Source organism: Streptomyces sp. L500 (assembly GCF_054551825.1).
The window spans coordinates 1-40,863 of record NZ_JBTOLC010000049.1; the positions used below are offsets into that span (position 1 = coordinate 1).

Annotated in this window: 30 protein-coding genes and 1 pseudogene; 19 read left to right on the top strand and 12 right to left on the bottom strand. The window is 71.1% G+C overall.

The genetic code is table 11. The features are described 5' to 3' along the window. Positions 1–734: 734 nt before the first annotated feature. The gene (locus ACX9I7_RS28305; RefSeq protein ID WP_387576657.1) at positions 735–947 is read right to left on the bottom strand and encodes a hypothetical protein; all 213 of its coding nucleotides are present in this window, start codon (positions 945–947) and stop codon (positions 735–737) included. A gap of 1,051 nt (positions 948–1,998) precedes the next feature. Between ACX9I7_RS28305 and ACX9I7_RS28310 the strand changes: the two genes are divergently transcribed. The 9 genes from ACX9I7_RS28310 (at position 1,999) to ACX9I7_RS28350 (ending at position 19,958) form a co-directional block, all read left to right on the top strand. Continuing rightward, a complete protein-coding gene (locus ACX9I7_RS28310) occupies positions 1,999–4,599 on the top strand; it encodes a DUF6603 domain-containing protein (RefSeq protein ID WP_459388920.1) in 2,601 nt (866 codons plus the stop codon). 7 nt (positions 4,600–4,606) lie between these two features. Beyond that, on the top strand, positions 4,607–6,796 hold the full coding sequence (locus ACX9I7_RS28315; RefSeq protein WP_459388921.1) for a hypothetical protein: 2,190 nt from the start codon (positions 4,607–4,609) through the stop codon (positions 6,794–6,796). Further along, positions 6,793–10,236 carry a hypothetical protein gene (locus ACX9I7_RS28320; RefSeq protein WP_459388922.1) on the top strand — a complete coding sequence of 1,148 codons (3,444 nt, stop codon included), beginning with the start codon at positions 6,793–6,795 and terminating at the stop codon, positions 10,234–10,236. Before ACX9I7_RS28315 ends, ACX9I7_RS28320 begins: the two co-directional genes overlap by 4 nt. 46 nt (positions 10,237–10,282) lie before the next feature. Next, positions 10,283–11,251 (top strand): hypothetical protein, encoded by a 969-nt coding sequence (locus ACX9I7_RS28325; RefSeq protein WP_459388923.1) that lies wholly within the window; start codon positions 10,283–10,285, stop codon positions 11,249–11,251. Beyond that, entirely contained in the window at positions 11,248–12,369 is a 1,122-nt protein-coding gene (locus tag ACX9I7_RS28330) for a hypothetical protein (protein WP_459388924.1), read from the top strand. The genes ACX9I7_RS28325 and ACX9I7_RS28330 overlap by 4 nt, the downstream gene beginning before the upstream one ends. A 32-nt stretch (positions 12,370–12,401) precedes the next feature. Then, positions 12,402–14,144: a hypothetical protein gene (locus tag ACX9I7_RS28335; protein ID WP_459388925.1), complete on the top strand. Its 1,743-nt coding sequence runs from the start codon at positions 12,402–12,404 to the stop codon at positions 14,142–14,144. Positions 14,145–14,292: 148 nt separating this feature from the next. Further along, positions 14,293–17,178, top strand: coding sequence for a M91 family zinc metallopeptidase (locus ACX9I7_RS28340; RefSeq protein ID WP_459388926.1), 2,886 nt, complete (start codon positions 14,293–14,295; stop codon positions 17,176–17,178). Between the two features lie 302 nt (positions 17,179–17,480). Continuing rightward, the gene (locus ACX9I7_RS28345; protein WP_459388927.1) at positions 17,481–18,035 is read left to right on the top strand and encodes an RICIN domain-containing protein; all 555 of its coding nucleotides are present in this window, start codon (positions 17,481–17,483) and stop codon (positions 18,033–18,035) included. Positions 18,036–18,776: 741 nt separating this feature from the next. After that, the gene (locus ACX9I7_RS28350) at positions 18,777–19,958 is read left to right on the top strand and encodes a cytochrome P450 family protein (RefSeq protein WP_459388928.1); all 1,182 of its coding nucleotides are present in this window, start codon (positions 18,777–18,779) and stop codon (positions 19,956–19,958) included. Between the two features lie 167 nt (positions 19,959–20,125). Here the strand turns inward: ACX9I7_RS28350 and ACX9I7_RS28355 are convergent, their stop codons facing one another. From ACX9I7_RS28355 to ACX9I7_RS28365, 3 genes are all read right to left on the bottom strand, one after another. Further along, a complete protein-coding gene (locus ACX9I7_RS28355; protein ID WP_387576683.1) occupies positions 20,126–20,506 on the bottom strand; it encodes a DUF6083 domain-containing protein in 381 nt (126 codons plus the stop codon). Between the two features lie 215 nt (positions 20,507–20,721). Next, a complete protein-coding gene (locus ACX9I7_RS28360) occupies positions 20,722–21,528 on the bottom strand; it encodes an SGNH/GDSL hydrolase family protein (protein ID WP_459388929.1) in 807 nt (268 codons plus the stop codon). A gap of 52 nt (positions 21,529–21,580) precedes the next feature. Continuing rightward, positions 21,581–22,174: a PadR family transcriptional regulator gene (locus ACX9I7_RS28365; RefSeq protein ID WP_387576686.1), complete on the bottom strand. Its 594-nt coding sequence runs from the start codon at positions 22,172–22,174 to the stop codon at positions 21,581–21,583. A 147-nt stretch (positions 22,175–22,321) separates the two neighbouring features. Here ACX9I7_RS28365 and ACX9I7_RS28370 point away from each other — a divergent pair, with 147 nt between their 5' ends. Genes ACX9I7_RS28370 through ACX9I7_RS28380 form a run of 3 tightly spaced genes read left to right on the top strand, consistent with a single transcriptional unit; the run spans position 22,322 to position 24,216 of the window. Continuing rightward, the gene (locus ACX9I7_RS28370) at positions 22,322–22,750 is read left to right on the top strand and encodes a nuclear transport factor 2 family protein (protein ID WP_459388930.1); all 429 of its coding nucleotides are present in this window, start codon (positions 22,322–22,324) and stop codon (positions 22,748–22,750) included. Beyond that, positions 22,747–23,136 (top strand): FAD-dependent oxidoreductase, encoded by a 390-nt coding sequence (locus tag ACX9I7_RS28375; RefSeq protein ID WP_459388931.1) that lies wholly within the window; start codon positions 22,747–22,749, stop codon positions 23,134–23,136. Before ACX9I7_RS28370 ends, ACX9I7_RS28375 begins: the two co-directional genes overlap by 4 nt. A 39-nt stretch (positions 23,137–23,175) precedes the next feature. Then, positions 23,176–24,216, top strand: coding sequence for a vWA domain-containing protein (locus ACX9I7_RS28380; RefSeq protein WP_387576692.1), 1,041 nt, complete (start codon positions 23,176–23,178; stop codon positions 24,214–24,216). A 301-nt stretch (positions 24,217–24,517) separates the two neighbouring features. Here ACX9I7_RS28380 and ACX9I7_RS28385 read toward each other — a convergent pair whose 3' ends face one another. The 3 genes from ACX9I7_RS28385 to ACX9I7_RS28395 form a co-directional block, all read right to left on the bottom strand. Then, positions 24,518–27,310 carry a DUF6185 family protein gene (locus tag ACX9I7_RS28385; protein ID WP_459388932.1) on the bottom strand — a complete coding sequence of 931 codons (2,793 nt, stop codon included), beginning with the start codon at positions 27,308–27,310 and terminating at the stop codon, positions 24,518–24,520. 78 nt (positions 27,311–27,388) lie between these two features. Beyond that, a complete protein-coding gene (locus ACX9I7_RS28390; RefSeq protein WP_358241289.1) occupies positions 27,389–28,138 on the bottom strand; it encodes a transposase family protein in 750 nt (249 codons plus the stop codon). A 92-nt stretch (positions 28,139–28,230) separates the two neighbouring features. Then, on the bottom strand, positions 28,231–28,632 hold the full coding sequence (locus ACX9I7_RS28395) for a hypothetical protein (RefSeq protein ID WP_459388933.1): 402 nt from the start codon (positions 28,630–28,632) through the stop codon (positions 28,231–28,233). A gap of 419 nt (positions 28,633–29,051) precedes the next feature. On the opposite strand from ACX9I7_RS28395, the gene ACX9I7_RS28400 reads away from it, so the two are divergent. Further along, positions 29,052–29,891 carry a class I SAM-dependent methyltransferase gene (locus ACX9I7_RS28400; protein WP_459388934.1) on the top strand — a complete coding sequence of 280 codons (840 nt, stop codon included), beginning with the start codon at positions 29,052–29,054 and terminating at the stop codon, positions 29,889–29,891. Between the two features lie 80 nt (positions 29,892–29,971). On the opposite strand, the gene ACX9I7_RS28405 is transcribed toward ACX9I7_RS28400, so the two are convergent. After that, on the bottom strand, positions 29,972–30,547 hold the full coding sequence (locus ACX9I7_RS28405; RefSeq protein ID WP_387576706.1) for a 2'-5' RNA ligase family protein: 576 nt from the start codon (positions 30,545–30,547) through the stop codon (positions 29,972–29,974). 250 nt (positions 30,548–30,797) lie between these two features. On the opposite strand from ACX9I7_RS28405, the gene ACX9I7_RS28410 reads away from it, so the two are divergent. Further along, positions 30,798–31,655, top strand: a complete 858-nt coding sequence (locus tag ACX9I7_RS28410) for a carboxylate-amine ligase (RefSeq protein ID WP_459388935.1) — start codon at positions 30,798–30,800, stop codon at positions 31,653–31,655. Positions 31,656–31,711: 56 nt separating this feature from the next. Beyond that, positions 31,712–32,572, top strand: coding sequence for a leishmanolysin-related zinc metalloendopeptidase (locus ACX9I7_RS28415; RefSeq protein WP_387576712.1), 861 nt, complete (start codon positions 31,712–31,714; stop codon positions 32,570–32,572). A gap of 526 nt (positions 32,573–33,098) precedes the next feature. On the opposite strand, the gene infA is transcribed toward ACX9I7_RS28415, so the two are convergent. Both infA and ACX9I7_RS28425 read right to left on the bottom strand, forming a co-directional pair. Continuing rightward, positions 33,099–33,323, bottom strand: coding sequence for a translation initiation factor IF-1 (gene infA / locus ACX9I7_RS28420; protein ID WP_358633456.1), 225 nt, complete (start codon positions 33,321–33,323; stop codon positions 33,099–33,101). 65 nt (positions 33,324–33,388) lie between these two features. Next, complete coding sequence (locus ACX9I7_RS28425; RefSeq protein WP_459388936.1) at positions 33,389–34,201, bottom strand: GNAT family N-acetyltransferase; 813 nt, start codon at positions 34,199–34,201, stop codon at positions 33,389–33,391. 273 nt (positions 34,202–34,474) lie between these two features. On the opposite strand from ACX9I7_RS28425, the gene ACX9I7_RS28430 reads away from it, so the two are divergent. Further along, positions 34,475–35,821: a xylan 1,4-beta-xylosidase gene (locus ACX9I7_RS28430; protein WP_459388937.1), complete on the top strand. Its 1,347-nt coding sequence runs from the start codon at positions 34,475–34,477 to the stop codon at positions 35,819–35,821. A 157-nt stretch (positions 35,822–35,978) separates the two neighbouring features. Continuing rightward, positions 35,979–37,010, top strand: a complete 1,032-nt coding sequence (locus ACX9I7_RS28435) for an alpha/beta hydrolase (RefSeq protein WP_459388941.1) — start codon at positions 35,979–35,981, stop codon at positions 37,008–37,010. Between the two features lie 22 nt (positions 37,011–37,032). Here ACX9I7_RS28435 and ACX9I7_RS28440 read toward each other — a convergent pair whose 3' ends face one another. Both ACX9I7_RS28440 and ACX9I7_RS28445 read right to left on the bottom strand, forming a co-directional pair. Next, positions 37,033–37,485 carry an iron chaperone gene (locus ACX9I7_RS28440; protein ID WP_459388938.1) on the bottom strand — a complete coding sequence of 151 codons (453 nt, stop codon included), beginning with the start codon at positions 37,483–37,485 and terminating at the stop codon, positions 37,033–37,035. A 156-nt stretch (positions 37,486–37,641) separates the two neighbouring features. After that, positions 37,642–39,243, bottom strand: coding sequence for an MFS transporter (locus ACX9I7_RS28445; RefSeq protein WP_459388939.1), 1,602 nt, complete (start codon positions 39,241–39,243; stop codon positions 37,642–37,644). Between the two features lie 144 nt (positions 39,244–39,387). Between ACX9I7_RS28445 and ACX9I7_RS28450 the strand changes: the two genes are divergently transcribed. Both ACX9I7_RS28450 and ACX9I7_RS28455 read left to right on the top strand, forming a co-directional pair. Continuing rightward, positions 39,388–40,410 (top strand): Lrp/AsnC family transcriptional regulator, encoded by a 1,023-nt coding sequence (locus tag ACX9I7_RS28450; RefSeq protein WP_459388940.1) that lies wholly within the window; start codon positions 39,388–39,390, stop codon positions 40,408–40,410. A gap of 163 nt (positions 40,411–40,573) precedes the next feature. Then, positions 40,574–40,863, top strand: a pseudogene (locus ACX9I7_RS28455) (hypothetical protein); the annotation flags it as partial.

Genomic DNA, 40,863 nt, shown 5'->3' on the forward strand with positions numbered 1-40,863 from the left:
CGGTCGGCTCCAAGCGAAGACGGCAGGGAAATCCGCAGAGCGGGTGTGCGAGTGCGTATCGCAGCTCGCAGTGGACCTTCACGCAGCACCGGTGACACCGTGGCGATCGACGGCCTCGGACTGCCAGCGTGCTGGACGGCGACGCCGCTGCCGCAGCATCCGATTCGTAGACCGGCTCGGACTCCTGCTCGAGGAAGTCAACCGCGCCGGCCCGGACGAAGCGCACTCCCGGAACGCGACCATAGCGATCCGCAGCACGCTAGTGGTGCGTGGGGAAACTCTCAAGGGCATCGATCAGCGCGTCTCGTGTGCGGGCGAGCCCCCTGGGCGCGAGCAGACCGCGAGCACCCTTGCTCTAGTCAGCATCGACCCGTCCTCGGCCACAGGCATCTTCTGTCGCGCCGACTTCGACTCACCCGAGCTCCCGCCCCTGGCGAAGCGGGCTTTCGCCCTGGTCGCGGCGCGCCTGGTCTACACCTTCATCAAGGACAAGCCGGCCTTCCTCAGCCGCGGGCGCAGTCCAGGCCGGTCGCCCTTGAAATCACGGTCGGCGAGGTGGTGGACGAGGGCGCCGTCGCCACTGCCGGTGTCGAGGCGAGCCGCCCGCCTCCCGGCCCCATGTGACGGTCCAGAACGGTGGTCTCGGCGTCGATGAGCTGACGGTACCGGCGCCCGGCGGCCCAGGGGTCTTCCCAGTGGGCAGTCGGATTCTCGATCACCAAGCCGGTTCTCGTTCAACCTGCGGCGGCCTGGGGGCGGGTGGGGCGACGGGGGACGTGGTGCAGGGTGCGGCTGGAGAGGGCGAGGAGCACCAGGAACGGCGGGACCAGGGCGAGGATGCCGAGGGCGAAGGTGTTCCACAGGCCGAGCCAGGTGCCGGAAGCCCCGGCGAGGAGGGCGGCGAGGGGGCGGGTGCCGTAGGTGATCCACTGGCCGGTGGCGAGCATGCGCCCCTGCATGCCGGGCTCGCACACAATCGGTCGGCTGCTGCGCTGGGTGGAGCCCTGCACGATGGAGCACGCCAGCTGAACGAACAGCCCTGCACCGACGGCGGCCTACCCGGCGAAGCCGTCCGGACTCCGCTGCCCATCTCGGGTACATGATCTCGGCTTCGACGCCGGTCACGTAGCGGTTCGTGTCGCATGGGACTCGTCGGAGAGCGTGGCATCGGTGATGGTGAGTGTGCCGTCCAGGTGCGCGGCGAAGAGGGCGTCCGCCGCGGGGATCGCGAGGGAACTGCCCGGAAGGACGAAGGTTTTTCGTTCTGGAGCCGATTCTTGAGTTCATCGGTGGGCATGGCCATCGCGGGCACCTTCATGCCGTGACGCGATGCTGTCAACTTGTGGTGTATCGGGGCTGGTTGAGGGAGGCGCGTGAGCGCACCCGCCGCCCGCGCTCTTGGGTCCGCGCGGGTGAGGAGCGCGGGCAAAGAGGCCGACGGGCGGGTCGGGCGGGAGGCGCCGGTGGCACGCGTCAGGGTTCCACCGAATCCCTTGTTGCCGTGGCGAGATCACCTGCGATCGGTGGGTTCACCCTCGCCGGAGGGGACGTATTGACGATAGCTCATAAATCCCGTCGGGAAAATTTCGGTGACACCGCGATGATGGCCGTACGAGTCGCCGAACCGATCCCGGAGCGAGACCCATGAGCGAATGTGAAGCAGACCACACACCATCAGTTGGCTTACGGATCAAGCGTTCGCATAGATTTAAGGTGTTGGGTCATCACCCGCTTTGCGCACAGCAGGTCGCGAATAATTCGGTCAACCATTGAACAAGATAATTCGGGTGAACTCTCAACTATGTTTGTTGATACGCGGAGTCGATGAGGCAGATCGAACCCACCAAGGCCGAACTCGCCGAGGCGATCGGCCTCGTGGCGCACGGCTCCGGCTTCGGCTCCGGCCCCGAGACGGCAAACCTGCCGGGTTCCCGGGCGTGAAGCAATCTCCCTTTCGACTCCCCTCCGCTTTCCCGTTCCCGGCCCGGAAGGTGCCTCTTGTTCGCCCTGCTCGTCGATGCGCGACTCGCCGCCAAACTCAGCGATCTCCCCCTGGTCGGCGACCGCATCTCCCCTGACCACGACCTCGGCATCACCGGCGTCAAAGCCGTCATCGCCTCCGACGCCCTCACCGTCGATCAGGTGAAAGCACTCAACGAACAGATTTCCCGCCTGGACGGCACCCATCCGACGTTTCCCGAGGAAACCCGAGGGCGCGCTCTGTTGGCCCTGGACTACGAGTGGGGAGGTGAAAAGCGCTCCCCTTTGATGTTCCGCCTCGCCGACGCGAAGCCCGCCAAGGATCATGCGAGTGAAGCCCCCGCGCCCAATCTCCTCAACTCCACGCCGGTCGCGGGAACGTGGGCGGCGTCAGCGGCGGCTCCCCCGGCCGCAACCGACGACCCGGTGGTTCCGGCCGCCGCGTGGGTCGCCCTGGACCGTTCCTTCGGTCCGCTGTACTTGCGGCGCCTGGGTGCCAGTTACCAGGACGAGAAGATCTGGGTTCTCTGCGACGCCACGGTGCACGCCGGCCCCTTGGAGCTCGGCGCGGACGGGCTGGGGCTGGGCATTCCCCTGAACGGCAAGGATTTCACGCCCTCCGGCCGGCTCGACGGGCTGAGCCTGTCCTTCCGCAAGCCGCCACTGGAGATATCCGGCGCGTTCGCGAACAAGCCGGTCGCCGCCGACTCACCCTACGACCGGCTGATCGAGGGCAGCGCCCTGATCAAGACTCCGAGCGCCGGCTTCGGGGCGATCGGCGCCTACGGACACCTCAAGAGCGGAGCCCAGTCGCTCTTCCTGTACGCGGAGTTGGGCGCCGCTTTCGGAGGCCCGCCCGCTTTCAGGGTCACCGCGGTGAAGGCGGGTTTCGGTTACAACAGCAGCCTCCGCGTGCCCGCCATCGACCAGGTCTCCGGGTTCCCCCTGCTGCGCGGGCTCGCCGGGGCGGGTGAGGGCACGCCGCCCGAGCCCCTGGACGTGCTCAAGGAGCTGACCGAGGGCACCGACGGCGCTGCCGCCTGGGTCACCCCGCGCGAGGGCAGCACCTGGCTGGCCCTCGGCCTGAACGCGGACGTCTTCGAGATCGTCCACTGCAAGGCCCTGGCATTCGCCGAGTTCGGCCCGGACGACCTGGTGGTGGGGCTGCTCGGCTCGGCCAAGGCCCAGTTCCCCGACCCGGAGAAGAAGCTGGGCGAGCCGTACGCCGGCATCGAGCTGGACGTCTCCGCGGTCTACCGGCGCTCCGCCGACATGCTCGCCGTCGACGCCCGGCTCGCCCCGGACAGCTTCCTGCTCGACCGGTCCGTGCACCTGACCGGAGGGGCGGCGCTGCGCCTGTGGTTCGGCGGCAGCGAGCAGCCCGGCGACTTCGTCTTCACCATCGGCGGCTACCACCCGCGCTACGCCCCGCCCGCCCACTACCCGCGGGCGGACCCGGTCGGCGTCGACTGGACCTCCGGCTCCGAGCTGACGGTGAAGGGCACCAGCTACTTCGCGCTGACCCCTTCCGCCGTCATGGCCGGCGGCCGCCTGGACCTGCGGTACGACAGCTCGTGGGCCAAGGCGCGGATCGACGTCGGCTTCGACGCCCTGGTCGAGTGGGCGCCGTTCCACTACGAGGTGGACGTGTGGGCGGAGATCACCGCCCAGGTGTGGCTGCTGTTCGGCTGGAGCGGCGAGGCGTCGCTGGGCGCCCGGCTGTCGGTGTGGGGCCCGCCGTTCGGCGGCACCGCACACGTCAAGGTGCTCGGCATCTCCATCCCGATCGACTTCGGCGAGCCCAAGGCCGGGCCCCCGCCCATCGGCTGGGAACAGTTCCGCACGCTGCTGCCGCAGCACCCGCTGACGCTCACGCCCGTCGAGGGACTCCACCCCGACCACGCCACCACGGCGCGGCAGGCCGAACCGGCCGGCGGCGGCTCCGGCGCGTGGACCGCCACCGCCGACGGCTTCGCCTTCACCGTCGGCAGCGCGTTCCCCGCCTCCGCGCTGAAGGTCAACGGCGTGGACGAGACGGGGGCCAGCCCCGCCGAGACCGGGGACAGCCCCGCCAAGGTGCACATCCGTCCGATGGCCAAGACCGACCTCGACGTCACGCTCTCGGTCACGGTCGAGGAGGAGACCGAGGACGGCCACTGGCGACAACTGCCCGCCGACCAGTGGCGGGACTGGATCGTCACCACGCAGCGCGCGCCGCGGCCGACCGCGCTGTGGGGCGCGGGAAAGGCCGACGACGCGCTCGGCGCGGACCCCTTCGTCCACGGCCTCGTCAGCGGAGCACGCATCGCCGTACCCGCCCCGCGTCTGCCCGAGGCTGCCGCGTCCAGCCGGAGCGGCCGCCTCGACCACACCCCGCCGGCCGAGGGGACCCTGCCGCTCGACCCGGGCGCGGCCCCCGCCGGGGTCCGCGGGGAGCGGGAAGAGACCGACGGCACCGGCGCGCTGCGGGTCGACACGCCCGAGCAGACCGCGCTGCGAAAGGGCGCGCTCGCCGCCCTGGCCGCCGCCGGCTACCGGCTCGACGCCGCCCCGGAGCTCGACCGCTACGCCCGCGAAGCGGCCTTCTCCTCCCCGCCCCTGCGACTCGTCCACTCGTGAGGACCTCATGACCACGCACCCGACCGAGCAGTCCGCGCCGGCGGACGACACCCCCGTCGCCTTCTACGACCACCTGCTGCCCGGCATCGAGGCCGGCCGTTACCGGATCACCGTCGACCAGCGGCTTCCCGCCGAGCAGTTGCCGGGTGCCCGGCTCGACCCGGTGGAACAGATCGTCGACGTACGGGCCGCGCAGTTCCGTCTCGACCCCTCGTGGGTGCACGCCGTGTATCCGGCCGCGCACAGCCAGGGCCCCTTCCACGGTCTGCTCCCGCACATCACGCTCAACCCGACGGCCCTGCCGTGGGAGCGCGAGCCCTTCACCGGCGGCGTCCAGAACCCCGCCCGGGCCCCCTGGCCGGCGCTGCTGCTGTTCGGCGAGGGCGAGCTGCCCGGCGACCCCAACGCCCTGGGCACCACCACCTCCCTGACCGTACGCGCGCTCCTCGACGGCGACGCCGCGGTGTCCGGTCCCGCCCTGGACCGGGACGCCGTCGACGCGGCCCTGCTCGACACCTCCTGTCAGGTCGTCGACGTACCGGGGGAACTGCTGGCTCAGTTGCTCCCGCAGCCGTCCGACCTCGCCTTCCTCGCCCACGTCCGCACGGGCGGCGAGGACGCCACGCCCGTCGAAGGCCGGGTCAGCCGGCCGGGCCGGGACGCGCACGCGGTCATCACCACCGCTCGTTTCCCCGGGGCGGGCCGGAGCCGGTACGTGGCCCACCTGGTCTCGCTGGAGGGCCACGCGCCGCCCGGGCCGCAGGCCGACGGCAAACCCGTGCGCCTGGTGTCCCTGCACAGCTGGACGTTCACCTCCTGCCCCGAATCCGGCGACGGCTTCGGCCGGCTGGCCGGACGCTTCGTGCCGGGGAACGGCGAGCACAGCGCCGCCCCGCTGCGCCCTGCCCCTGCCGCGAACAGCGGGCTGCCGGAGGAACTGGGCACCCTGCTGGAGCAGGGCATGGTCCCGATGACCCACATCACCGAGTCCGGCGAGCGCGCCCTCGCGTGGTACAGCGGCCCGTTCCTGCCCCGCGTAGCGCCCGGGCTTCCCCGGCCGACGGACGGCCACTTCCCCGACGCCGACGGTCTGCTGCTCCACGAGCCGCGCACCGGTACCTTCGCCACCGGCTACGCCTGCGCCTGGAACGTGGGCCGCGCCCTGGCCCTGGCCGACCCCGGCTTCGCCACGACCCTGGTCCGCCTGCGCCACCAGGGCCGACTGCGCCGGGCGACCGACCGGCAGTACGCGACGTACCGCCGGCAGCTCTTCCTCAGCGCGCCGTCCGCGGGGCCGGTCCCCCGCGCGGCCGCCCCGACGCCGCGCGAGCAGTTCGAGGAGCTGCTGCGCGGCGACGCCCTCGACGCGCTGGGCCCGGCCCTCGGTATCCCCGAGGACGACGAGCCCCGCCCCCGGACCGTACGCGCCGCTCCCACCGCGCACCGCCTCGACGCACCGAAGCGCTCCTCCGCCCCGCGGTCGGCGTCGCCGGACGCGCGGGAGGCGGCGGCATGGCTGGCCAAGCTGCGCACGCTGAGCGGAGTACCGTTCGACTGCCTCGTACCGGACCAGCGGATGCTCCCGCCCGAGAGCCTGCGCCTGTTCCACGTCGACCGCGGCTGGCTCGACGCCCTGCTCGACGGCGCGCGCAGCCTGGACCGGCACCCCGGCGCCGATGCCACGACCGATGCCGAACTGGACGACCTGCTCGACGGCCAGGGCCCCGTGCCCGCCGCCGGTCTGCTGCTGCGTTCGGCGCTCGTCCCGGGCTGGCCGACGCTGCGCGTCGAGGCCCGCGCCGCGTCCGGGACCACGCCGGTCGAGGTGGTCCGCCGCGAGGCCCTGGGCGCCGACGTCCTGCTGATGCTCTTCGACCGCGTGCCCGACCGCCTGACGATCAGCGAACCGCGCCAGGGGCTGCACTTCGGTGTCGACCACGAGGGGAACGTGGCCCTGCGCAGCCTGGCACCCGGCGAGGTCGGCCGGCCGCTGGGACGGTCAGTGCCCGTGGGCGCCGACCCGGCCCTGACCGTCACCACGCCCGCCGGGGCGCGGGTACTGGACGTCGGCAGGCTCGCGGCCCGTCTCGCCGAGGACGTCAAGCCCGGATCACCGCTCTCCCCCGCCGAGTTCGCCGTGCAACTGGTGCGCGCCCCCGAGCAGCTGACCCTCACCTTCGAAGGAACCACCCGATGAACACCGACCTCCTGGTCCCCGTCAGGCTCCGGGCCCTGGTCGTCAACGACCAGGTGCGCGCAAGGGACTCCTTCCTCCGCTGGCTGCCCAACTACCACCTGCTGGGCGTCCACCGCTCGCCGGAGCCGTCGCCCTACGCGAGCACGGACACGGCGTTCTCCCAGGAGGCGGGCAACGACGGCGTTCACCTGCACTGGGAGCTTCCGGCGGCGCTGCGCCGGGCGACCACGCCGGGTGGCGAGGTCACGCTGCCGCCCGCGCCGAACCGCTGGCTGGTCGTCCGGCACGCCTACACGGCCGCGGGTGAGTACACCGCCGCCGCGTGGGTCGTCGAGAGCGACTTCCTGGACAAGCGCACGGGCACCGTTCCCTATCTGCGCCCCGGCCGGGGCCATGTCACCCCGACCCGGATCGGGCGCCACACCGAGGCCGCGCGGTGGACGGAATCCGCGGCGGACCGGCCCACCTTCCTGACCGCTACCGGCCCGGGGACCCTGGCCTTCGCCGCGTTCCAGCCGCACTGCCAGGACGTCTTCTCCTTCCACGACCCCCTGGCGCGGCTGCCCCGGCAGTTCGGCCGTCTGGGCTACCAGGTCATCGGCTGGCACGCGGCGGGCTCGGACGACCCGCTCGCCGACCCGCGGGTGCGCGAGGCCCTCGAAGGCTCCCTGGGCTGGCAGGTCGACGGCACCCCGCCCCCGGGCACCCGTACCGTCTACACCGGCCGCGTCCACAGTGTGTCGCCCCAGTACGACCCCTCCGGCGAGCAGCGGCCCGACCCGACGGTGGCCGTCGCCGACAGCGCCCGCTCCGCGCTGACCGCCCTGACCGCCAACAAGGCGGCCACCGACCCGACCCTCGCCCTCGCGCCCGCGCTCCTCGACCAGCTCCAGAGCAACACCCTCGCCAGGGCGGACGAGCCGGACAACGCCCACCACCTCGCCGACATCCTGCTCGGCGCCGGCTTCGGCGAGGGCACGGCCTCGTACGCCTGGCACGCGGTACCGCCCAGCACCGCGGAGAAGCCCGCCTCCCTCGAGGACGAGCGCCGGGCCCGGTCCGTCGAGGCCGCCCTGAACGCCGCGCAGCACGCCTACGACCGGGCGGAGCGCGAGCTGGCCGGGCTGCGCCGGAGGCTGTACGGCATGTGGCGCCTCCAGGGCCTGCCCGTACTGCCGCGCGGCTACCACCACCAGCGGCTGACGCAGGAGCTCGACCCGGCGCGCGAGGGCAGCCTCGCGGCGCGCGTACGCACCGGCCGGCAGGAGGCCGACCGCCTCCGGGCCGCCCTCCCCGGCGGGGACACACCCGCACTACTGGCGGAATCGGTTCGCCAGTATGCCCAGGCACACGGCCTGCCCACCGGCTGGGACCTCAAGCGTGTGGCCCCGGCCCCCTTCCACCGCGCCCTGGACCCCGCCGTCGTCCTGCAGGGCGCCGGCTCCATGCCCGTCTCGGACGACACGACGCTGCACTGCCGGTTCGGCGACCAGACCGTGACGGCCGTACAACTGCCCGACGGCTCCGTCGAGTTCACCGCCGACCGGGCCGATCTCGCGTGCAACACGCTCGACCTCGGCACCGGCGAGCACACGGCCATGCCGGACTCCACCCGCGCCCTGCTGCGCGAGGCGTTCCTGCTCGACCCGAACAGCCGGGCGGGCGCGGGCGCGGTGGCGACTCCGCGCTCCGGCACCGCCCCGGCCTTCGGGAACGAGCCCTGGGAGCAGCCGTGGCACCCTCTCCATCTGCTCTGGGAGATCGAGTACCACCCCCTCCCCCACGACCAGTGGGAGTTCGACGGCAACCGCTACTCCTGCCCGCGGCCCCGCCCCGAGGCCGCGCGCACCTACACCGGCCGGACGTTGCTCAGCGACCATCTGCCGCGAAGCCTGGCCGACCAGCTCCGGCAGTACGCACCCGATGACCCCGGACTCGCCCCGCACTGCGACGCGTTGGCGGAGCGGGTGGTCCGTGGGGACGTGCTGTCCAGCTCGCTGGCGGGGCTGCGCGACATGCTCATCGGCCAGGACCCCGGCCAGGGCGTCCCGCCTCTGGGCGCGCCGCCGGAGCTGGCGGAGCTGATCGGTGACGCCTACCGCACCAGCCCCGACCCGGGCCCCCTGCCCGTGCCCTTCGAGGGCTGGCCGGACTCCGGCTTCCAGCAGCTGCGCGCGGGCCAGTTCCGCTTCCTCAGGCTGACCCTGGTGGACTCCTTCGGGCGCGCCCTGGATGTCATCACCCCGGCGGGCACCGGCGGGGCGAGCGGTCTGCGGCACCCGGTGGTGGCCGACGCGCTGCGCCCGCAGCACGTCCCCGCGGCCCTGGGGACGACCCCGGAGCACGTCATCCAGCTGCCGCCGCGCCTGCCGCAGTCCGCGCGACTCGGGCTGGACCTCATGGACGCCGCCCGCGACACGCACCAGGCCACCCACCTTGACGACGGGAATCCGCTCGCCGGATGGATCGTCCCCAACCTGGTCGACGGTTCCCTCACCGTGTACGCGCCCGACGGCACCGCCCTCGGCCTGCTGCGCTGGGCGTACCGCATCGGCCGGCCGGCCCGGGAAGCGGTGTGGACGCCGCTGCCCGGTGCCGTTTCCGCCGACCTCGAAGCGCTGCGCACCGCTTTGCCCCACCTGCACGCGCTCGTCACCTGGTTTCAGGGCGCCGGAACGGATGGCAGCCCGCTGCCCGCCGCGATGGATCTCCTGGAGACCTCCCTGGTGGACATCGTGCCCACCGCGGGCGCCGCCACGGCCGCGCTGGCCGGGCGTCCGCTGGCCCTCGTCCGCTGTCGCCTCCACCTGGACCTGGACGGACCACCGCCCACCGACCCCGGCTGGCAGCACATCTTCGACCACGAGCCGCCACGGCCGGAGTTCACCGGCTACTCCTGGCCGGTGCGCCTGGGCGAGCGGCTGCGCATGGGCGACGGATTGGTGGGCTACTTCGCCGACACCGACCCCGACGTGCTGCGCACCGTCGTTGCGCCGTCCGACGCCCATCCGCGCATCGCCGCCATCGGCGACGGAACCCACCTGCGCGTCACGGCCGGAGCGGCCCGGCACCTGACCCTGCTCGTCGACCCCCACGCCCCCGTGCACGCCACCACCGACCTGCTGCCCACCACGGCGCTGGAGATCCCCCACCGTTTCACCGACGGACCGCTGAACCGCATGCGCACCGTCCTGCGCACCGGGCCGCTGCTCACCTCGGCGGCGGCATTCGCGGAGGGCACCGTCGCATTGCCGGTGCGCACCGTCGACGACCAGACGTGGACCTGGGCCGAGCGCGCCGTCGACGGTGCCTGGACCCACTTCGCCACCTCGGCCGCGAGCACCACTCCGCGCTGGAACGACCAGGCGCCGGTGCTCCGCTCCGGTCTGCTCACCTCCGGCAGCCCGCTCCCGCCGGCCGACGCCGCCACGTCCGAGTAGCCGCCACGTCCGAGTAACTCCCGCACGCACCCAAGGAAACCCCACCATGAACGCGACCTCCGGCGGCAGCAGCCGCCTGACCTACGGCCTGGCCACCGTCCCGGCCCCCCTGGCCACCGACCGGCCGGCCCACATCGACATCGTCGTGTCCAACTCGGGCACCGAGGCCGTCCTGTGCAAGCAGATCCTCGTCGAGATCCCCACCGGCGACCTCGCCCAGGACCTCGTACCCGCGGGTCACCGCGTCGTCCCCACCGTCGAACCGGGCGACCAGTGGACCACCGACGAGATCGAGAGCGGCGTCCTCCTCACCCTGCCCCAGGACGAGATGGCGGCCTTCACCGCCGGCGGCACGCCGCTCACCGTCCGCCCCGCCGACGGCGAGTCCGTCTCCTTCACCACGCACGGGCTCCTTCTGCGCCTGAAGGACTTCAAGGCCAACGGTCTCACGGGCACCGCCCTGCTGCGCGTCCGGGAAACCGTCAGCGTCGACAACGGCCAGACCTGGGAGACCAACCAGGTGATCCTCCCGCTCGCCAAGTACCCCCCGGCCGAAGCCCTCACGGCCGACGTGGTGGGCGACCTCGTCCTCCGCGAGGCCGACACCAACGGCAACCCCGGTTCCACCCCGGTCACTCTGCTCGCGCCGGGCCAGAAGGCCGTCCTCACCTGGACGGCGCCGTCCGACGCCGACTGCGACATCTACTTCGACGGCCGGCACGCCGGGCCCCTCAACGGCCAGGACAAGTGGCAGTTCCCTGTCACCGGCCTCACCCGCGACACCCACTTCCACGTGCGGGTGACGCTGAAGCGGTCCGGCGACACGATCACGCACCACCTCTCGACGGCCGTCGCCGTCGCGGAGCCCGTCTTCGAGCAGCTGACCGTGACGGGCGACCTCACCGTCGGCAAGGACATGAACGTCACCGGCGCCGTCGGGGCGACCGGCGACATCACGACGGACGCGCGGTTCCTGGACCCCCAGGGCACGCCGCTGCGGGGGAAGCTGACATGACCGGCGACATCACCATCGGCGGCCGCCTCAAGGTCACGGGAGACATCACGGCCGGCGGCCACCTCAGAATCCACAACCCGGAGGCCGGCAGCCGGGACTTCGTCTACGACGGCACGGACGCGACGCGGACGTTCACCGTCCCCGCCCGCGTCACCATCCTGTCGCTGCGTCTCCAGGGCGCCGGGGGCTGGGACGCCGACGGGGTGAGCGGGGGCAAGGGCGCCGATATTCAGGCCCTGCTCCACGTCACCCCGGGGGATGTCATCCGCGTCCGCGTCGCCCGTGACGGGGCCACGGCGGCCTCTGCCCAGGTCTTCCACCACGACACGCTGATCGCGGGCGCGGGCAGCGGGGGCGACGCGGGCGCGGCAGGCGGCCGGGGCGGCGACGGGAAGACCGGTGACAACGGGGCCAAGGGCACGAACGCCGGCTTCGCCCATGGCGGTGCCGGAGGGGCCGGAGGGAACGGGGGCGGTGGTGGCACCGGTGGAGACGCCGGACTCGTCACCGTCGCCGGCGCTCCCGTCGCCGACGGCCGGCCGGGCGGCCCTGGGTCGGACGGAAACGACGGCACGACCGGCGCCGGCGGCGGCAACGGCTGGCAGTGGGGTGCGTACAACCCCGGCATCGGCGGCAACGGAGGAGGCGGGGGAACGACCACCGGCGTCGGAAAAGGCGGTACCGGCGATTCCGACGCCGGCGACGGCGGTGACGGAAGCGGGCACCGGGGCGGTACCGGGGGATCCGGGTCGGGGAGCGGAATCAACGCCGGCGGTGCCGGCAACTCGGGCGGCGACGGCGGCTCCGGGGGCCGGGGAGGCCGGGCCGGTGCCAACGGCAGCACGCGTTCCCGGGGAGCCGACGGAGAAGCGGGGCGGTCCGGTTTCGGTGGTGGCGGTGGTGGCGGCGGAAGCTGGGGTGGGGGCGCGATCTGGTTCTCCGGCGGCGGTGCCGGAGGAGGTGGCGGCGGCGGTGCCGGAGGGCAGGGAGGCCACGGCGGTACCGGCGGCGACAGCTACTTCGACGCGCGCAAGGCCACGCTCGTCTCCGCCGACGTGAACAACACCGGCGCCGCGAAGGTCACCATCGCCTGGGGAAACCACGTGTTCCCCGCGTGAAGTCGAAAGCACAGAGAAGACGGGATTCGGCAATGCCATTGTCCGTTGAGGAAATCACCGAGAGGGCACGGAACGGAAGCCTTCGGCTCGCGGCCGAGGAGTTCACCGACCCCGCAGTCCGTGGCGCGTTCTCCGCCTACCTCGGCTCCCCCGAGCTGAATTTCTCGGATGCGGAATTCATAGCGGAGAGCATGACGGTTCGGGGGCGCTGCGTCGTGCCCGCCCTCGGGCCGGAGCCGTGCCCGGCCGTGGCGGAGTTCCTGGCCGACACCTCGGGCAGGGCGGTCGTGGGATTCGTCCTGGTCGTGGACGCCCCGAAGTGGCGGCTGTCCGAGCCCTTCCCCGCGCACGACCTGAGCCCGCTTCAGGCCCTGGGGGCACAGTCGCCCGTCGTCGTGCTCGACGCCACTCCCCGTACGGACAAGACGGCGGAGCAGGAGCGGACGCCCGTCGTCGCGGGAGCCCGGTGGGAGCTGCCCGGGCTCGACGAGCCGGTGCTGTTCCTCGCCTCCGAGCACGAGGGCGCGTTCACGGTGTCCGCCCGCTTCCCCGACGGACTCACCCTGCCGTCCCTGCGGTACGTGGCGGACCTGCCGGGCTGCACGGGCGCGGACGCCGTCACCGACCACTTCCCCGCGGAGTGGCAGGGACTCCTCGCCTCGGCACTTCCCGCGCTCCGCGAAGTCACCGTCTCGTACACCCCCAGGGACGGGCGGGTGACCGGAGAGCTCGACGTCGGCCTGGCAGACGAATGGCCACTGCCGGCGGGTGTGACGCTCAGCCAGGTCCGTGCGCGGATCGCCCTGGACTCCGCCGCCCGGCAGAACGGCTGGGGAGGACTGTCGGTCGAGCTGAGCGCACACCTGTCCGTGGGCGGACTGGAGAGTGCCGTCACGGTCGACCTGCCCGCCTTGACGGCGCACGGCGAAATCGCCGACGGCAGCGGTCTCTTCGAGCACGCCGCCCCCGACCTCGGCAAGAACGGCCTGGGGCGGCTCTCCTTCCTGTGCGATCTCCGGGAAGGCGCCTTCGTCGTCGCGGGAGAGCTTCTGAGCCCCCTGGAGATCGCGGGCGTACGGATCGAGGAGCAGACGGTCCTGGTGTCCGGCGGCGGGGACCGGGAGCTCGAGGTCGCCCTGGCGGGCACGCTCGTCGTGGGCGGGACCCGGATCGGGGTGAAGGCCGCCAGGAGCGCCCAGGGCTGGGGGCTCACCGTGGAGGCGGACCGCATCGCCTTCCGCGACATCAGCGCCTGGACCGAGCAGGCCATGGGCAGCGGTCTACCCGCCTCGCTGGCGGAGCTGACGTTGCGGGAGCTGTGCTTCGAGGTCGTCCCCACGCCCTCCGGCCGGCTGTTCGCGGCGGCCGGATCCGCCGAGTTCCCGCTGCCCGCCGGACTGCGGGCCCGCGCCCGTCTCACGGCGCGGATCAGCACCGGGGACGGCCCGCCCGACGTCGAGGCCACCGGCTCCCTCCTCCTCGGCGGCCCGGAGTCGTCGCTGATGGAGCTGGACCTCGTGGCGGACAAGGATCCCGACGCGACGAGCTGGACCGCGACCTGGGCCGCCCAGGAAGGCATCACGCTCGGGGAGGCGCTCGCCCCGCTGCTGCCCGCGACGGGCTCGCCGACGGCGGGGCTGCCGAACCTGCTGCCCGCCGTCGAGAAGATCTCGCTGCGGTACACCGCGCCGACGGCGGCCGGCGCCGCCGCCTCCCTGGTCCTGACCACCGACACCCGTCAGCAGGCGCGAGCCGTTCTGGTCGTCACGGACTGAGACGTCACGGACTAAGTCGTCATGGGCTGAATTCCCTGCGGATTGAAGTCCGCGGCGGACTGAAGTCCTCGCGGATCGAAGTCCCCCCCCCGCGGACTCGCCGAAAGCCCCCAAAGCTCAGTAAGCCCCGAAAGGAAACATCCCCGCCATGCGTCGCCTCACAGGGCTCGACCCCGCCCGTCTGACACCACCGCAGCCGGTCCGGGCGGCCGCGGAGTCGCCCATCGAGATCGCCTGGCTCGATGGCAAGCCCCTCCCCCTCACCGTGATACGGCCCGGCATCGCCGTGTGCCCCGACCCGGACGTGCTCGACATACGTGACGACACCTCCAACCCCGAGCCCGGCCTCGAGCTGGACGCCGAGGACTACGCAGGGGAGATCGACTTCCTGCTCCGGCGGATCGAGTCCTCCGAGGCGGGCAGGCGCCTCGTCGAGTTCCTGGGCCACGCCCGGCCGCTGCCCGACCCGGACGGCACGTACGGCGGGCCGGAGGACTGGGACGCGGGCATCAGCACGCGGGTCCTGTGCCGCCACGACGGCTCCCGGAAGAGCGGCCGGACGCCGAAGCAGCGCGACCTCGCGGGGATCAACGTCATCATCACTCAGGCCACGGACGGCAAGCCCGCCCAGTGGTCACTGAACTCCAGGCTCAAGGGACCGCTCTACAACGGCCGGGGCGTGTACTCCGTCGTGTCCTTCCACCCCCGGTTGCTGCTGCTCTCCGACGACGTGGCCACGGCCCCCGAGGTGACCCTCGCGCACGAGCTGATCCACGCCGCGCACGCCCTGGCCGGGACCATGGACGACACGGGTCACGACGCCGACGAACGCGCCAGGGTCCGGCAGGCCGCGCTGGCCGAGACCGAGCGGCTGTTCCGCGAGAGGTATGGCACCGGCTCCGCGGTCAGCCTCAAGGACCCGGGCCCGGTGAACGTACGCGACACCGGCAAGCCCGAGACGCGCCGGGAGCGCGAGACGTTCTACAAGGCGACGCTCAGCGAGCTGTCCCTGCGATACCTCAACCCGCTCCCGGTCGCGGAGACGGAGCAGGGGCTGGTCGTGCTGCGCGGCATGAACTGGGAGGAGATCCGCACCCACGGCAGCGACGTGGCCCTGGAGTGGATCGACGGCCTGGTGGAGCGGCACAAGGGCCGACGGATCTCGCCCTCCCCGGCCGAAGTACGAGCGGAGCGGGTGGCCTTCGAGCACCACGCCCGCGCGGTCGTGCGCGCCGGCCGGCGGGACGCCGACGGCCTCGCCGCCCTGCGCGACGCGGCCGCCACCTGGCAGCAGCGTACGCGCGTGCGCGGGGTCACCGAGGTCGCCATCGCCCGCGACCTGGGATTCCGGCACCGCATCGCGTACGTCGCGCTGACGAGGGTGGAGCACGTGCACCACTTGGCCGTGTCCCGCAAACGGATCCCCCACCACCTCTTCGCCGGCGCGAGCAGCTTCGTGTACAGGCGCGACGTCTCCTCCCTGAACGCGCTGGCAACGTTCCTGAGCACCGTCGACCGGGCCGCCGCGTTCCAGGTGTGGGACCATCGCGACAAGATCGGCGCCGCCCGCCTGGAGCAGGGCTACCTGGTCGAGCAGCGCGCGTGCCATCGCAGCCCGGGGAATCCGGTCGAGACCTCCCGGCCTCAGTGGACGAGCCCCGACAGCCTGCCCGAGGAGCAGCGGAAGCAGGCCGGCGTGATCGTCAACCGGGCCCGGCCCAAGACACCGGCCACCGGCAGGACGCCCTGGGAGCCGATCACCGACGTGTACGCGGGACAGGCGGTCGGCAGTCCCCGCCCCGTCAAGGGAGGCGTGGGCTTCGTCGCCATGGTCCCGGCCAAGGTCGACGACCACGGGAAGCTGCTCACCCTGGCACGTCGCTACCGCGACGAGGCCACCGCGACCCGGCAGGGGTGCGGGCTCGTCATCGGGCTCAACGAGGGCTACTCGTATGGCGAGAGCGATGCCGAACGCGCGAAACGCGTCGCACGGCAGCGGCGGATCATCGACGACTTCACCAAGGCCTGGCGGCAGGAGAAGCCCGATTTTCCGGTCGCCGTCCTTTCCTTCCTCTGGTGCGCGCCCAAGGGCAAGGCGGCTCTCGGCGATCAGAAGACCATCCCGTACGGCGCCATACGGCAGACCATCGCCGGGAGCGACCGGGCGCAGGAGTTCGTGAAGGCGCTGTACGCCGCCGGCGGCGAGGGATGCGAGCGGGTCTACTTCCACACTGGTGACGCCGATGTGATCTCGCTCAGGACTCCGGAGGGCAGGCCTCTGTTCGACGCGGCGGCGGCCCGGCTGGAGAAGGAGAACTGGCCCGACCTCTTCAGCGGGGGCTACCGCCTCCCCGAGGGGGGCGATCCGCGGGTGGACATCGCCACCGCGATGGACCGGGACGTCCGCGTCGCGATGGCGAAGGCCGACCCCAGGACCGTCTATTTCCCGGAGCCCAACACGTTCGTCAAGCTCCTGGACGGCCTCACCCGCCTGGAGGACGGCGTCACCTTCGGCACGGGTGACCAGGAAGGGGATGCCCTGGCGAAGTCTCTCGGGACGGCCCGCGGCGAGGACAAGGACAACAAGGCGAGAGTGTTCGCCCCCGACTGCTCCGTCGTCACCGACGGCGAAAGGCTCGTCAAGGCCATCCTGAACACGCCCGGGACAGGCCCTGTCCGCGACCGCATCGTCGCGCTCCGCCAGTCCTACACGCAGAGCCATGCCCGCCGTGAGGAGTGGCGCAAGCGTGTCCTCGACTTCTACAAGGTGGAGCCTGCCGCGGCGCTGGGCCTGTCGGGTCTCGTCTTCGCCGTTCCGGACGACACCAAGCTGGCAGAACTCGCCGGAATGGAGCCGGCGTCGTTCGAGCAGTACGTCACCAAGGACAGACGGGCGGAGCTCTTGAAGAGCATCAAGGATCAGAACCTCGGTGCCCCTCTCCGGGCCCAGCCCTTGCTCGGCGCAATCATCAACGGCACCCACCAGGCCCTGCTGCGCAACTACGTCGACGCGTATCGTCGGCTCCCACGCTGAGCACGGAACGACTGCCAGAGCCCGTTGTTTCCGAGGCCTCCGTCCCGCCGCTGAGGCGATCGCGGGCGCGCGTACGGCGGTGGAAACGCCCGTGGAACCGCCCGTGGGAGCAGGGCGGGGTCCAGGCGTTGCGGCGGCGTCCGGCAGGCGGGCGACCCGGTCCACGTGGTGGTCCACTTGCGGTGGCTCGAAACCGAAGCATTCCGCTTCTGCTGAGAGGCTGGACGCGCACCGTCTATGGCGGTCAACTGTCTCGCGCCCTCAATCGGGGCTACGACGATCGAAGTCGGGAGGCAGTAATCATGCTCAAGCTTCGAAAGGCCCGCCCGAAGATCATCGCGTTGTGCGTCTGCCTATCCGTGCTGGTCCTCGGCGCAGGGGCATCGACCGCGTCCGCCACGGGCACGTACTACTTCCTCAAGAACGCGAACAGCAACAACGAGTGCCTGGCCGTCGGCGCCGCGAGTGCCAACAACGGCGCCGGAGTGATCCAGTGGGATTGCACCTATGGGGCAACGGAGCAGTACTGGTCGCTCAACCAGTTGCCGAGCAAGATAGTCAATGGTGAGACGTACTATCACGTCGTCAACTCGAACAGCACCGCTGTCAGAGGCACCCCCATGTGCCTCGCCGTTCCGGGAGGCACGTCTGCCTGGAACACTCAACTGATGCAATGGCCCTGCGGCGACTGGAACGACCACTGGTGGAAGCTGGTCGCGACCAGCTACGGAGGCTGGGAGCTGAAGAACCTCAACGGCCTGTGTGCGGCGGTCGGGGCCGGCAGCCATGTCTCCGGCGCTCCCGTGATCCAGTGGGGCTGCGACGCAGGGCCCGAGCAGACCTGGTTCCAGCCCTAGCCCCGCATTTTCCTGACGGCCCGTCGGATGTGATGAGGTCTGGCGGGCCGTTACGGCCCCTCTCGGGCCGTTGGCGTGCACATCTGATTGCACGTCTGGCTCGCCGAACGTGCGAGGCAGCGAAGTGATGTGGGCTCACGTCCGGGCGGGGTACCTGCGGCGCGAGAACGGTCGTGCACGCGGTGCGGCCCCGCTCCGCAGCCAGCCGGAACAGCACGCGGTGGGGGCGGCACACGAAGCCGTCGGCGGCGGCTGCGGCTAGCTTCCCGCAGGCGCAGCGCCCCCACGTTGCGAGCGCTTGCGATCGGCCCGGGCAAGGAATCGGCCAGCTTGGGTCGCCGGGCCTGATTGCCAGGTACATGCGCTGCCCACCCTTGCGGTCTTGGTGAACGGCTGCCAACCGCTGCCACGCCACTCGGTCACGGACCGAAGCTCGAACGTGGAGTGCTCCCCGGGATCCAAGATGATGCGCACGTCCCGGCCCGGCTCGGTAAGGCTGACACGCTCCGCGGACAAGCCACTATGGAAGCGGCGATCCTCCAAGATGCCGTCAGGGCCAAGCACCACCGTCTGAGACCGCAGGGCGATTTCGCCCGGCTCACCCCGCGACCGATAGCGAGAGGGCAACCTTAGAGCCGAGAGCGAGTGGGTGCTGCTCGTCGCCCAGGCATGTGCCAACAGCGGCGTCGTGCGCCCGACCACTACCTCAGACGGCCCGGAGAAGGAAGCAGTTACCACATCATGAGCGACCCGCTGTCGTGCCCGGAGTTCTTCCAGAACCCCTATCCCTTCTACGACGAACTGCGCTCGGCAGCCCCTGTGCAGCCGGTGACCACCGGATCCGGAGGCAGGCCCAGCTACCTCGTGACCGGCTACGCCGAAGCGAAGGCGGCTTTCACCGAGCCGGGACTGTCCAAGGACACCGCCCGGTTCTTCGCCGACCGTCCCTCCGGCCGCAACCTCCACCCCGCGGTCGCCCACACCATGCTCGCCACCGACCCGCCCGAGCACACCCGCTTGCGCCGCCTGGTGACCAAAGCCTTCACCACCGGCGCCGTCACCCGCTTGCGCCCGTACATCCGGCACACAGCCGACCGCCTCCTCGACGGCCTCCCGGAAGACGGGGAAGCCGACCTTGTCGCCGGTCTCGCCGTGCCACTGCCGGTCACGGTGATCTGCCAGCTGCTCGGCGTCCCCGAGGCCGACCGAGCACAGGTGCGCGTCTGGTCGAACGACCTCTTCGCAGCCGGACAGCCCCGGCGGATCGACGAGGCTTCCCACGCCGTGGCCGGCTACATGACCGACCTCATCGAGGCCAAGCGCCGGTCGCCGGACGACAGCCTCCTGCACCACCTGATCGCCGTCCGGGACGAAGGCGAAAAGCTCAGCGAGGACGAGCTCGTGTCCCTTGCCGTCCTCCTCCTCGTCGCCGGCCACGAGACCACCACGAACTTCATCGGCAACTCCATCCTGGCGCTCCTCCAGCACCCAGAACTCCTCGACCGCGTACGAACCGAACCCCGCGAACTCGGCACACTGCTGGACGAGTTGCTGCGCTACGACTCGCCGGTCGGCATCGCAACCTTCCGCTACAGCACCCAAGCGATCACTCTCGGCGGGACCGAGATCCCCGCCGGCGTGCCCGTGCTCATCTCGCCGGGAGCGGCCAACCGGGACCCCGCTCAATACCCGGCTCCCGATCACCCTGACGCCGACCGTGACGCCAAGGGGCATCTGGCCTTCGGCCATGGAATCCACCGCTGCCTGGGCGCGCCTCTCGCCCTGGCCGAGGCGGAGATCGCCCTCGGTGGACTCCTGGCCCGGTTCCCGGGGCTCCGCCTCGCGGTAGCACCCGAAGAACTTCGATGGCGGCGAACGCGACTCATGCGGGGACTGGAATCCCTGCCGGTGCTCACGCGCTAGGGGACGCTCGTAAGCGGCCGAACGCCGCCTACCGCTCGCCGCCTGAGCCCGGCTTGTCCACCCTTCCAATGTGCGTGTGCGTGTGCATCGGCGGTGGTGGAGACGTGGCCTGCTTGGAGCTGAGCCGAGGAGAGACCGTGCCTTTTCGGACGCCCGTTTCGGGCAAGTCATTCGTAGGGCAGTCCATCGCGGGCTCGGTTACGCGCCCAGAGCACGACGCGGATGTCCGACCAGTGGCCGGAGGACTCCTGCCGGCTGCACACGAGCTGATGGGCGAGCCGGCATTCGTTGCTTGGCGGGTCGATCCCTTGACCGTTGAGGACGAGGCCATCCGGCGTGGAGAACCATCGGCGGCCGGCAGGGACGACGTCGGTCGGCCAAGGGTCGGGGTCGAGGAGGAGCCAGCGTCCGTCTGTCGTTTGGCGGAGGTCTTGCGTGTGGCCGCAGTCGGTGCAGTCGGGGGTGGCCGGCGGGCAGGCCGTGATGCCCTCCTCGAAGGCCTGGAGTTCGTCGACGTACCGGTCGGATGGATTGTCGTTTAGCCCCATTCCATGCAGATTGCCGGGCTGTGGCGCGCTTGGTGAGTGGCCCGGTCAGCCGTTTGCGTCGGTGGCGAGGTTTCGGGTGGGCTCGCGGACGGCTTGGGAGTCGATGAGCTGCTCAGTCGCGTGCAGACTTGACGGCTGGTATCGCGGCCTTGTGCGAGGGCTCCTGGCCCAAGGCGACGGCAGAGAACTGCCCCAGGAGTACGGGAGGCGCTTGGTCACGCCTCCTGGGCGGGCCCGGCACCTGGGGGCGTGAGGTGTGGGCGCTTGGCGGTGCGGTCGTCGCCCGAGGAGCGGCCGCGCAGGCGGCGGGTGGTCCAGGGGCCGAGGAAGTCGGCGGCCCAGCGCAGTTCGGCGGCGCCGGCGCGCCAGCCGGCGGGCGGCGGGGTGGTGGGGATGGGCAGGGGGTGTGTCCAGGAGTCGTCGCTGTCGGGCAGGGCGAGGGCGTGGGCGACGGCGGCGGCGATGCGCTGGTGGCCGAGGGGGCCGGCGTGCAGGCGGTCCGCGCTCCACAGGCGGGGGTCGGTGACGACGGCGTGGTGGCTGGTCTCGGCGACGGCGACGCCGTGCCGGTGTGCGGCCCGGCGGATGCGGTGGTTGAGGGCGGTGACGCGGTGGCGTATGGGCCGGGCCAGCGGGGTGATGCGGGCGACGTCGGGGAAGGTGAGGGTGGCGACGCGGGCTCCCTGGGCGGTGAATGCGGCGAACATCGCCTCCAGGTGGGCGGCGACCTCATCGGCGTCGAAGCGGGGCCGCAGCAGGTCGTTCACGCCGGCCACCACCGTGGCGAGGTCCGGTCGCAGGGCGAGCGCGGGGGCGAGTTGTTCGGCGTGGACCTGGCCGGCGAGGCGGCCACGGACGGCGAGATTGGCGTACAGCAGACCGGAGTTGTGGCGTGCCAGGTGTTCGGCGAGGCGGTCGGCCCAGCCACGCAGCCCTGTCACGTCGTCGCCGTCGCCGACGCCTTCGGTCTGGCTGTCGCCGAGGGCCACGTACCGTGAGAAGGGAAACGGCGTGCCGGGCATGGCAGGGCCTCTGTTTCGGTGAGTGGGCGGGGGAAGGGTGGTTTCCGGAGCGTCACGTCCGTGATGCGGCGCGCTCCCCGTCGCGCGTCGCTTGCGCGCGCCGTTCGAGGATGCGGAGCGCGGTCTCACCCCACTGGATGTTCTCCTTCTCGAAGGCCATGCCGCGCAGCAGTGTCAGGTACGGCCCGACGCGTTCGGCCCGCGCGCAGTGCTCGTCCTCCGTGCGCCCCTTCAGGAGACGTTCCTTGAGTCGTTCGTAGCGGGCGAGCTTGGCCGCGGCCCACTCCATGTGCTCGGTGATCGCCGCTCGTACGGCCTCGATGTCGCCCACGTCCGCGCACTGCACCTTGACCAGGAGCTCGTCGCGGATCGTCGTCGGCTTGCCCGGCGGTTCGGCGACGTAGGCGCGCACGGCCTCCATTCCGGCTTCGGTGAGTGAGAAGAGCCGCTTGTTCGGCCGGCGCTCCTGCTCGACGACCCGGGCGGAGATGAGCCCCTCGCCCTCCATGCGTTCGAGCTCCCGGTAGAGCTGCTGAGGGGCTGCCATCCAGAAGTTCGCGACGGAGGCGTCGAAGCCCTTGGCCAGGTCGTAGCCGGACGCCTCGCCTTCGAGGAGGGCGGCCATCACCGCGTTGCGCAATGCCATGAGAGCAGAGTATCGCGTCGTTGACTATTCATCGATGTGAGTATTCGGCCGTTGTTCGTCGTCTCGCCCGCAGGGGTGGACAACCGGCGCGGCGCCCCGCCATAGTCTCCGACACACCTACTCAATAAATTGACTAGAGGTGAAGCTGTGCACCCGTTCCGCAAGGCCGTCGAGAACCGCGACGAGGCCGCCATCGAAGCCCTCCTCGCCGAGAACGTCCTCTTCACCAGCCCTGTCGCCTTCAAGCCATACCCGGGCAAAGCGATCACCGCCGCGATCCTGCGCGGGGTGATGCGGGTGTTCGAGGACTTCGCCTACGTGCGGGAGATCGCGAACCCCGACGGCCGCGACCACGCCTTCGTCTTCACCGCGACCGTCGACGGCAAGCAGATCCAAGGCTGCGACTTCCTCCACTTCGACGAGGAGGGGAAGATCGACGACTTCACCGTCATGGTCCGCCCGCTGTCCGCCGCCAAGGCGCTCGCCGAGGCCATGGGCGCCCAGTTCGACCGGATCGCCCACGAGGCCGGGCAGGCCGCGGGGGCCGCCGGGTCCGGAGACGAGGCCCGGTCGTGAGCGACGTCGACGCCGTCGTCATCGGGGCCGGTAACGCCGGCCTCACCGCCGCCGCCACCCTTCAGCGCGCCGGGGTCCGCACCCTGCTGGTCGAGCGGCACAACGTGCCGGGCGGCTGTGCCACCTCGTTCCGGCGCGGCCGGTACGAGTTCGAGGTCGCCCTGCACCAATTGTCCGGGGTCGGCTTCGAAGGTCAGGACTTCACCCTGCGGGGGCTCTGCGACCGATGCTGCTTCTGCTGTGAACTGCGGTGCTCGCCAGCGTTAAGGCACACCAGGGCTTCGACGCAGCGCGCGCATGTCGGCGCCCGGCCAAGAACTCCCCTCCTGGCCAGGCTGGATCTTCGTCTGGCTTGGGAGCCGAGGCCGATTGTCAGTGGTGGGTGAGACGGTAGGACCATCGAGTCGGAACGAGGGGGAGCCGTCATGGCGGGAAACCAGAACTACATCAATCACGTTGCTCTTGTGCTGGACGCCAGTTCGTCGATGTCGCATCTGAGCCGCAAGGTCGTCGAAGTGGCCGACCAGCAGATCGCCTACCTTGCCCGCCGGTCGAGGGAGCTGGACCAGGAAACCCGCGTCACGGTGTACGTCTTCGCCGACAAGGTGGAGTGCGTCATCTACGACAAGGACGTGCTGCGGATGCCGTCGCTGAAGGAGCTGTACCGGGTCGGTGGAATGACGGCTCTGCTGGCCGCCGCGCTGAAGTCACAGCGGGAGCTGGCGCAGACGGCGCAACTGTACGGCGACCACAGCTTCCTGACGTTCGTGCTCACCGACGGGCAGGAGAACGCGAGTCACCACTGCCCGGATGCCCCTGCCAGGGATCCGCGTGAGCTGGTCGAGGCCGTGGCCAAGATGATCGAGACGCAGGAGGACAACTGGACGCTGGCCGTCCTTGTGCCGGACCAGATGGGCAGGCGCGAGGCCATGCGGTGCGGTTTCCCGAAGGACAACATCGCCATCTGGGACGCCACGAGCACGCGGGGCCTGGAGGAGGCCGGACAGGTCATCCAGGAGGCCACCGAGAAATTCATGGTGGGTCGCACCCGGGGCATCCGGGGATCGCGGGCGGTGTTCTCCACGGGCGCGGAGGCGGTCAACAAGGACACCATCGAGGCGGCCGGCCTCACCCCCGTGGATCCGTCGGCGTACCAGCTGATTCCGGTGGCGCGTGACGCGGCGATTCGGGAGTGGGTCATCGAATCCGGGCACACCTACCGTACCGGTGGCGCGTTCTACCAGCTGAGCAAGTCGGAGAAGATCCAGGCGCGGAAGCAGATCGCGGTGCTGGAGAAGACGACGGACCGGGTGTACACGGGGCCCGAGGCCCGAGCCCTGCTCGGCCTGCCCGACATGGAAGTCCGCGTCAAGCCCGACCACAACGACGACTTCACCATCTTCGTGCAGAGCACCAGTGTGAACCGCAAGCTCGTAACCAACACGCGCCTGCTGCTGATGCTCTGACGCCTCGGGGAAAGCGTGGGGGCCCTTGACCCGCCGGCGCGAGTGTCGGGGAGGTGAGTGAGGGCGCGTCAGGTTCGGTATATCAGCGTGGGCCTGCTCAATTGTGCGGCCTGCGCGGGCCGAGCGTCGCAGGCATGGGTCGAACGGGCTGAGAACGTCGGTTACACAGCGCATGTCGGTCTGCGGTATGGAAGGACTCGGAGAGCAGAGTGTCCTGCCCGGGCCACGAATTCGGCTACGGCCCTGGCCGCTGCTCGGCGAGGCTCTGACGGACGCCCAAGGGAAGATGGTCACTTCGTGGTTACTTCAGGGATCTCGACTCGGGGCCGACGAAGAACCTCAGGATGGTCAGTACCGCGACCAGCTGGACCAGTACGTAGGCGATCTGCGCGGAGAAGCTCCTCATCTGATAGATCGACAGCAGCAGCTGGATGCGGCTGGGCCACAGGCGGCGTTCCGAGCGGAAGGTGTCCAGGTCCATGGCGAGGCCGGTGAGGGTGAGTACCAGGAGCATGAGGCAGACGCCGAAGGCCACATTGCCGACGCCCTGGTTGGTGATGAGGTTGCCCAGGCTGCCCAGGCCGATCAGCAGGGCGTAGGCGATCACCAGGCCCAGGGCGCGGGCCGGGCCGCGGCGGCCGGGGAGCAGCCGCCAGAGGGCTCCGAGTACCAGGCCCGCGCCCGCCCAGGTCAGTTCCCAGGAGACGAAGGCCCACACCATCTCGGGGGCGCCGAAGAAGTACTGCTTCTGGCGCATCCACACCTGCTCCGGGGCGTACGAGGCCCAGACGAGGATGACGCTGCCGGGCGAGCCGAAGACGGCCGCCAGGAGGGCGGCCCGCCGGGCGTTGTCCCACCACCTGGCGTACGGTCCCCAGCTCAGGGCGACGTCCACGACCGTGACCTCGCCGGGGAGCCACAGCCGCGGGGAGCCTCGGGTCCCGCCCTGGGGCCGCCAGTGGTGCAGGCGGCTCATTTCCTTCTCCACCGCGTGCCTGCCACCGGGGGCGTCGGGATGATGGGCCGGGTCCATGCCGCGCAGGAGACCGATCAGTTCCCGGTAGCGGCGGGCACGCGCGATGAGGTCGTTGAGGCCGGCCTCGCTGATCGATTCGCCCAGTGCCGGGGCACGAGAGCAGCCCTCGAAGTGCTGGATGAGGACGGCTCGTCGCTGCCCGACCGCCAGCAGCCCGTACAGCGCGGCGAGGTCCAGCACCAGCCAGAGGCTGGCGAGCAGCTGGCTGCCGGCGTAGGAGCCCTGGCGCCAGGCCACCACGACGGCGAAGAAGACGGCCAGCAGGAGCCGGTCCAGTTTGGTGGGGCTCGCGTACGGCATGCGTGGCGCGAGGTCCCGGGCCCTGAGCAGGGCCACGACGGCGATGCCGGTCAGCGCCCAGGTGTGGGAGTAGAACCAGGCGGGGAGCTCGGCGGTGTAGGACACCAGTTCCTTGCTGAGGAAGGTGCGGTAGCGCGCCCGGTAGTCCGGGGCGCCCTGGTCGCTGAGCCAGCTGACCCGTTTCCAGTGACGTTCGCTCGCCCACACCGCCCAGCCCAGGAACAGCAGGGTGGTGACGGTGAGGCAGGTTCCCGTGCGGCGTAGCCGCCAAGGGGAGGCAGGGGGGCGGAGCAGTCCGCCGTCGTGGGCCAGCAGGCGGGCCCACAGCACCAGTCCGGCGAGCCACAGCCAGAGCATGGCCGCGGCCATCACCAGGAGGGCGGGGAGGTCCGTCGCGCCGGCCGGTCCCTTGAGGGCGACGAGTTGCGGGGGCAGGCCGAACAGGGACGGTGCGGCTGCCACCAGTCCTCCGACCAGGGTCAGCGCGGTGGCGGCCGCCAGTACGGTGTTCCTGGGGCGGGCGGTGACGATGAGGGTCCAGGCGGCGAGGAAGCCGACGAGGGCGGGCCAGCGGAATTCGTACCCCAGCCAGGTCGGCGCGATCTTCAGCGCCCTGGCGCTGTCGAGGACCATCTTGTACAGGAGGAGGACCAGCACGCCGAGCACGGCCTTGAGCAGGCCCCAGCGCAACAGGGCGGTGCTGCTGCCGTCCTGGAGGGCGGTGGTCTCCGAGCCGGCGGGCCAGCGGCGGGCCTGGAGGGCCGCGAAGACGATGATGCCCGCGGCGCCCAGCCACCAGGTGGTCATCCCGGCCGCGTTGGCCACCAGCCACGGTTCGCTGCTCGAACTCGTCGCCACCCAGGCGCGTTGCCATGGGGGTACCAGTTGGACCGTCACCGTGGAACCCTGGGGCCCTGGTGGCCCCAGGTCGCGCCACAGCAGGTTCGCGCTGTCCGCCTGCGCCGGCCGGGGCGTCACCTGTGAGGTGGCCAGACCGCCCAGCTCGATCCGTACGTCGTCCCAGTGCGCGCCCGCCAGCGCCGGGGGCGGCACGAGCGAGAGGGTCCACAGCTCGGGCCGCACGCCGATCGCCCATGGCCCGATCCGGGACTGCCCGCCCTTGTTGAACTGGAAGAGGGTGTCGTAGCGCACCTTGACCCAGGACGCCTCGGTGACCACCTGTGGGCTGTGCGGGCGGAACTCGTCGGGACGCATGACGTCCCTCGGGTCCCGCAGCAGGCAGCGCATCGCTTGCTGGTGGGCGGCGGAATTCTCGCTCAGCAGCAGGTCGTTGGCGTGCACCCAGGAGATGGGGGCCCGGACGGTCATCGTCGCGATGGCCGCGGCCACGGACTGGGAGCGGTTGTCGATCCGCAGCGTGGCCTCTGTACGGGCGGTGGCGAGCTGGTCGGCGTGGCACTCAGCGGTGGCGGGGCCGGGGGCGGCGGGAGCTTCCCCATGGGGGGCCGTGGGGGCCGCGGTGCGGACCTCAGCGTGGGGGGCCGCGCGGGCCTCAGGGCGGGCTTCCGCGCGGGCTTCGGAGCGGACCTCCGTATGGGCTTCCGCGCGGGGCTCGGCGCGGACCTCCATACGGGCCTCGGCGGGGGCCTCGGCGGGGGCCTCCGTACGGGCCTCGGCGGGGGCTTCCGCGCGAGCGGGAGGGGCGCCTGACCACACCAGGCAGGCCAGCAGCAGTGCCGTACACCGCCCCGCTCGGCGGGCCTCGGCGATCATCGCCGCCGACGGCCGTCCGGGCACCGGCCCGGGCGACCGGCAGGAGCGGTGGGTGACCTCACCGCTGCGCGCTCTTCTTCCCCGGGCATCCACTGAGCTTCTTCAGCGTTGCTGCTCCAGGGTGAGGACTGCCTGGATCATTGACGTGAGCCGGTTGGGGCTGACGCGGGCCTTGCGGAAGATCCGCCAGGCTTTGAGCCGGGCGAAGGCACGTTCAACAGGAGAGCGGAGCCGGGCATGTGCCCGGTTGACGGACTTCTGCTTGACAGTGAGTTCCCGGCCCCGGTGTCGCTTGACCGGCGTTGCGAAGGTCCCGCCGGCTCCCTGGTAGGCCTTGTCCGCGAGAACAGGGATCTTCAGACGCTCACAGATGGTTACGATCTTGTGGGTGCGGGCGGCCGTGATGTCCGCGGTCCGTCCGGGCAGGGCCGGGGAGAACCACAGGAGTTCACCGGCCGGGGTGGTGACGGCCTGGACGTTCACTCCGTGCTTGCGGTGCTTGCCGGAGTAGTCGTCCTGGCCGTTGCCCACGCGGTCGCATTCGGCGAGGGTTCCGTCAACGAGTACGTACTCCGGGCGGGCCCGGCGCAGTGCCCGGGTGAGCGAGGGAGCACGGGCGGACAGGTGCGTGATCACGCTGTGTACGTAGGCGTGGGCGGTGCTTTCGCTGATCCCGAAGCCGGCCGCGATCTGGGCCAGGGTGTCGTGCTTCCGTAGGTACACGAGAGTGATCAGGGCCCGCTGGGATGCCGGGAGCTTGCACTTCCGCTCACTCTCCCGGGTGACGATCAGCATCGTCACCCACTCCACGAGAGCATGGGGAAGGTCCAGTGCGGCAGGATAGGTGACCAACAAGGCTCCTTGGCGACCGAGTTGAGACGTGAGACATCTCGCTCAACCGTCCGGGAGCCTTGCCCGTTACGCGCCCCTCGCCCGTCACCCGATCAGTGGCCAACTCGAAGAAGCTCACTGATCGGGCTGCACTGCAGCACCACCTGGCAGACGTGGCTCTCGACGTCGACATCACCGGTGTTCCGGGATGCCTTCGCCTTGCCCGGTGCTTTCGCGAAGCGCCACTGGGAAGGCCTGGTGTGCGTGGTCGTGGCGGCCTTCTCCACCTTGACCTGCAGGGTGCGGGCGTCGAGGTCGTGGGTCTCGACCAGCACCTCGTCAGGTGCGAGGCGGAAGTGGTCGTGCAGCAGGCACAGGCCGAACCGGTCGAGATTGCCATGCTTGTCCAGCACCGCCACGAGGTCGCGCACGAAGGCGCCGTCCTGCGGGCCCAGCCCTTCGGCCTCCTCGAACGAGGGAAGCACTCGACGCGCGACTTCGGCCTGTCTACCCATGATTAGCCTCCTTGGCGGCACTGTGTTCTTGATGGCTGTAATGCGCGAGATTTAGCGTAATCACGCATATATATGCCTGCAATCCAGGGAGCGTCTGGGGCTGGTCCGGCGACCGCCGCACCGGTGTTTCACGGGCCGTGGGCCCCATGGCCATGGCTCTGATGGCCGTCATCCTGATGGCTGTGGAACCGACGACCGAGGGCGGGCAGGGCGTCCGCGCCCGGCCGCCTGGACGCCGCCCTCCGCCCCGCGCGGAACGTGTACTCCCCGGGGCCATGTCGAAGGGCATCGCTGACCTCAGGGGCCGCAAAAGGACAGGCGGACACCCGCTCGTTCGCGTCACTAGACTGCGACCCGCTCCCCTGCCACATATCTGATGCGTGAAGGGCGATACGCCCTGCCCCGAGGAGGCACCGGAATTGATACGAGAGCCCGAGCAGAACCAACGGCCGATCCCGCCCGCGGTGCAGGAGGCCTACGGAGCGGACGACCTCGGCACCAAACCCATATTCGCCGGAGGATTCATCAACTTCGGCCACTGGCAGGCCATCGACATCGGCTCCGGCCTCTCCCACGAGGACCGCGTCCGCAGCCAGCAGGACATGTACCGGCACATCCTGAACGCCCTGCCGCCCACCGAGCAGCGGCGGGCGCTGGAAGTCGGCTCCGGCACCGGGGCCGGTACCGCGCTGGCGCTCCAGGAGTACGGCTTCGCGCAGATCACCGGCATGGACATCCACCCACGACAGATCGAGCGAGCCCGGCAGTCCAACTCCCGTCTCCTGGCGGAACGGCCGGAGCACCTCGGCTTCGTCCAGGGCGCGGCCGAGAGCATGCCCTTCGATGATGAGGAGTTCGACTTCCTCTACAGCGTCGAAGCCGCCCAGCACTTCAGCGACCTGACCGCCTTCGGGCGTGAAACGGCCCGTGTGCTGCGGCCCGGCGGGCACGCCGTGATCGCCAGCTTCTTCACCACCGACGACACACCCGGCCACGCCGAACGCCTCGCCGCACTCCTCGACTGCTACGCCAACGGCCTCGACCTCGCCCACCCCGTCACCCACGTCGTCGACGCCCTCGCCCAGGCCGGACTGACACAGACCCGAGCCACATCGATCGGACCAGCCGTATGGCAGGGCTGGGACCGCTGGATCAACCACGTCTCAGGGCCCGACGCGTGGCCCCGCAACTTCCTCCGCGTCCACGAGGAAGGCATCCTCGACTACTACGTCATCACAGCCACCCGTCCTGCGGACTGAACAACCGTCACACCGCTCCCCCGCAGAACCGCCCTCCTGGGCGGCCTCCGACAGCCCCCGGCTCACGCGGCCCGTGCCTTCTACCGGTAGTAACCCTGCTGGTAATCCTGCGTCCGGCGGACCTCACCCGTACCCAGCCTGATCACAGCACGCGGCCGCATCGGCCCCTCACCTCGCCGGGAGAGCAGGACCACCTCCTCGACCACCGCGGACAATCCGCCGAGCCGGACGGCACACTCGGCGGCCAGCCGCCGCGGGTCCCGGGTGCGGCCGAGCGACAGGTGCGGGGTGAAGCGGCCACCACGACCGCGACACAGCGGGAATCGCAGCTCCAGCGCCCGGTGGAGCCGGGCCCACGCTGCCGGATCCGCCGCGGCCGGGTCGAGCCACACCGTCGCGTAGGACCGGTGCCGGAAATACCGCACACCCGCCAGACGTGCCGTGAACACCGCGCTCTCCGCCACTGCGGCGGACAGCAGCGGCACAGCCCGCGTGAACTCCTCCTCCGGCACGAACCCGAACAACAGATTCACGTGCGGCGGCCACCGCCGAACCTGCGGATCATGCTCCCAACGGATGTCCTGGATCGGCGGCCAGAGCTCCTGCGGTGGCAGCCACGCCACCGCCGTCCGGGCCGTCGGCGCCACCTCGAGCACGTCCGAGGGCTCAGCCCCACCACTGGGATCCGGGTGTCCGTCCACAGTGTCATGATCCGTGCTCCGCTCGAATCGCGCGGCGGCCTGGGTGGGCCAGCCGGGTCAACGGTTCGCAAAGGGAGACGGGTGACGGCCGATCTCTCTCCCTCCCCCGGTCGGCGGGGCGCGGGACGACCTGGAGCGTTGCCCGGGCCGCTCGCGGCTTCCGCCGCACGGCCGCCGGTGTGAGGCGACAACTCCGTGAGGGCAGGTGATCCTGGAGCCGTGCACCCTCACCCCGCGGAGGAGCCACCCACGATCGGGGTGGAAGAGGAGTTCTTCCTCGTCCATCCCGGCAGCCGCCGCCTGGTGGCGGCCGGCTCTGGCGGCCGCGGCGCGAGCCGACGGCCTGCGCCTGTGCGCGTCCGGCACACCGGTCCTCGCGGACGACAGCGGTACTGGCACGGCGGGTGCGGACATCGGCGACCACCCCCGCTACCGCGCCGGACTCCTGCAGTACCGCAGGCTGCTCGACGAATTCGTGCTGTGCGCCCTCCACGCACACGTACACCTGCCCGACCGGGAGACGGCCGACCACCGCGGCCGGGACACCGGCCACGCTGGCTGGCGCGCGGTGATCCGCGGCTGCTTCCCCTGCCTGGGCCCGCCACCGTACGCCGCGTCGCTGGACGCATACGAACACCTCGCCAGCGCGATGGCCGCCACCGAGGCTATGCCGGAGCCCGGCATGCCGTTCTGGGACGTACGGCCCAACCCGCACCTGCCCACCCTGGAGGTGCGAACCATGGACGTACTGCCCGACACCGACGACACCGTGGCCATGACCCTGATCATCCGCACCCTCGTCACCACCTCGGCGTCCAGCGTGGCAGAGGTACCGCGTGGACGCGGATTGCCGGCCGTCCGAACAGGCGTAGCCTGGAAAGTAGTGGAGTACAGGTGTCCGCTGCTCGGGCAGCGGACCATCGAGGCGCACACCATCTCGACAGTGCGCGTGGCGCCGGGGAACCTGCCGAACCCGTATGGGCTGACTGGTCCCTGGGCGGTTTCTTCGCTCCCTCATGAGTCCGGGGCGGACACTCCGCAGACGGCTTCTCGATCGGCATGATCTCCTGTGGTTCTCCGGCGCAGCCGTAGCGACTCCTCCCCGGAGGAGGGAGAACCATGGTCGAGTACGAGACCCACTACGCGAGGGCCGACGCCGGGCGCGCGCGTGAACTCGCCGCCACGACGTCCCCGTACACGATCAAAGTGCAGTTCCTGGGCGGGCTGAACTCGACGCAGAAGGCCGCGTTCACCAAGGCCGCGGACCGCTGGGCGAAGGTCATCGTCGGAGACCTGCCGGATGTGAGCGTCGATGGCGAGGTCATCGACGACCTCCTGATTCTGGCGCAGGGCACATCGATCGACGGGCCCGGGAACATCCTGGGGGAAGCGGGACCGACGGTGCTGAGGCCGGCCAACGGTCCCGGTGCGTTCCTGCCCGCGAAGGGCACGATGTCATTCGACACGGACGACTTGGAGGAGATGGCGGCCAACGGCACGTTGGTGGATGTGATCACCCATGAGATGGGGCACGTCTGCGGAATCGGTACCCGCCCTTGGACGGAGAAGAATTTGCTCCAGGGCGCGGGCAGCGACAACCCCGTCTTCCGTGGCACGAGCGCCATGGAGGAGTACGGGAAGCTGGTGGGCGCAGGTCAGCCCAGGCCCGTACCGGTCGAGAACCAGGGCGGGCCGGGGACACGCGACGGACATTGGCGCGAGACGGTGTTCGCCAACGAGCTGATGACCGGATTCGTGGGCGGAGCCCCCAATCCGCTCAGCCGTCTCACGGTGGGCAGCCTGAGCGACCTCGGCTACGTCGTGGACATGCAGGCTGCCGACGAGTACGCGCTGCCCAACCACCTGGAGCTGGCCGAACGGGGTGAACTGCGTACTCACGCGGCGCCCGTCGGCGCCGGCACGGTGCAGCGCACCATCCCGGTGATACTGCCCGAGGACAGTCTGCTCACGCCGGCGTGAGGATCAGCGCTCATGAACGGTGAGCGAGAGCACCGGGCCCGGGGCGGGCGCGAAGACGCGCGCGGAGCACGTGGAGCACGCGGAGAGGAGAAGCGTGCCGTCCTGAGGCCCGATGCCACCGTCCTCAGATCCGAGGCGGTCATTCCACGGGACAACGTCGTGCGGCCGGCGCCCAACCGGTTCAGTCATGTCCTGGAGGAGATGCACCCGTACTGGTTCGAGCGGTCCGAGCAGGCCCCGCAGCCCGATGGGATGCTGCCTGCCGGAACCCCGGTGCTCCTGCTTCGGGAGGAAGGCGACCACTGCCGCGTGGTCACCGGAACCGGTCTTTACGTCACTGTCGAACGGACGAACCTCCGAAAGCTGCCGGACGACGGGTGACAGCAGGTGTGATGCCGCATCGCCGAACTACGCGCCCCGTACCACGGCGGCATCGTCTGCCCGGTCCGGGGCGCGGTCGTCTTCAGGGGTCACTGCTGACCCCGGACTGGCCGGCCTTCTCGGTTGGGCCGACCGGACGCTTTCGTCAGGCCCTGTACCGGTAGACGATCCGGCCTCGAGTGAGGTCGTAGGGGCTGAGTTCCACGAGCACCCGGTCGTACGGGAGGATCTTGATGTAGTTCTTCCGGATCTTCCCGCTGATGTGGGCGAGCACCGTGTGCCCGTTCTTGAGCTCCACCTTGAAGGTGGCATTGCGCAGGCACTCCATGACGGTGCCTTCGACTTCTATGCCCTTTGCTGTTTTGGTCATGGTCTATCGACTCTCCCGTTCTGTGACGGTGTATTCGGTGGGAAATGAAGGTTGGTGACGGGACGTCAGCGGCGGACGAGCTCCAGGGTGGCTGCCGTGCGCCGGGCGCCGATGCTCTCGAACAGGGCGGTGGCCGCCGCGTTGGTCTCGCTCACCTCGGCCCATGCCGAGGCGGTTCCGGAGCGGTGCAGTGAGCCCAGTGCGTGGGCCAGCAGCGCCCGGGCGATGCCGCGGCGGTGGCTGTCGGCCCGGACGGCGATGAGTCCGATCCGTGGCCGCCGGGTCAGGGGCGCCACTCGGACCAGTCCCACGTACTGGTCGAAGTGCCGCGCCACCGCGTACTTCGACGGGTCGATCACGGTGGTCCCCGCCGGGCGGGGCAGCACCTCGGCCGGCATCGTCCGCCATCCGGCGGCGGCCTCGACCTCGTCGCGGATGACACGGTCCAGGGCGCGCAGCGGACCCTCCTCCGCCTCACCAGCGGGGACGATCGTCACGCCCGAGGGGGGCCGAAGCGAGCCGAGGCCGGTGACCTGCGGGTCCGTGGGCACGAGATAGCCCCACTCGCGACGTGCGGCGGTGAAGCCGGCCCGTTCCCAGGCGGACCTCGAGTCGTGGTCGGTTTCGTCGACGACGGTGTTCAGCGGTGTCGGCAGGTCCGTCAGCATCGTGTCGGCGATGCGGTCGAAGACCGCGCCGTGCCACGCGTCGACGCTGACGAAGAGCCGCCCGTCGGGTCGGCGTGAAGCGTCGCCGCGGCCGACCACCCGGTCGTCCTCCACGGCGTGCCATTGCGTGTCCGAAATCCGCGTGACCGAAACCCGGGTGACCGCGACCGCGTGGTCGCCCGTGCCCGAAATGGAATGCTTGATGTTCATTGGTGTTGCCTCTCGGGAGTGCCTTGTCTGAGGCGCTCCCGGCGACACCTGCGTCAATCGCCCACCGTGACGAAAAGGGGGAGCACCCATACGGATACAGCCTTCATGGGTCTCACCTCCTCGCGTTTCTTTCACGGCTGCCCAGACCGTACCAGCGGGGATCCGCCGGCCCAACCCATTTATCCGCACCCATGTATTGCCGGGCCGGGGGATCGTCGTTCTCTTGGCCCGTACCCGTGGGAAATCCGGACGATCACGAATACTCTGGTCGTCGTGGGGTCAAACGACGGGGTGTGGAAGTCGGCGCTGTCCGGCTTGGAGCGGTGGGGGCTCGGGGCGCTGTTCGGTGGGCGCGGGGGTGAGCCGGGGCGGTCGGCCGACGGGCTGGACGATCAGGCCGGGGCGCATCTGGGCTGGGGGTTCACCCATACCCAGTACAGCGCGGACCACGGTGTTCCGGACGCCACGCGGCGGGCCGGTGCCCTGCTCTCCGGGCAGCCCATGCCGCAGAATCAGCATCTCATGGGCTGGGGCGCGGAGAACCCCGAACCCTCTCCCGGGCGCTACGACTTCGAGGCGCTCGACCAGCGCGTCGCGCTGATGCGGGCCACCGGCGCGGCCCCCGTTCTCACCCTGTGCGGCGCTCCCGACTGGATGAAGGGCGGGCGGAAGGGGCGTACCGACTGGTCGCGGCTGGAGGCGGCTCCCGACCCCCGGCACTTCGCCGACTTCGCGCGGCTCGCGGGCGTGGTCGCGCGCCGGTATCCGGACGTCCGGCACTTCCTCGTGTGGAACGAGCTGAAGGGTTTCTACGACGAGGACAAGCGCCGCTGGGACTACGAGGGGTACACCGAGCTGTACAACCTCGTGCACGCCGAGCTGAAGCGGCAGAATCCGGAGTGTCTCGTCGGCGGCCCTTATGTGGTGGTCGACCATGAGCCGCCCGGTGACGAGGACGGCTCGCCGGAAGTGCGTGGCGCGTGGGGTGCGCTCGACCGGCGCTCCGTCGATGTCATCCGCTACTGGAACAAGTACAAGGTGGGAGCGGACTTCGTCGTCGTGGACGGGGCCAGCTACACCCGTGAAGGGCACCGGACGATCCCGGACGAGTTCGCCGCCACCGAGAAGTTCGCCGATGTCACCCGCTGGCTGAGGAACGTCACCGGGCTTCCGGTGTGGTGGGCCGAGTGGTACGTCGAACCGCCTGCCGAAGACGACCGGGCGGGCGGCCGGGACGGCTGGAGCGAGCGGCACCGCACCGCCGTGCAGGCCACCGCGATGACGCGACTCGCCCTGGGCGGGGCCGCCGCCGCCCTCTACTGGAACCCTCAGCGGATCGAGGGCGACTGTCCTGGTTGTCTGTGGCGGAGCACCCATGTGGACGGCGGGGGTGAGGGGTTGCCCATGGCGCGGCTGCTGGGCCGGTTCGCCCGCGAATTCCCGCCGGGGTCCGCGTTCCGCCGGGTCGCCGTCACGGCCGAGGCCGGTGCCCGGGTTCACGTCCTCGCCCATGAGAGTGTCGTGCTCGTCGTCAACACCGAGCGGCGGCAGGTCACGGCCGGCGTGGACGGGCGGGAACTGACACTGGCGCCGTACGAGGTGCGCTGGCTGGACGGTTGAGCGAGCGGAGCCGGCACCGGGCGGCTGCCCGTCCGGGAAGTGGGCGTTGAAGTGGTTGACTACGTCGCATGAATTTCGCACACGCTCTCGTGCGGCGGGAGGGGCTGTCGTGAGTGCCGTCGGTATACCGCCGGAGTCCGAGTCCGTCCCTCTCCCGGTGGCTTCGGGCGCGCCTCCTCTCGACCCCGAACTGAGCGCTGCCCTCGCGGCTTTGGGGCATGCGGTGAGGGAGCCCGTCACCCCGGAGAACCTTGCGGCCCGGCAGGAGCGGGACGCCGCGGCCCGGCCCAGGCCCACGGTCCGGGATCTCCGGGACGACGGCCGCTTCGAGGTCGAGGAACTGCGTGTGCCGGGAGCGTCGGGTGGGCCGGACGTCACGCTCGTGAGCACACGGCCCGCCGGCATCGACAGGGCGCGGCCGCTGCCGCTGCTCTACTACATGCACGGCGGCGGAATGATCAGCGGTAACGCGTGGTCCGTGCTTCCCCGGCTGCTTCGCGAATGGGCTCACGCCCTGGAGTTGGCTGTCGTCTCCGTCGAGTACCGGCTGGCACCGCAGGCGCGTTATCCCGGACCGGTGGAGGATTGCTACGCCGGATTCGTCTGGGTGGCCGCGCACGCGGCCGAGCTGGGCGTCGACGCGGACCGTATCGTCATCGGAGGGAAGAGTGCCGGTGGCGGGCTCGCCGCGGCGCTCGCCCTGCTCGTCCGTGACCGGGGCGGGCCCGCGCCGATCGGGCAACTGCTTCTGTGCCCGATGCTCGACGACCGCAACGACACCTTCTCCAGCCACCAGATGGCAGGCGTCGACGTCTGGGACCGGACCTCCAACGCGACCGCGTGGCAGGCGCTGCTGGGTGACCGGTACGGTGCCGCCGATCTGCCGCCCTACGCGGCTCCCGCTCGGGCCACGGATCTGTCCGGCCTTCCTCCGGCCTATGTCGAGGTCGGGTCGGCCGAGACCTTCCGGGACGAGGGTGTGGCCTACGCCAACACGATCTGGCAGGCCGGTGGCCAGGCCGAACTGCACGTATGGCCCGGTGCCTGCCACGGCTTCGACACCTTCGCACCGCTGGCGGCTCTCAGCCAGGACGCTCGCGAGGCCCGGTTCCGCTGGCTTCGGCGCGTTCTCACACAGTCCACGCCGCCCCCACAGTCCGGTGCGAGCAGCGGGCCGGTCGGCGGATGAGTGCCGACCCACCGGGCTCGCGTCAGCTCACCGCCTGCTTCACGAGCGCGCTGATCCGCGCCTCCACCTCGGCCGTCACCTCGGTCAGGGCGAACCCGGCCGCCCACATCGGCCCGTCGTCCAGCTTCGCCTGGTCGCTGAAACCGAGCGTCGCGTAGCGCGCCTTGAACTTCTCCGCGCTCTGGAAGAAGCAGACGACCTTGCCGTCCAGCGCGTAGGCGGGCATCCCGTACCAGAGCTTCGGCGCGAGGACCGGGGCGTCGGCCGTGATGACGGCGTGGACGCGCTCGGCCATGATGCGGTCCGACTCCGGCATCTCGGCTATCTTCGCGAGCACGTCCCGCTCCGCCTCCGCCGCCTTGTCGGCGCGCGAGCGGCGGCGCGCCGCCGCCTTCAGCTCTCGGGCGTGGTCCTTCATCGCGGCCCGCTCCTCGGCCGTGAACCCCTGGTACGCGTCGCCTTCGGTGCCGCTCATGGCAGGACTCCCCCTGTGTCGGATCCTGACGTCCGGGATCTCGTGTGACGGGACCTTATCCCGGCCCACTGACAACCGGACCTGCCGGCAACCGGACTCGCCGGCAGCCGGGCCGGGTTCGCCCTTCATGAGCGGCAGCGACGACTCCGGGTCAGATCACTGCCGACCGGTGGTCACCGGCTCCTCCGCCGAGGCCGGTTCCTCGGCCGGTCCCGCGCTTCCGGCAGGCTCCGCCGCTCCCGGCGCGCCCGGAGCGGGCTGCGTCGGCGTGGGGCGGACCAGGGCCAGGACGAGGAGGCCGCCCACGGCCGCTGCCGCCGCCGAGCAGAGGAAGACGTCCTGCATGCCGTCGGCGAACACCCGGTGGACCAGTTCCCCCGCCTCCGCGCGGCCGCCGTGCGGCGCGGCGGCGATGAGGCGCTGCGCCTGGCCGCCGGCCAGGGCGGACGCGGCGTCGTGCGCGTCCGGGACCAGGCCCGAGAGCCGCTTCTGGGCGGTGTGGGTGAACACGGCGCCCAGGACCGCGATGGCCAAGGTCATGCCGAGCTGCCGGAAGGTGTTGACCGCGCCCGCCGCCATGCCCATCCGCTGGGGCGGCACGCTGCCGGTGGCGGCGGAGACCAGGACGGGGGTGGCCAGACCGACGCCCGCGCCGCACACGGCGAGCCCGATGACGAGGGAGGACGCGGTGGCGTCGGCGGACATGGCGTCGTACAGCAGGTACATGCCCGCGGCGATCAGGAGCAGGCCGACGCCGATCGGCAGTCGTGGCGCGAGCCGCTGGATGTGACGGCCGGCGATGGCCGCGACGAGGAAGGAGACCACGGCCATGGGGGTCAGGGCCAGGCCGCCCTCGACGGGGCCGAGCCCGAGGACGGACTGCAGCCACAGCGAGACGAGCACCAGGCAGCCGAAGGCGCCGCCCTGGAGCAGCAGCGCGCCGCCCATGAGCCCGGCGAAGGACGGGCGGCGCAGCAGCGCGAGGTCGAGCATGGGCTGGCCGCCCCGGCGTCCCAGGCGGGTCTCCACGAGGACGAACGCGATGAGGGAGGCCGCCGCCACGGCGAACGAGATCATCACCGTCGGTGAGGTCCAGCCCGTCTCGGCGCTCCGGATCAGGCCGTAGGTCACGGCCGCCGCGGCGAGGGTGAAGGTGACGGCGCCGGGGACGTCGACACGGCCGGTACGGGCCTGGGGCCGCGCGGTCCGGTCGGCGCGTACGACGCGCAGGGTCAGCAGGACGGCGACGGCGGCGATGGGCAGGTTGACGAGGAAGATCGCCTGCCATCCGATGTGCTCGGTGAGCAGTCCGCCCAGGATGGGGCCCGTCGCCGCGGCGGCGCCGTTGACGGCTCCCCAGATGCCGAACGCGGTGCCGCGGTCGCGGCCGTGGTACGTGGCGCCGAGCAGGGCCGCGGACGTGGCGAACATCGCGGCGCCGCCCGCGCCCTGCACCGCCCGCGCGGCCACCAGTACACCCGCGTTCGGGGCGAGTCCGCAGGCCAGGGAGGCCAGGGCGAAGAGGGCGAGCCCGGACACGTAGAGCTTGCGGTGCCCGAAGAGGTCGGCGATCGAGCCGGCGGCGAGGAGCAGCGCGGCCAGTGACAGCGCGTAGGCGTCGACGACCCATTGGAGGGAGGAGAAGGGGGCGTCCAGGGCCTCCGCCATCTGTGGCAGCGCCACATTGACGATGGTGACGTCCACCAGAAGGATGAAGGCGCCCAGGCATACCGCCACCAGGGGCCACCACTTGCGCATCGATGGAACTCCGTTTCGAACGTTTCGATTCGGCCGCGTACTGGTGCGACGCGGTCGTGTCCGCTCAGGATGGACGCGAGCGGCCCGGGCGTCCCAGTCAGAAGCAGTTCTCGCGCGAAATCCGACACAGCGTAGGCTCAGGTGGTGAATCTCGACATCGAGCGCGGTGCCCTTCCGGCACTCGACGCACAGGACCAGATACTCGCCCACGCGCTCCAGGTCGACGGGCGGGCGTCGTTCCGCCGGATCGCCGAGGTGCTCGGGGTGTCCGACCAGACCGTCGCCCGCCGCTACACCCGGCTGCGGTCCGCCGGGGTCCTGCGCGTCCTCGGGCTGACCGATCCGCTGCGGCTCGGCGAGGTGCCCTGGTTCGTACGGATCCGCTGTGCGCCGAGCGCCGCCGCCCAGATCGGTGAGGCGCTGGTGCGGCGCAGGGACACCACCTGGGTCCATCTCGCGGGAGGCGGCACGGAGATCTTCTGCCTCGTGCGGGCGCGGGGGCCGCACGGGGATACGCTGCTGGAGAAGCTGCCGGGCACGCCCCGGGTCGTGGACGTCTCGGCGCACTGCCTTCTGCACGTCTTCTTCGGTCAGGACCGGAGCCTGATCACCAAGACGGGGCCGTTGACGAGCGAGCAGGTCACCGCTCTGAAGCCGCAGGACGGACAGAACGCGCCGGAGGCCCCGCCGCTCGCCGGCCCTGCTCCGGCCTACCCCCTGGAGGAAGCGGACTACCGGCTGTTGGACGCGCTGGCGCGGGACGGTCGCGCGAGCATCGGCGAGCTCGCCGCGGCGACCGGCTGGTCGCAGACCACGGTCCGCCGTCGGCTGGCGGAGCTGCGGTCGGCCGGGGTGCTCTACTTCGACGTCGAGTACGCCCCTCGGGTCATGGACCGGGACTTCCGCGCCTCGCTGTGGCTGAGCGTGGAGCCCTCGCACCTCGACGCGGTGGGAGAGGCGCTCGCCTCCCACCCGGAAGTGGCCTTCGCGGCCGCCACGACGGGCCCCACGAACGTCTTCGCCAGCATCACCACGCACGACGCCGGGTCCTTCTACCGCTACCTCACCGGCCCCGTCGCCGCCCTGCCCGGCATCCTGGGCACCAGCACGGCACCCATCCACCGCACCATCAAGGCAGCGGGGCCCTTTGCGCCGAGCGCGCCATGAGGCGGGGCGGGCGCTGCCTGTGCGCGTCGAGGGCGTGATCGCGCGCTCGCTCGGCGCGGTCACCCGAACGGCCGCCGTATCACGGTGGGTGGCGGGTGTGTCGCATTAGGCTGTCGGACGGCGGTTCTTCTCGGGATCAGTCGGCCCCATCCGGAGCTCTGCGATGACGAATCGATTCGCCGGAACCCGTGCGGGCCGTGCCCGGCGCGGCCTCGTCGTGGTGTCCTCGGTCGCCGTGCTCGCGGCGGCCGCCTGGCCGGCGATGCGCTTCTTCGACATCCCGCCGTTCACGGACAAGGGCGAACCTGTCAGCTACGGCCGGGTCGGCCGCGCGGTGAGCGGCAAGCCGGCGGACACCCGGACGCTGCTGCCCACCGGGCCCGAGGCAGCGTTCACGAATGCCGAGACCTTGGGCGACGGGTCGAAGATCGGCGTCGTGACCCTGGAGGGCGG

What these genes read in the sequence shown, in the direction of transcription:
- ACX9I7_RS28305 (WP_387576657.1), bottom strand. Translation starts at nt 947, where the DNA reads ATGCTCGCCACCGGCCAGTGGATCACCTACGGCACCCGCCCCCTCGCC.
- ACX9I7_RS28315 (WP_459388921.1), top strand. Translation starts at nt 4,607, where the DNA reads ATGACCACGCACCCGACCGAGCAGTCCGCGCCGGCGGACGACACCCCC.
- ACX9I7_RS28320 (WP_459388922.1), top strand. Translation starts at nt 6,793, where the DNA reads ATGAACACCGACCTCCTGGTCCCCGTCAGGCTCCGGGCCCTGGTCGTC.
- ACX9I7_RS28325 (WP_459388923.1), top strand. Translation starts at nt 10,283, where the DNA reads ATGAACGCGACCTCCGGCGGCAGCAGCCGCCTGACCTACGGCCTGGCC.
- ACX9I7_RS28330 (WP_459388924.1), top strand. Translation starts at nt 11,248, where the DNA reads ATGACCGGCGACATCACCATCGGCGGCCGCCTCAAGGTCACGGGAGAC.
- ACX9I7_RS28335 (WP_459388925.1), top strand. Translation starts at nt 12,402, where the DNA reads ATGCCATTGTCCGTTGAGGAAATCACCGAGAGGGCACGGAACGGAAGC.
- ACX9I7_RS28340 (WP_459388926.1), top strand. Translation starts at nt 14,293, where the DNA reads ATGCGTCGCCTCACAGGGCTCGACCCCGCCCGTCTGACACCACCGCAG.
- ACX9I7_RS28345 (WP_459388927.1), top strand. Translation starts at nt 17,481, where the DNA reads ATGCTCAAGCTTCGAAAGGCCCGCCCGAAGATCATCGCGTTGTGCGTC.
- ACX9I7_RS28350 (WP_459388928.1), top strand. Translation starts at nt 18,777, where the DNA reads ATGAGCGACCCGCTGTCGTGCCCGGAGTTCTTCCAGAACCCCTATCCC.
- ACX9I7_RS28355 (WP_387576683.1), bottom strand. Translation starts at nt 20,506, where the DNA reads ATGGGGCTAAACGACAATCCATCCGACCGGTACGTCGACGAACTCCAG.
- ACX9I7_RS28360 (WP_459388929.1), bottom strand. Translation starts at nt 21,528, where the DNA reads ATGCCCGGCACGCCGTTTCCCTTCTCACGGTACGTGGCCCTCGGCGAC.
- ACX9I7_RS28365 (WP_387576686.1), bottom strand. Translation starts at nt 22,174, where the DNA reads ATGGCATTGCGCAACGCGGTGATGGCCGCCCTCCTCGAAGGCGAGGCG.
- ACX9I7_RS28380 (WP_387576692.1), top strand. Translation starts at nt 23,176, where the DNA reads ATGGCGGGAAACCAGAACTACATCAATCACGTTGCTCTTGTGCTGGAC.
- ACX9I7_RS28395 (WP_459388933.1), bottom strand. Translation starts at nt 28,632, where the DNA reads ATGGGTAGACAGGCCGAAGTCGCGCGTCGAGTGCTTCCCTCGTTCGAG.
- ACX9I7_RS28415 (WP_387576712.1), top strand. Translation starts at nt 31,712, where the DNA reads ATGGTCGAGTACGAGACCCACTACGCGAGGGCCGACGCCGGGCGCGCG.
- infA (WP_358633456.1), bottom strand. Translation starts at nt 33,323, where the DNA reads ATGACCAAAACAGCAAAGGGCATAGAAGTCGAAGGCACCGTCATGGAG.
- ACX9I7_RS28425 (WP_459388936.1), bottom strand. Translation starts at nt 34,201, where the DNA reads ATGAACATCAAGCATTCCATTTCGGGCACGGGCGACCACGCGGTCGCG.
- ACX9I7_RS28440 (WP_459388938.1), bottom strand. Translation starts at nt 37,485, where the DNA reads ATGAGCGGCACCGAAGGCGACGCGTACCAGGGGTTCACGGCCGAGGAG.
- ACX9I7_RS28445 (WP_459388939.1), bottom strand. Translation starts at nt 39,243, where the DNA reads ATGCGCAAGTGGTGGCCCCTGGTGGCGGTATGCCTGGGCGCCTTCATC.